47 protein-coding genes, 3 tRNA genes and 1 riboswitch (2 of these 51 cut by a window edge) are annotated in these 57,671 nt (G+C 61.5%); of the genes, 28 read left to right on the top strand and 22 right to left on the bottom strand.

Annotated features, from left to right (window positions below):
- The 6 genes from ABIB48_RS03600 to ABIB48_RS03625 form a co-directional block, all read right to left on the bottom strand.
- Positions 1-334, bottom strand: partial view of a Zn-ribbon domain-containing OB-fold protein gene (locus tag ABIB48_RS03600; RefSeq protein ID WP_110105001.1) — the 5' portion only. It extends 98 nt beyond the left edge of the window; only the first 334 of its 432 coding nucleotides appear in the window; it begins with the start codon at positions 332-334; its stop codon lies off the left edge, out of view.
- A gap of 9 nt (positions 335-343) precedes the next feature.
- Positions 344-1,549 carry a thiolase family protein gene (locus ABIB48_RS03605; RefSeq protein WP_110105002.1) on the bottom strand — a complete coding sequence of 402 codons (1,206 nt, stop codon included), beginning with the start codon at positions 1,547-1,549 and terminating at the stop codon, positions 344-346.
- Positions 1,550-1,686: 137 nt separating this feature from the next.
- The gene (locus ABIB48_RS03610) at positions 1,687-2,517 is read right to left on the bottom strand and encodes a VOC family protein (RefSeq protein WP_354212113.1); all 831 of its coding nucleotides are present in this window, start codon (positions 2,515-2,517) and stop codon (positions 1,687-1,689) included.
- A 22-nt stretch (positions 2,518-2,539) separates the two neighbouring features.
- Entirely contained in the window at positions 2,540-3,154 is a 615-nt protein-coding gene (locus ABIB48_RS03615; RefSeq protein ID WP_354212115.1) for a TetR/AcrR family transcriptional regulator, read from the bottom strand.
- Between the two features lie 77 nt (positions 3,155-3,231).
- Positions 3,232-5,466, bottom strand: a complete 2,235-nt coding sequence (locus tag ABIB48_RS03620; RefSeq protein WP_354212117.1) for an acetate--CoA ligase family protein — start codon at positions 5,464-5,466, stop codon at positions 3,232-3,234.
- A 76-nt stretch (positions 5,467-5,542) separates the two neighbouring features.
- Positions 5,543-7,750 (bottom strand): acyl-CoA dehydrogenase family protein, encoded by a 2,208-nt coding sequence (locus ABIB48_RS03625; RefSeq protein ID WP_354212119.1) that lies wholly within the window; start codon positions 7,748-7,750, stop codon positions 5,543-5,545.
- A 403-nt stretch (positions 7,751-8,153) separates the two neighbouring features.
- Here ABIB48_RS03625 and ABIB48_RS03630 point away from each other — a divergent pair, with 403 nt between their 5' ends.
- Entirely contained in the window at positions 8,154-12,914 is a 4,761-nt protein-coding gene (locus tag ABIB48_RS03630; RefSeq protein WP_354212121.1) for an ExeM/NucH family extracellular endonuclease, read from the top strand.
- Between the two features lie 155 nt (positions 12,915-13,069).
- Here ABIB48_RS03630 and ABIB48_RS03635 read toward each other — a convergent pair whose 3' ends face one another.
- Positions 13,070-15,013, bottom strand: coding sequence for an FAD/NAD(P)-binding protein (locus tag ABIB48_RS03635; protein ID WP_354212123.1), 1,944 nt, complete (start codon positions 15,011-15,013; stop codon positions 13,070-13,072).
- A 100-nt stretch (positions 15,014-15,113) separates the two neighbouring features.
- On the opposite strand from ABIB48_RS03635, the gene ABIB48_RS03640 reads away from it, so the two are divergent.
- The 3 genes from ABIB48_RS03640 to ABIB48_RS03650 all read left to right on the top strand — a co-directional run bounded on the left by ABIB48_RS03640 (position 15,114) and on the right by ABIB48_RS03650 (position 18,206).
- Positions 15,114-17,216 carry a prolyl oligopeptidase family serine peptidase gene (locus tag ABIB48_RS03640; protein WP_354212125.1) on the top strand — a complete coding sequence of 701 codons (2,103 nt, stop codon included), beginning with the start codon at positions 15,114-15,116 and terminating at the stop codon, positions 17,214-17,216.
- A gap of 92 nt (positions 17,217-17,308) precedes the next feature.
- Positions 17,309-17,400 (top strand) — tRNA-Ser (locus ABIB48_RS03645).
- A 134-nt stretch (positions 17,401-17,534) separates the two neighbouring features.
- Positions 17,535-18,206, top strand: a complete 672-nt coding sequence (locus ABIB48_RS03650) for a FadR/GntR family transcriptional regulator (protein WP_315914074.1) — start codon at positions 17,535-17,537, stop codon at positions 18,204-18,206.
- Between the two features lie 57 nt (positions 18,207-18,263).
- Here ABIB48_RS03650 and ABIB48_RS03655 read toward each other — a convergent pair whose 3' ends face one another.
- From ABIB48_RS03655 to ABIB48_RS03675, 5 genes are read right to left on the bottom strand one after another with little or no spacing between them, the layout of a single operon-like run.
- Positions 18,264-19,115 (bottom strand): amidohydrolase family protein, encoded by an 852-nt coding sequence (locus ABIB48_RS03655; RefSeq protein ID WP_354212128.1) that lies wholly within the window; start codon positions 19,113-19,115, stop codon positions 18,264-18,266.
- On the bottom strand, positions 19,108-20,076 hold the full coding sequence (locus ABIB48_RS03660) for an aldo/keto reductase (protein WP_354212130.1): 969 nt from the start codon (positions 20,074-20,076) through the stop codon (positions 19,108-19,110). Before ABIB48_RS03660 ends, ABIB48_RS03655 begins: the two co-directional genes overlap by 8 nt.
- Positions 20,073-20,387, bottom strand: coding sequence for an L-rhamnose mutarotase (locus ABIB48_RS03665; RefSeq protein ID WP_354212132.1), 315 nt, complete (start codon positions 20,385-20,387; stop codon positions 20,073-20,075). The genes ABIB48_RS03660 and ABIB48_RS03665 overlap by 4 nt, the downstream gene beginning before the upstream one ends.
- A gap of 36 nt (positions 20,388-20,423) precedes the next feature.
- Entirely contained in the window at positions 20,424-21,845 is a 1,422-nt protein-coding gene (locus ABIB48_RS03670) for an alpha-L-fucosidase (protein ID WP_354212134.1), read from the bottom strand.
- 2 nt (positions 21,846-21,847) lie between these two features.
- Complete coding sequence (locus ABIB48_RS03675; protein WP_354212136.1) at positions 21,848-23,179, bottom strand: L-fuconate dehydratase; 1,332 nt, start codon at positions 23,177-23,179, stop codon at positions 21,848-21,850.
- Between the two features lie 209 nt (positions 23,180-23,388).
- Here ABIB48_RS03675 and ABIB48_RS03680 point away from each other — a divergent pair, with 209 nt between their 5' ends.
- Positions 23,389-24,273, top strand: a complete 885-nt coding sequence (locus ABIB48_RS03680) for a fumarylacetoacetate hydrolase family protein (RefSeq protein ID WP_354212138.1) — start codon at positions 23,389-23,391, stop codon at positions 24,271-24,273.
- Positions 24,274-25,032 carry an SDR family NAD(P)-dependent oxidoreductase gene (locus ABIB48_RS03685; protein ID WP_354212140.1) on the top strand — a complete coding sequence of 253 codons (759 nt, stop codon included), beginning with the start codon at positions 24,274-24,276 and terminating at the stop codon, positions 25,030-25,032. It begins immediately after the preceding gene.
- A 204-nt stretch (positions 25,033-25,236) separates the two neighbouring features.
- Here the strand turns inward: ABIB48_RS03685 and ABIB48_RS03690 are convergent, their stop codons facing one another.
- Positions 25,237-27,399, bottom strand: coding sequence for a RecQ family ATP-dependent DNA helicase (locus tag ABIB48_RS03690; protein ID WP_354212142.1), 2,163 nt, complete (start codon positions 27,397-27,399; stop codon positions 25,237-25,239).
- A gap of 95 nt (positions 27,400-27,494) precedes the next feature.
- On the opposite strand from ABIB48_RS03690, the gene ABIB48_RS03695 reads away from it, so the two are divergent.
- The 4 genes from ABIB48_RS03695 to ABIB48_RS03710 all read left to right on the top strand — a co-directional run bounded on the left by ABIB48_RS03695 (position 27,495) and on the right by ABIB48_RS03710 (position 31,171).
- A complete protein-coding gene (locus ABIB48_RS03695) occupies positions 27,495-28,910 on the top strand; it encodes a phosphomannomutase/phosphoglucomutase (protein WP_315914067.1) in 1,416 nt (471 codons plus the stop codon).
- 71 nt (positions 28,911-28,981) lie between these two features.
- The gene (locus ABIB48_RS03700; protein WP_315914066.1) at positions 28,982-29,437 is read left to right on the top strand and encodes a hypothetical protein; all 456 of its coding nucleotides are present in this window, start codon (positions 28,982-28,984) and stop codon (positions 29,435-29,437) included.
- A gap of 3 nt (positions 29,438-29,440) precedes the next feature.
- On the top strand, positions 29,441-29,890 hold the full coding sequence (locus ABIB48_RS03705; RefSeq protein ID WP_354212145.1) for an RrF2 family transcriptional regulator: 450 nt from the start codon (positions 29,441-29,443) through the stop codon (positions 29,888-29,890).
- 108 nt (positions 29,891-29,998) lie between these two features.
- Positions 29,999-31,171, top strand: coding sequence for a globin domain-containing protein (locus tag ABIB48_RS03710; protein WP_354212147.1), 1,173 nt, complete (start codon positions 29,999-30,001; stop codon positions 31,169-31,171).
- Positions 31,172-31,296: 125 nt separating this feature from the next.
- Here ABIB48_RS03710 and ABIB48_RS03715 read toward each other — a convergent pair whose 3' ends face one another.
- Positions 31,297-33,126 (bottom strand): phosphoenolpyruvate carboxykinase (GTP), encoded by a 1,830-nt coding sequence (locus tag ABIB48_RS03715; protein ID WP_110105022.1) that lies wholly within the window; start codon positions 33,124-33,126, stop codon positions 31,297-31,299.
- A 290-nt stretch (positions 33,127-33,416) separates the two neighbouring features.
- On the opposite strand from ABIB48_RS03715, the gene ABIB48_RS03720 reads away from it, so the two are divergent.
- Positions 33,417-33,489: transfer RNA gene (locus ABIB48_RS03720), tRNA-Arg, on the top strand.
- Positions 33,490-33,716: 227 nt separating this feature from the next.
- On the opposite strand, the gene ABIB48_RS03725 is transcribed toward ABIB48_RS03720, so the two are convergent.
- A complete protein-coding gene (locus ABIB48_RS03725; RefSeq protein WP_373366708.1) occupies positions 33,717-34,436 on the bottom strand; it encodes a FadR/GntR family transcriptional regulator in 720 nt (239 codons plus the stop codon).
- A gap of 399 nt (positions 34,437-34,835) precedes the next feature.
- Here ABIB48_RS03725 and ABIB48_RS03730 point away from each other — a divergent pair, with 399 nt between their 5' ends.
- The 9 genes from ABIB48_RS03730 to ABIB48_RS03770 all read left to right on the top strand — a co-directional run bounded on the left by ABIB48_RS03730 (position 34,836) and on the right by ABIB48_RS03770 (position 46,429).
- Positions 34,836-36,458 (top strand): ABC transporter substrate-binding protein, encoded by a 1,623-nt coding sequence (locus ABIB48_RS03730; protein ID WP_110105024.1) that lies wholly within the window; start codon positions 34,836-34,838, stop codon positions 36,456-36,458.
- Between the two features lie 137 nt (positions 36,459-36,595).
- Positions 36,596-37,552 (top strand): ABC transporter permease, encoded by a 957-nt coding sequence (locus tag ABIB48_RS03735; protein ID WP_315914062.1) that lies wholly within the window; start codon positions 36,596-36,598, stop codon positions 37,550-37,552.
- Positions 37,553-37,555: 3 nt separating this feature from the next.
- Positions 37,556-39,595 carry a dipeptide/oligopeptide/nickel ABC transporter permease/ATP-binding protein gene (locus tag ABIB48_RS03740; RefSeq protein WP_315914061.1) on the top strand — a complete coding sequence of 680 codons (2,040 nt, stop codon included), beginning with the start codon at positions 37,556-37,558 and terminating at the stop codon, positions 39,593-39,595.
- Complete coding sequence (locus tag ABIB48_RS03745) at positions 39,592-40,419, top strand: ATP-binding cassette domain-containing protein (RefSeq protein ID WP_354212151.1); 828 nt, start codon at positions 39,592-39,594, stop codon at positions 40,417-40,419. Before ABIB48_RS03740 ends, ABIB48_RS03745 begins: the two co-directional genes overlap by 4 nt.
- 73 nt (positions 40,420-40,492) lie before the next feature.
- Positions 40,493-41,422, top strand: coding sequence for a dihydrodipicolinate synthase family protein (locus ABIB48_RS03750; protein WP_110105027.1), 930 nt, complete (start codon positions 40,493-40,495; stop codon positions 41,420-41,422).
- A gap of 177 nt (positions 41,423-41,599) precedes the next feature.
- On the top strand, positions 41,600-42,532 hold the full coding sequence (locus ABIB48_RS03755; RefSeq protein ID WP_354212153.1) for an ROK family protein: 933 nt from the start codon (positions 41,600-41,602) through the stop codon (positions 42,530-42,532).
- Between the two features lie 30 nt (positions 42,533-42,562).
- Entirely contained in the window at positions 42,563-43,249 is a 687-nt protein-coding gene (locus ABIB48_RS03760; RefSeq protein ID WP_110105029.1) for an N-acetylmannosamine-6-phosphate 2-epimerase, read from the top strand.
- A 226-nt stretch (positions 43,250-43,475) separates the two neighbouring features.
- A complete protein-coding gene (locus ABIB48_RS03765; RefSeq protein ID WP_354212156.1) occupies positions 43,476-44,396 on the top strand; it encodes an ABC transporter ATP-binding protein in 921 nt (306 codons plus the stop codon).
- Positions 44,393-46,429, top strand: a complete 2,037-nt coding sequence (locus ABIB48_RS03770; RefSeq protein WP_354212158.1) for a YhgE/Pip family protein — start codon at positions 44,393-44,395, stop codon at positions 46,427-46,429. The genes ABIB48_RS03765 and ABIB48_RS03770 overlap by 4 nt, the downstream gene beginning before the upstream one ends.
- A gap of 59 nt (positions 46,430-46,488) precedes the next feature.
- Here ABIB48_RS03770 and ABIB48_RS03775 read toward each other — a convergent pair whose 3' ends face one another.
- The 4 genes from ABIB48_RS03775 to ABIB48_RS03790 form a co-directional block, all read right to left on the bottom strand.
- The gene (locus tag ABIB48_RS03775; protein WP_354212159.1) at positions 46,489-47,010 is read right to left on the bottom strand and encodes a SixA phosphatase family protein; all 522 of its coding nucleotides are present in this window, start codon (positions 47,008-47,010) and stop codon (positions 46,489-46,491) included.
- Between the two features lie 111 nt (positions 47,011-47,121).
- Complete coding sequence (locus ABIB48_RS03780; protein ID WP_110105033.1) at positions 47,122-47,958, bottom strand: winged helix-turn-helix domain-containing protein; 837 nt, start codon at positions 47,956-47,958, stop codon at positions 47,122-47,124.
- A 647-nt stretch (positions 47,959-48,605) separates the two neighbouring features.
- On the bottom strand, positions 48,606-49,880 hold the full coding sequence (locus ABIB48_RS03785; protein ID WP_315914056.1) for an MFS transporter: 1,275 nt from the start codon (positions 49,878-49,880) through the stop codon (positions 48,606-48,608).
- The gene (locus ABIB48_RS03790) at positions 49,881-50,381 is read right to left on the bottom strand and encodes a MarR family winged helix-turn-helix transcriptional regulator (RefSeq protein ID WP_354212162.1); all 501 of its coding nucleotides are present in this window, start codon (positions 50,379-50,381) and stop codon (positions 49,881-49,883) included.
- Between the two features lie 220 nt (positions 50,382-50,601).
- Positions 50,602-50,805, top strand: a riboswitch (cyclic di-AMP (ydaO/yuaA leader).
- 3 nt (positions 50,806-50,808) lie between these two features.
- On the opposite strand from ABIB48_RS03790, the gene ABIB48_RS03795 reads away from it, so the two are divergent.
- Together ABIB48_RS03795 and ABIB48_RS03800 are read left to right on the top strand one after the other, a co-directional pair.
- Positions 50,809-51,510, top strand: coding sequence for an aggregation-promoting factor C-terminal-like domain-containing protein (locus ABIB48_RS03795; RefSeq protein ID WP_354212164.1), 702 nt, complete (start codon positions 50,809-50,811; stop codon positions 51,508-51,510).
- The gene (locus ABIB48_RS03800) at positions 51,477-52,268 is read left to right on the top strand and encodes a formylglycine-generating enzyme family protein (protein WP_354212166.1); all 792 of its coding nucleotides are present in this window, start codon (positions 51,477-51,479) and stop codon (positions 52,266-52,268) included. Before ABIB48_RS03795 ends, ABIB48_RS03800 begins: the two co-directional genes overlap by 34 nt.
- Positions 52,269-52,323: 55 nt before the next feature.
- Here ABIB48_RS03800 and upp read toward each other — a convergent pair whose 3' ends face one another.
- The gene (gene upp / locus ABIB48_RS03805) at positions 52,324-52,962 is read right to left on the bottom strand and encodes a uracil phosphoribosyltransferase (RefSeq protein WP_110105035.1); all 639 of its coding nucleotides are present in this window, start codon (positions 52,960-52,962) and stop codon (positions 52,324-52,326) included.
- A 22-nt stretch (positions 52,963-52,984) separates the two neighbouring features.
- Between upp and tadA the strand changes: the two genes are divergently transcribed.
- Positions 52,985-53,479: a tRNA adenosine(34) deaminase TadA gene (tadA, locus tag ABIB48_RS03810; RefSeq protein ID WP_315914052.1), complete on the top strand. Its 495-nt coding sequence runs from the start codon at positions 52,985-52,987 to the stop codon at positions 53,477-53,479.
- Positions 53,480-53,529: 50 nt separating this feature from the next.
- Here the strand turns inward: tadA and ABIB48_RS03815 are convergent, their stop codons facing one another.
- On the bottom strand, positions 53,530-53,988 hold the full coding sequence (locus ABIB48_RS03815) for a hypothetical protein (RefSeq protein WP_245932055.1): 459 nt from the start codon (positions 53,986-53,988) through the stop codon (positions 53,530-53,532).
- Positions 53,989-53,998: 10 nt separating this feature from the next.
- Positions 53,999-55,171, bottom strand: a complete 1,173-nt coding sequence (locus ABIB48_RS03820) for a DNA glycosylase AlkZ-like family protein (RefSeq protein ID WP_354212169.1) — start codon at positions 55,169-55,171, stop codon at positions 53,999-54,001.
- A 68-nt stretch (positions 55,172-55,239) separates the two neighbouring features.
- On the opposite strand from ABIB48_RS03820, the gene ABIB48_RS03825 reads away from it, so the two are divergent.
- The 5 genes from ABIB48_RS03825 to ABIB48_RS03845 all read left to right on the top strand — a co-directional run.
- Positions 55,240-55,329 (top strand) — tRNA-Ser (locus ABIB48_RS03825).
- Positions 55,330-55,707: 378 nt separating this feature from the next.
- On the top strand, positions 55,708-56,148 hold the full coding sequence (locus ABIB48_RS03830) for a hypothetical protein (protein ID WP_354212170.1): 441 nt from the start codon (positions 55,708-55,710) through the stop codon (positions 56,146-56,148).
- Between the two features lie 171 nt (positions 56,149-56,319).
- Entirely contained in the window at positions 56,320-56,460 is a 141-nt protein-coding gene (locus ABIB48_RS03835) for a hypothetical protein (protein ID WP_354212172.1), read from the top strand.
- Between the two features lie 194 nt (positions 56,461-56,654).
- On the top strand, positions 56,655-57,404 hold the full coding sequence (locus ABIB48_RS03840) for a response regulator transcription factor (protein ID WP_315914049.1): 750 nt from the start codon (positions 56,655-56,657) through the stop codon (positions 57,402-57,404).
- Positions 57,398-57,671, top strand: the 5' portion of a protein-coding gene (locus ABIB48_RS03845) for a sensor histidine kinase (protein WP_354212174.1). Its footprint extends 1,385 nt past the window's final position; the window shows 274 of its 1,659 coding nt (coding positions 1-274); its start codon is at positions 57,398-57,400; its stop codon lies beyond the right edge, outside the window. The genes ABIB48_RS03840 and ABIB48_RS03845 overlap by 7 nt, the downstream gene beginning before the upstream one ends.

Genomic DNA, 57,671 nt, shown 5'->3' on the forward strand with positions numbered 1-57,671 from the left:
CCACGTTAACCAACTCTGTGGAGAATTTGGGGCCTTCATCCCACTGCACCACGGCCAGGACCATGGGCCCCGATGCCGCGAAGTGCGGCGCCACCGGACGAGTAGTGATCGTGTACGTGTAGAGGGTTCCGGCCCCGGAGATCTCACGCCATTGCAGATCGTCGGCCAAGGTGCGCGGCGCGAGCGGGCGGGGGTAGAAGATGTACTCGCCCAGGGACGGGGAGTACTGGATGCGCACCTTGTGCTCGGCCAGGGCATCCCAGAAAGGCTTGGTGATCGGGGTGGGGACCGGAAGCGGCGGTGTCAAAACGGGCTGTGTGTAGGTGGTGCTCATGGTGTGTTCCTATTCCCCTTCAAAAATCAGTGCTGTTTGCTCGCTCATGATGCCGCCGTTGCCGGTGACAAAGGCGCGGTTGCAGTCCGCGACCTGTGCTTCTCCGGCGCGTCCCATGATCTGGCGGGCGCCGTCAATCACGTGGTGCATGCCGCCGGCGATGCCCGCCTGGCCGAACGACAACTGGCCACCGGCCGTGTTCACCGGGAAATCGCCCCGGAACGTGAGGTCGTGCTCATTGACGAACTGCATGCCCTTGCCCTTTTCAGCAAAACCGGCATCTTCTAGGCTCATGAGCACGGTGATGGAGTAGCAGTCGTAAATGGAGACCATGTCCACCTCATCCCGGCCAATCCCGGCCATGGTGAACGCCTGATCCGCGGCATGGACCATGGGCGAATACATGAGGTCCCGCGCATAGGTAGGTGTCTTGTAGGGCACCCGTTCACCGAATCCTTTGATCCAGACGGGACGGTTTTTGGACTTGGCCGCCATGTTCTTGTTGCCAATGACGACGGCGGCGCCTCCCTGACAGGGCATCACAATTTCGAGCATGTGCAGCGGGTCCGCGACCATGGGCGAGTCCAGGACGTCCTGGGCCGTGATGGGTTTCCCATGGAAGACGGCGCCGGGGGTGGCGCAGGCGTTGGTGCGCTGGTCCACGGCAATCTTCGCCATGGCCAGCTCGTCGTAACCGAACTCGTGGCCGTAGCGTTTGGCGATCTGGGCGTAGGGGCCGTTCTGACCAAGGTTGGCGTAGGGGATCTCAAATTCGGCCTGCGGGGAACCGTACTTGTTGGAGGAGGCGCCAAAGTACATGGAATCCTCCATGACAAAGGGGTGACGTTCGTGGGTGGGTACCTCGTGCGTCCCCGGGAAGGTGACTAGGACGGCGTCGCACAAACCGAGTTCGACGGCGGCCGCGGCCCGCCAGACGGCTGCGGCAGAGCCGGCCCCGCCCAGGTCCACGATCTCGGCAAAGTTGGCGTCGATGCCCAGGTATTCGGTGATGGTGGAGGGCACAAACATGCTCGCTTCACCAATCAAAGGTGTGACAATACCGTTCACGTCCGTGGCGTCCAACCCGGCATCGTCCAGCGCGGCCTTTGACAATCTGGCCCACTGTTCCAGGTTGAAGGTTTTTTCGCGGGCCAGCTTGCGCTGCGGCGGCAATTCGTAAAAACCAAGGATTGCGGCTTCTCCTCGAAGTCCCATGGTGATCTCCTCAAATAATTGTTCGTTTTTCATCCGCTGCCCCTGTTTTCGGGTGCACTCGATGATGGTGTGGTGGTTTGTTGGGTGTAGTTGGCTGGCGTACTGCCGGGAAATGGCACCTGGCGGTGCTGCTGGAATTAGGTCCCTGTTCCGGCCGGGCGGCCCTGCAGGATGGCGCCCTGCAGGATGGAGATTTTCAGGCCGATGCCCGGGTGAACCGTGCCGCTGGCCAGCAGTGCATCCAGCTGTTCCGGAACATCCCCGCGGGACCAGTCCGCTGCCGCGTCCACGGCCAACAGGCCGGCAATGCCGAAGCTTTCACCGTCTGCTCCGGTTTCCGTCAGCAACAGGTCCGCACCCGCGTCCCACTGGAAGCCGGCGGCTGAAGTGCCGGCGCCGTACTCCTTGGCGCCGAGCACCCCGCACAGGACCGTCCGTACCCGGGACAAGTCGGCGACGTGGCCGTAAATGAGTGGAATGCGCAGGGCCGCCGTGTCCGTCTGTTCCCACGGGCAGGTGAGGGTTCCGCCGTCGGAGGTGGCGGTGAGCTCCTCCACACTCAGCGGCGCCTGGACCATTTGGACCAGGAACCCGAGGCCAGTATCCCGGGGGTGCAGAAATGCTTCCTGCCATTGCGGATGTGCCAGGTTCACCAGGATCGGCTCGATCCGGGCCTCCTGTGCTCCCGCAATGGCGGCCCGGATGTCATGGACCTTGAAGGTGATGTGGTGGGGTCCGCCCTGACCGTCAATCTCGGTGAGGAAACGCTGAATGAACGAGTGTTCCCCGCTGCCAGGTTCCAGAAGTTCCAGACGCATGTCATCGGCAACGGCCAACTGGCACGGGCTGAACGCTTCCATCTTGAAACCGCTGGCCCAGCGCGCTCCCAGCTGGCGGTTCAGCAGCGCCCCCGCCGGTTCCCAGGCAGGCACCGCAATGGCCAAGTGGTCCAGTTCGTGGGCGCTCATAGGAGCCCCCCAGCCTGACCGGCTAGTGCGCCCCAACCTCGAACTGTGCCAGCCGCAGGCCGATCATCTGGACAAACCTGTCCAAGATCCGGTGCGCCTCGGTGAGCGTCTTGTCCCCCGACAGCAGCCTGGCCACCAGATCCATCAACACGCACCAGACCATGGCGGTGATGTCCGCCGCCTCGTCGTCCAAGAACATGGAGAGGTCCGAGTGGATCGGTTGCTCGAGCACTGTTCCAAGCCGGTGCATGAGCTCGGAAACCTCCGGATCGGACGTGGCGCGCAGCATCAGGATCGCCTTGTAGAAGTTCGGCTGCTTCTCGAACGCGGCCAGGGCCATGCGAAGCCGCTGACTGATCCGCTCCGTGGTGCCTTGGTGCTCCGCCCATGACTGGTCCATCGAGTTGAACGGCACGCTCCAGTCGTACACAACATTCGCGTACAGGTGTTCCTTCGAGGTGAAGTACCGGTACAGCGTGCCCAGGGCCACGTTGGCCTCTGCGGCCACATCGCGGATCTGGATCGATTCGTAGTCGTGGTCGCGCAGCAGCGATTTGGCGGCGTCCAGGATCCGTTGCCGCCGCAGCTTTTGATAAGCGGGAAGCTCGGTCCTTTCCCCAGATAGCACTCCGGTCATGACTCGCCTCCTGCGTGAATATCCGGTTGACCATCAACGGTACCACCGGGCCTTAGTGCGGCCGTGTTCGGGGCCTTTCATGACTGCTGCTTCCAGCGGATCAGGGCGTCGAGGGCTTCAATCTCGTCGCCGGCAACGCGCAGCGGGTTGATTTCCAGCTCTTCAAGCTCGTCGCCGAGGCCCACTGCCACCTGGGAAATCCGGAAGATGGTCTCGGCCAGCTTGTCCAGGTCTGTGGCTGCGCCGCCACGAAAACCGGTCAGCAATTCGATGCCCTTGAGGGATTCGAGCATGCGGCGGATCTCGGCCGGCCCCACGGGCAACAGGCGCAGTGCGGAGTCCTTGAGGATCTCCACCATGACCCCGCCAAATCCGACGGCGAGCACCAGTCCCCATTGCGGGTCCCGGACAACGCCTACGAGTAGCTCATTGCCGGCGGGCCGCATGGGAGAGACGGCAACACCTTGGATGTGTGCACCCGGGGCCAGGTCCGCCACGGATGTCATGATGAAGTTGTACGCCTCGGCGACGGCCGCGGCGTCACGGAGCATGAGCCGGACTCCGCCCACTTCGGTCTTGTGCGCAATGTCTTCGGAGGCGATCTTCAGGACCACGGGGTAGCCCATGTCCCCGGCTGCGGCCACGGCCTCCTCTTCGGAGGTTGCGATCGCAGCGGGGACGTAGGGCACCCCGTGTTTGCGCAGGAACGCGCCAGCCTCAATTTCGGTCCACGTCTGAGCCCCTGCGGGCTTCTCAATCACTTCCGCCGGCGCCACGGCCGGGTCTGTGGTGAGTTCATCCGAGCGCTTACTCCACCAGGCGCTGCGGGCCACGGCCGGGATGCCGCGGTCAAAGGAGTCCGAGGAGTGCGGCAGGCCATGCTCGTTGGCGAAAGCGCGCCCAAATTCTGTGACGGTGGTGGGCAAAAAGCTCATGCCGATGACCGGCTTTGTCGATGACGTGAGCTGGCGGTGCAACTCGTCCTGGTTCAACCGGCCCATGTCTGCCATCAGCTGGTTCTCCGGCCAGGAGCTGTTGACCACGATGAAGTCGAAGTTCTCGTCGTCGATGAAGCACTGGTTGGCCTTGGTGATGATGGTCGGATCCACCGAAATATAGCCGGTGGTGTCCATCGGGTTGTTGATCGTGGAGAAAGAGGGGAGCCCGGCGTCGTACAGGGCACGGACGGTGGCGTCTGCGGGTGTCGGTAGTTCCAGGCCAGCTAGTTCGGCTTTCTCCGCGATCAAGGCACACATAGCACCGGATCCGGTGACCACACCCACCCGGTTTCCGGACAGGGCGCCATAGGATTCCATGATGCCGGCGGTGGCCACCAGGTCTTCAATGTTGTCCACCCGCACAACACCGAACTGCTTGCAGGCTGCGTCAATAACCTTGTCATCGCCCACCAGCGAACCGGTGTGGGCGGCGGCCACGCGGGCTGAGGCTTCGCCCCGGCCGGCCTTGAATACTACGATCGGTTTGCCGGCCAGGCGGGCCCTTTCGGCCACGGCGAGGAACCGTTCCGGGTTGGAAATTTGTTCCAGGTAAGCGGCGATGACCCGTGTGTTTTCGTCCTCCACCAGCATGTCCATGACGTCAATGGCCGAGACCATGGCCTCGTTGCCTACCGTGACCGCCGTCGAGCATCCCACCCCGCGGGAGGCCATGTACGGCAACAGGTAGATGGCCAGGGCACCGGACTGACTGGCGACACCGACCCCTCCTGCGATCATGGGCATCTGCGTCATGTGGCTGAACGCGGCGACCTTGGCGTGGGAGTTGATAAAACCAAGGTTATTGGGGCCCAGGATCAGCTGTCCGGCATTGCGGGCGCGCTCCACCAGCCGCTCCTGCAGCGCCGCACCCTCCGGCCCCGCCTCGCCGAGGCCCGAGGCCAGCAGGATAAGGTTCCGGATGCCCTTGACCCGGGCCTCTTCCAGCACGGTCTCCAACGAGTTGGTACCTGTGAGCACAATGGCCAGATCGGGAACCGCAGGCAGCTCCGCAATGGAAGTGTAGGAGCGCTGCCCGTGGCACTCCTCACCGCGGCGGTTGACCATGAACAGTTCCCCGGCAAAGCCGCCTTCCATCAGGTTGCTGTGCGTGAAGTGGGACCAGCTGGACTTCGTGTTGGCGCCAATGATCACAATGCTCCGCGGCTCAACGAGCTCGCGCAGCCGGGCCGTGTCAAGGTTCTGCACGGCCGTATTCTGCACTGCTTTGCCCTGCGCTGTGGAGTCCGCAGCGCCTGCGGCGCCTGCTGTGTGAATGTTCTGCAAGGGAGTGGCCTCGCCTGTCATCGTTGTCATGCGAAAAGGTGTCCTTTCGGTGAAGCATGGAGTGTTGACGTTCTATTCCCACAGCCGGCCTGGCTGTGTTTCCGGCCTAGCCGCGCGGCAGGCCGAGGATGCGTTCGGCAATGACGTTGAGCTGGATTTCAACGGTCCCCCCGCCAATGAGGACCTGCGGGACACCCAGCATCCCGGTGACCGCGTCGCCCGGGGCCTGGGCAAACAGGGCGCCCTGACCGGCCAACTGCAACACACGGGTGGCTGCTTCGCGGGACAGCCTGGCGTGGGCAACCTTGGCCAGGGACGAGCCGACCCCGGGCTGGAGGCCGTTGACCTGGCGGAGGGTTTCACGCAGGTTCAGAGCACCGATGGCGCTGCTGAGAGCCACGATGCGGGCCAGCTCGGTGAAGGCCTCCTCCTCCGTTGCGCAGTACCCCTGCTCCCGGATGAGCTCACGCAGGGATTCCTCGGCGCCGGCGGATACTCCGGAGGAGATTTGGGTGCGCTCGTTTTGCAAGGTGGTGGCCGTGATGCGCCAGCCCTGGCCAGGTTCGCCGAGCAGGTAGGCGTCGGGCACGAACACGGAGTCCAGGAAGACTTCGTTGAATTCCGCATCGCCCGTGGACTGCTTCAGAGGCTGGATGTCCACGCCGGTGCTGCGCATGTCCATCAGGAAGTAGCTGAGCCCCTTGTGCTTGGGCACGTCGGCGTCGGTGCGGGCCAGGCAAATGCCCCAATCGGCTTCGTGCGCCCCGGAGGTCCACACCTTTTGTCCCTTGAGCTCCCAGCCGCCCTCCACCTTATTGGCACGTGTGGACAGCCCGGCCAGGTCTGAACCGGCGCCAGGCTCCGAGAAGAGCTGGCACCAGATGAGCTCGCCCCGCAGTGTGGGGAGTGCGAACTTTTCCTTGATCTCCTCGCTGCCGAAGGCCAGGACGGTGGGCATGGCCCATTCGCCAATGACCGACGACGGCTGGATGAGATTCCGCCGGGCGTATTCCTGGGAGATGATCACCTGCTCCCCTGGGGAGGCTGCCAAGCCATAGGGGGCGGGCCAGTGCGGGGCCGCGAGGCCGTTCTCAGCGAGGAATGTCCGCTGCGTACCGCGCGAGTTCCAGCGTCCGCCGTCGTGCTCATTCTTCATGGCGGCGGCTTGGTCCAGGAGCCCGGCGATGCGCTGGCGGAAGGCGGGATCCTCATCGGGGAGTTCAATATCGATGCGGCGGTCCAGCTCCAGCGCAACACGGCCAACGGAGGCTATGCCGGCCCTGGCCGGTGCCACCTGTGCGGCCAGGGTCATGGCGCGGCGCAGGTACAGGTGGGCGTCGTGCTCCCAGGTGTAGCCGATCCCGCCCAAGATGGTGACAGCCTCGGTGACTGCGTCCACGGCCTGGGCAATGGCGGCCTCCCGTGCGGACCCGGCGGCCAACGCCTGCTGGTCCGCGTCCTGGTCCAAGGCCACCAAGGCCGACCACGCTGCGGCGGTTGCCAGTTCGGCGGCGATGAGCAGGTTGGCGCACTTGTGCTTGACGGCTTGGAAGGAGCCGATGGGCTTGCCGAACTGTTCGCGGATCTTGGCGTAGTCCGTGGAAACCTCCACGGCCCACCGCATGATTCCCGAAGCCTCTGCGGCGAGCAGGCCCGCCTGCAGGGTTTCAACGTGGCCCAGGCCCAGCCCGGCCAGGATGTCGTCGGCGCCGATGACCACGCTCTCCATCACCAGAGTGCCGGCGTCGCGAGTCAGGTCGGTGCAGCTTGCGGACACCTTGGCCACCCCGGCCCGCTCGGCCTCAATAAGGGCGAAGCGGGTGTGTGTGCCGTCGGTGAATCCAACCACTAGCTGTTCTGCCGAGAGCAGTGACGCCACAGCCGTGCGCCCGTTCATGATCCACCCTGTACTTGTGGCAAGGGCTGTGAGCGTGGCGGCGGGCATGGCCAAGGCACCCGTGGCACCCTCCGCGAACACATCCAGGCCGTGTGTGGAGGCCTTGCATTCGGCGGCGGCCGCGACAGCAGCACTTGCCAGGACGGTGGAAACGTAGGGGCCGGGCACCAGTCGGCGGCCGAACTCCTCGACCACGATTGCGGTGTCGGCGACAGTTCCGCCTTGTCCCCCGCGCTCTTCGCTGATGTGCAGGGCGTGGAGTCCGTTGTCCACCAGTTCGCCCCAGTGCGCCGGGCGGCCGCCGGCGCCGTAGGCCTCGAACAGTTCACGGGTCTGCAGGACGTCGGCGAACCGGTCCGCGAAGTCTGAAACTGCGGCAGCCAGATCGGCGTGCTCTTCTGTGAGGGACAAAGGCATTGAATCACTCCAAAATCACGGCCGAACCGTTCCTGAAGGGAAGCGGTCCGACGAGCGGGACATTTGTTAACTGAAACTAGACTCTAGTTTAAGTTTGTGACTTGGGCAACACTTTTCTGGAATCAAGTTTCAAAATATCTTTTTTTCGGATTCCAGCTCCCCTATGCGGGCATACCCCGATCGATGTTACTTTTACTCCCACATGTGCCCACTTCCGCACAAAACCCTTGTATTTGCTTGACCGAAGCCACTAGTTCATGAATGATTCACATCTATGTGCTTGGCTCATTAACGCTTCCGCAGTTCGCTCTCTGGGATTGCTCTTTGCCGTTCACTGAGCCAAAGCTGCGGTTCATCATCACTCACGGCACAACGGTGTGCCACCCTTTCGAGAGTTGGAGACATGACGAGCAGTAACTTCTACAAGGCAGGATTGGGGGCCGCCTTGGCCTTCGGTCTGGCCGTGGCGCCGTTGGCGATCTCGCCAGCCCTTGCCAACGATGCCCCCGAACCAACCGAATCCGCGGCGGAACTGGGAACGGAAGGAAATCGCGCCCCTGCCGCTCCACTCGCGGCTCTACCAGCGGTACCCAACGTCATCATCAACGAGGCGTACCTCAACGGTGGCAGCGCGAACGCCAGCTTCAAAAATAAATTCGTGGAGTTGTACAACCCCACAAATGCAGACATCAACCTGAGCGGCTGGTCACTGCAGTACCGGTCTTCAGGAGGCACCGGCGGACCGAACGGCTCCGCACAGCTCAGCGGCACCATCAAGTCCCATGACTACTTTCTGGTCAAGGGCGCGGCCAACGGCGGCACCAATCCGGCAGGGCTGGATCTGCCAGCGGCGGACGTCGATAGTGCAAGCATCAGCCCGGCCGGAGCGGCCGGAACTCTCATCCTCTCCAACCAGCCCGCAGCCCCCTCACCTCTACCCATTGGTTCACTAGTAGATGTTGCTGGCATCGTCGATGTCCTCGGATACGGCGCCAGCAATACTTTCGAAACTGACCCAACCACCAATGCAAGCGTCACCAGCTCGCTAAACCGAACTGATGCAGTGGACACGGATAACAATTCCGCCGACTTCACCACCGCAGCTCCCACCCCCACCGGCACGGCTGGCGGGGTAGAACCGCCAAAGCCGCCGGAGGACGCCGGCAACAAGACCATCGCCGAGATCCAGGGTGAAGGCGCCAAGAGCGCCTTTGAAGGCTCCACTGTCACCACCAAGGGCAAGGTCACGGCGGCCTACCCCACCGGAGGTTTCGACGGCTACTTCATCCAGACTCCCGGCACCGGTGGCGATCTGGACATGGCCACCCACAAAGCCTCCAACGGCGTGTTCGTCTACTCACCCGGCACCGTAGCCAGGGTCAAGATTGGTGATTATGTTCAGGTGAGCGGACTCGTGAAGGAATTTGGTGGTGCCACGGACACCACCACCACCGAAATTGACGTCCCGGCCGATGGTATGACGGTACTGGACGAGGCAGCGACAGAGGTCAAGGCCGCCGTCGTCAGTGTCCCGGAAACCACAGAAGGACGCGAAGCCCTTGAGGGTATGCTCGTGGCACCCCAGGGCGAATTCACCATCACCGACAACTACACGCTGAATAACTACGGCGAAGTTGGCCTGGCAGTAGGCACCAAGGTGCTGCTCCAGCCCGCCGCTGTGGGTCCGGTTGGCTCCGCTGCACACACCGCCACGATTGCCACCAACGCCGCCAAGACCATCAGGCTCGACGACGGCGCCAGCACCAACTTCCTCAACGCCGCCGGCCAGTCGGTTCCACTGCCGTGGTTGAGCGCAGCAACACCGATGCGGGTGGGCTCCACCGCCGAGTTCGCAACGAACGTGATCTTTGACAACCGCAATAACGCCTACAAGTTCCAGCCGTTGGAGGCACTGACACCTGCCAACGCAGAAGCCGTTCAGCCCATCGCCTTCGGTAACAACCGGGTCCAGGCACCCTCCGCTGTCGGCGGGGACCTCAAGGTTGCCACGTTCAACGTCCAGAACTACTTCACGCAGACTGGCGATAAGAACGCCTCCTGCCAGTTCTACAATGACCGTGCAGGCAACCCCATTACAGTGCGGACAGGCTGCCTCCAACGTGGTGCTGCCAATGCCGCAAACCTCACACGCCAGCAGGCGAAAATTGTTGCCGGCATCCACCAGTCAGGGGCCGATGTGCTCTCACTGGAGGAAATTGAGAACTCCGCCAAGTTCGGCGAGGACCGCGATTTCGCCCTGGCCACCCTGGTGGCGGCACTGAACGTTCAGAGCCCCGGAGTGTGGGACTACGTCCGCTCACCCGGCGTGGACCAGCGCCCCTCAGTGGAGATCGAGGACGTGATCCGCACTGCCTTCATCTACAAGGTGGCAGTTGCTAAACCGGTAGGTGCCTCAGTCATCCTGGATGACCCTGCCTTCACCGGCATTGCCCGCCAGCCGTTGGCTCAGGCCTTCACCCTTGCAGGGAACGGCGAGGGCGCGAAGGTCATTCTGATTGCCAACCACTTCAAGTCCAAGGGTTCCCCCGCAACACCGGATGACATTGACAAGGGCCAGGGCAACTCCAACCTTGCCCGCACGGCACAAGCTACAGCCCTAGTGAAGTTCTCCAATGCCCAGCAGAGCGCTCAAGGCACCGACAAGGTCCTGCTCATGGGTGACTTCAACTCATACACCTTTGAAGATCCCATGCTGCTCATGGCTGCGGCAGGATACGTGGACCAGGGCGCCAAGACGGGCAAGCACTCCTACGCCTTCGGCGGACTGGTGGGCTCACTGGATCACATTGTGGCTACCCCGGCACTGGACGCATTCGTCACGGGTGCGGACATTTGGAACATCAACTCCACCGAGTCCATCGCCATGGGATACAGCCGCTACAACTCCAACGTCACGGACTTCTATGACACCTCGGCTTTTGCCGCCTCCGACCACGACCCCGTTGTGGTTGGCTTGAACCTTGCTGCTGCGGCGAGCGCACCCAAGGAAATCAACCTCCTGAACATCAATGATTTCCACGGCCGCATCGACTCCAACACGGTCAAGTTCGCTGGCACAGTGGAACAGCTCCGGGCCGCCTCGGGCGACGCCAACACGGCGTTCCTCTCGGCGGGAGATAACATCGGTGCCAGCTTGTTCGCTTCTGCCTCGCAGGACGATAAGCCCACCATCGATGTCCTGAACGCCCTGGACCTGAGTGCTTCCGCTGTTGGAAACCATGAGTTTGACAAGGGCTGGGCTGATTTGGAAGGGCGCGTCCAAGACGCAGCCAACTGGAGCTACCTAGGCGCCAACGTTTACGCCAAGGGAACCACCACCCCGGTGCTTGATGAATACAAGATCATCACCGTCAACGGTGTGAAGGTTGCCATCATTGGTGCCATCACCGAGGAAACCCCCACACTGGTGACCCCGTCCGGCATCTCTATGCTGGAATTCGGTGACCCTGTTGAAGCTGTCAACCGGGTTGCCAAAAAGATCACCGACGGAAAACTCGCGGACGTCATCGTGGCTGAATACCACGAAGGTGCCGGTGCAGGGACCCCGGACGGGGCAACCTTTGAGCAGGAACTGGCCGCAGGAGGCGCGTTCGCTGAAATTGTGACGAAGACCAGCGCCTCGGTCAACGCCATCTTCACGGGCCACACTCACAAGCAGTACGCCTGGGATGCCCCCATCCCCGGCGTTGCCAGCGATGCCGTATTGAAGACCCGCCCCATACTCCAGACCGGAAGCTACGGCGAGTTCATTGGTCAGGTCAAGCTGCAAGTTGATGCCAACAACAAGGTTCTCTCCTACACGCAGTCCAATGTGGCACGCAGCAAGGTTGATGACTCACTCTTGGTGGCCGCTTTCCCGCGTGTTGCCGAGGTCAAGGCCATCACGGATGCGGCTTTGGAGGCCGCAAAGATTGCCGGCAGTGTTCCAGTAGGCAAGATCTCTGCCGACATCACCACGGCGCAGACCTTCGATGCGGCAAGCGGCAAGTACAGCCGTGACGACCGTTCCAGCGAGTCCACCCTGGGTAACCTGGTGGGCAACTCCCTCTTGGATGCGCTCAAGAGTGAGCAGACCGGTGGAGCCGAGATTGGCGTGGTCAATCCCGGCGGACTCCGTGCGGACCTGCTGTACAAGAACGCAGGCCTCGAGGACGGGGTGGTCACCTACGCCAACGCCAACGCGGTGCTGCCGTTTGTGAATAACCTGTGGACCACCTCCCTCACGGGAGCGCAGGTGAAAACCATGCTGGAGCAGCAGTGGCAGACCAACGCGGATGGCACCATCCCCAGCCGCCCGTTCCTGAATCTGGGACTGTCCTCCAACGTGGACTACACCTACGATTCCTCCCGTGCGCTGGGCGATCACATCACCTCTGTGGTCATCAATGGCGCGCCGCTGGATACGGAACGCTCTTACCGTGTGGGTACGTTCAGCTTCCTGGCAACGGGCGGGGATAACTTCCGCGTCTTCACCGAAGGCACCAACACCAAGGATTCCGGCCTCATTGACCGCGACGCCTGGATTGCGTACCTCGGGGCGAAGCCTGCCGAAGCTCCGATAGCACCTGACTTTGCCCGCCGCGGCGTGGACGTTGTGGGCGCACCGTCCACGGTCAAGGAAGGCCAGGTGGTTACGCTCACGCTGAAAAAGCTGGATCTGACCTCACTCGGAACCCCCGTCTCCACGAAGGTCACTGTTCGGTACGAAAACTCGGGCAGCGGAGCGGCGGTTCAGCAACCCATAGAGAATATCTTTATCGTCAATAACGGCTCTGCGGACTTGAAGTTCAAAATGCCGAAAACGCTCAACGGCGGCCGTCTCACCATCACCACCGACGGCGGAACGTACGCCCGCCTGCCCATCACCATTCCGGTGACGGCGGATGCGGGAACACCCACGGATACGGCGTCACCGAGCCCCACCGGCTCCAGCACGGCTCCGGGCACCTCCGCTCCGGGCACCTCCGCTCCGGGCACCTCGCCTTCTGCGACGAGTACAGCAGGCGGTGGCACCGGCAACGGCTCGGGCAACCTGGCTAACACGGGAGCCACCGCGCTTCCGCTGGGACTGGGTGCCTTGGTCCTGGTGGGGGCCGGAGTTGCCGTGGCCATGGCAAGCCGACGCAAGGAGGCACGCCACTAACCGTCGCTGAACCATGCCACCGCGCCCGTTCCCTCGTCTCGAGGGGACGGGCGCGGCACTTTAACCGGAGCATTCCCTTGCTGCGAGAGCGTCCGCCAAAACACGCCAAAGGAGAGATAACGTTCGCGAAAATCGCGCCAATGGTGGGATAGCGTTCAGTCGAGGATGTCCACGGCGATAGCATCCGCATCCAGCAGCGTGCTATAGCCGCTGCGGTACTGCGCCGACGCCTCCGCCGCGATGGCGGTACCCCACTGCGTGGAGGAAAGCTGCAGGCCCAGCACATACATGCCCTGGACAGGCGCACCTGTCCCATCCAACGGGCGGTACGGCGGGGCGCTTACGTCCAGCCCGCTCGTGACCACGGGCCCGCCGTCGGAGGCCATCATCATGCGGGGACGGACGGCGCCCTCGGCCAGCAGGTTCGCCAACAGCGTGGACGCACTGCCTTGTACGTTGTTGGCCGGGGCAAGCGCCTCTACCAAATGCTTGGCTTCCCACGGCGCATCAGCCACCCACGGAGAAACGGCTGTGAACACCCCGTGCTGGACGCGAAATACTGGGTCAGGGCCAACAAAATGGACCACCCCGGCACGCACCAGCGCAGCCAGTTGCTCAACACGGATCGCGGGCGGACCGCTGGCCAGACCCTCCACGAAGCCTTCAAACCAGCCGCGCAACTCCCCCAGCCAAGAACTTTGAGTGATGCCGCGATCGGCCACGAGCGATTTAATCACAGCCCGCCCGGCATTTAACGCCCCGATAGCCATTTTGGTAGGATCATCCTCCCCCAGTGCCGACCCGGCCGCATCGGCGCAAAGGTACTCCAGAACCGCCGTATCCATGTCCGCATGCGTGGCGAAGCGATGCCCAGCCCCGGCCCGCAGCCGGTGCGCAGCTAACGGCCTGGCCAACCCTTCCAGATCGAGCACCAGCCCGTCTTGCACACCCTTGCCCAGCAACTCCGTGAGTCGGCTCTGCCACCCCGGGTCCCCGCCGTCGAGCCCAACATGCAGCAGCGCATCCAATGCCGGCAGCAAAGGGGCACTCACCGTGTCCGGGCGGGTCCTGGCCAAGGTGGTGTAGTACGCCCAGAGCGTGTCCCGGTACAGCAACGGCCAAATATCGTGGTCAAACCCGGCGGTGGCTCCCATGGCCCGGATCGAAGCCACGGCATCCTCGCACAGGAAACGCAGGCTCACACTTGCAGGGTAGTAGCTGGCCAGCTCCGCCTTCGCACGGTAAGGAGTCCCGCGCCGTGACGCCCCGACAATGACCGGTTCACGCCCGGACGCCACATACCGCAACGCCTCCCCCGCCGGTTTCCCGGTGGCCTCAAACGTGCCGCCGCGCCCCTGTGTCAGCTGGCCCAGAACGTCAAAAAAGTTCAATCCCATGCCGCGCACCAGAACGGTTTCACGGGCCGGCAACTGGTCCCAGTCAACGTCATTGGGCACCGCCGGGGGCAGGTATGTCAGGCCATGCTCACGCGCCTCGGCCCGTAGCTGTTGCTGCGCCAGGCTCAACTTTGATTCCACATGGCCCAGCGCCAGGACCACTTGGTCCACGGCCAGGCTTTCCCCGCTCACCAGGACTACGGTGAATCCGCCACTGCTGTGATCGCGCACCACGCGCTTGGCTTCAGCGGGATGGACGGTGAGGCTCACGCCGTCGGGCAGGGTGGCTGTGAGCTGTTCAAAGCACCAGCTCAGGTACCTGCCGTAGAGAGCGCGGCTGGGAAAATTTGCGGCGCCGAGGACGGCCAGTTCAGCCTTGTCCCCGCCGCTGAGGCGTTCCCACGGTGTGTGCTGTTGAATTTCACGCCATTGGTTGAAGCTGCAAGCTGCCAGCGCAGGCGCACTGACCCCTTGGTCCGGGATCAGTGTGGGGAAAAAACTTTGCGTATTCATCAAGTACAGGCGTGACTGCTCCGTGCGCCAGACGTGGCCCGCACCGGGCGGGAAGGGATCGATCAGGTGGATGTGCAGTGCCCGTGTGCGGTGCCCTGCGGCGTGGTGGGCCAGCAGCCGCTCCATGACGGAAGTCCCGCGGGGCCCCGCACCCACAATTGCCACCGTCTGCACACTTGTTAATTCCACCCTCTGAGCTTAACGGATGGGGCACCCCAAAGTTGCGTGGGATGCTGCGGTGAGGTCCCGGTACCGTGCGGCTGCTGTTGGCGTTGCCTAGGATGGTGCCATGACTGAAGCCGTGACTGCCACCCCCCAACAGATAGCCAACCAGCCCGCCGACGAGTTCTTGTGGCTCGAGGACATCCACGGCGAGGCGCCCATGGAGTGGGTACGCGAGCACAACGCCCGCACCGACGCCACCCTCGTGAACCCCGCGTACACCGCCATGGAAGCCCGGGTCCTGGAGGTGCTGGACTCCAAGGACAGGATCCCCCTGGTGTCCAAGCGCGGCGCCTGGTACTACAACTTCTGGCGGGATGAGGTGAACCCGCGCGGGCTCTGGCGCCGTACCTCATGGGAGAGCTACCTCAGTGCCGCACCGGAGTGGGATGTGCTGCTGGATGTAGACGCGCTGTGCGCTGCGGAGGACGCACAGTGGCTGTGGGCGGGGGCCTCATTCCTGCGTCCAGCCCCCGGAGCGGACTACCGCTTGGCCATGCTGGCGCTCTCCCCCGACGGCGGCGATGCGGTCTCCTACCGGGAGTTTGATCTGACAACGCGCAGTTTTGTGCCGGGCGGCTTTGACCTTCCGGCAGCGAAGACCCGGCTTTCGTGGTTGGATGCGGACACGCTGTACGTGGGCACCGACACTGGGGAAGGTTCCATGACGGCTTCCTCCTACCCTGCCGCCGCCCGGGTGCTGCGCCGCGGGGAATCCCTGGCGGAGATGGGCGCAAAGGAGCCGCTGTTCTCGGTTCCGCTGGATCATTTGAGCGGCGGCGTCTCCCACAGCAGCACTCCCGGTTTTGAACGCGATGTGGCTTATGACGTGCTGGATTTCTACAACAGCCGCAGTTACTTGCGCGTAGGCGATGACTGGGTCCATATCGAGGTCCCTGACGATGTGAATGTTTCCCTCCACCACCAATGGCTGCTGCTGCGCCCACGTACGGACTGGGACGTTGCCGGGACCGTGTACGCCGCCGGGACCTTGCTGGCCATTGAACTATCCGCGTTCCTGGCCGGGAGCCGTGACCTGGCAGCCATTTTTGCCCCGACCGCCGCGGAATCCCTGCAGTCCTGGAGTTGGACCCGGGACTACCTGCTGCTGAACTTGTTATCTGATGTTTCCTCCAAAATCCTGATCCTGGATCCCGCCGCGGACTGGACCGCCACGGAATTAGATGCCTGCCCGCCGCTGCACTCCGTGGACGCGTACGCCGTGGACAACGAGGATCCAGAGGCCGGCAACGACTACTGGCTCATTGCCACTGGTTTCCTCACCCCGTCCACCGTGTACCGCGGCACCCTTGAGCCCCGCGAAAGGGCACCGGCAGCGCTGGTGCGGGAAGCTCCGGCGTTCTTCACCGCGGAAAAGTACAGCGTGGAGCAGCACTTTGCCACCTCCGCTGACGGCACTCGTGTGCCTTATTTCCAGGTGGGACCCAAGGATTTAACGCTCGACGGCGCCAACCCCACCTTGCTCAGTGGCTACGGCGGGTTTGAGGTGTCGCGGACGCCGTCGTACAGCGGTGCGGTGGGGCGTACCTGGCTAGAGCGTGGGGGCGTGTACGTGGTGGCGAATATTCGCGGCGGCGGCGAGTATGGGCCCAGCTGGCACACGGCCGCGCTGGGCGAAAACCGGCACCGGGCGTATGAGGACTTTGCCGCGGTGGCCTTGGATTTGGCAGCGCGCGGGGTGGCTACAGCAGCCAAGTTGGGATGTGCTGGCGGGAGCAATGGGGGGCTGCTGGTGGGAAACATGCTCACGCAGTATCCGTCCTTGTTCGGTGCCATCTCCTGCGGCGTGCCGTTGCTGGATATGCGCAGGTATACCAAACTCTCCGCCGGAGCCTCCTGGATTGCCGAGTATGGTGACCCGGATGTGCCGGAGCAGTGGGAATACATCAAAACGTTCTCGCCCTACCATTTGCTACTCGCCGAGGTGAAGTACCCGGCGGCATTCTTTTGGACGGCCACCTCGGATGATCGGGTGGGACCGGTGCAGGCGCGGAAGATGGCGGCACGGATGGAAGCCATGGGCATTCCGGCGCTCTTTCACGAGGCGCTGGAAGGTGGACATGCCGGTGCTGGCAACAATGAACAGGCCGCCCGGCTGCACAGCGCATCGCACGAATTCCTGTGGCGGGCACTCACCGGAAGCCTGTAATTTTGGCGCACCCGGCCCTCGTTTTGCTTTGCAGGCCTGTTTCTGGGTAAAGTTTGGGATGCTGGTTAGGGGCTTCTACCTTAGCCAGTGCTGGAGACGTGCCAGAGCGGCCGAATGGGCTTCACTGCTAATGAAGTGTGGGGGTTAAACTCCACCGGGAGTTCAAATCTCCCCGTCTCCGCCAAAAAATGCGCTCCTCGATTCGTCGAGGAGCGCATTTTTGTTTTATCGATAAAATCCCGTGACTAACGTGTACATTCTGTTCTCAAGACAGCGATCCTGGTCACTAAACAAACATCAGACCATTACACTGGCAGCATGGCTGTGACAGATGAAGCAATTACCAAGATCAAGGACATGATCATCTCCGGGGAACTTTGTGCCGGGGACAGGCTGCCTCCGGAAAAGGAACTCAGCGAAAAACTGGGCCTGTCCCGCAGCTCCTTGCGCGAAGCGGTCAAAGCCCTGGAGATTATCCGCGTCCTGGATGTACGCCGCGGCGACGGCACCTATGTGACAAGCCTGGAACCCAAGCTACTGACGGAGGCCATGACGTTCATTGTGGACCTTCACCAGGATGAGTCCATTTTGGACATCTTCGAAGTGCGTCGAATCCTGGAACCGGCCGCAGCAGCCATTGCCGCCACGCGCATCACACCCGAACAAATTGCCTCACTGCGCGCCACCATGGAGACCATTGACGATGCGACCAGTGTGGAAGCACTCGTGGAACACGATCTCATCTTCCACCAGCTCATCACCTCTGCGGCAGATAACAGCTATCTGGCCAGTGTCCTGGATGCCCTCTCCAGTAGCACCGTGCGCGCCCGCATCTGGCGGGGCCTGACCCAAGAAAAGGCAGTGGACCGCACGTTGGCAGAACATACCGCCATCATTGAAGCCCTGGAACGCGGTGACGCGGACCTGGCAAAGTCGCTCCTAACTGTTCACATTAGCGCAGTGGAGCACTGGCTCCGTCAGGCACTCTAGGGAGAGCCCGCACTCCGCAGGCAGCCTTGCCTCTGCCATGGCTCTCCCGGGGGGCGACTAGCGACGATAGGTACGCAGCGCCGTCCCGGACCAGATGGCCTGGGATTCCGCTGGGCTCAACGTTTCGATAAGGTCACCCGCCACCGCTATGGTCTGCGCATAACTGGCACCAAGCAAACTCACCGGCCAGTCACCACCAAACATCAGCCGATGGGGACCGAAAGCTTCCAGAGCAACGCCCCACACCTGCTGCAACGCTGCTGTGGAAAATTGTGCACCGTCCATATGCAGCCCCGAAACTTTAGCCACGGTGTTGGGAAACGCCGCCACGGCGCGCAACTGCGCCTCCCATACGGCCATGGCTTCTACGCCTCCGCGCGGCGGCTTACCCAGATGGTCAACCACCACCCGCAGCTGCGGAAAATCCCGTGCCAGCTGAGCCACTTGCCCCAGATGGCGCGGGAAGGCATCGGGAACGTCAAAGGCAATCCCTGCCCGCTCCAGCAACGCCAGGGTTTCGCGGACTGCCGGAAGCTCCAGCACCTTGGGGCGGGGGTCGTCGTGGATCAGTGTCCGGACACCGCAGAATTTGGGGTTGGCGCTCCATTGTTCCAGGAGTGCGGCAGCGCCAGACGGATCTTCCAGCGGCAACCACCCCACGACGCCGATGATCCAGTCGTTGGCATCTGCCGCGGCAAGCATGGCTTCAGTGTCACTGGCGGCATCGTCAGCCTGGACCACGATGGCCTGCTGCACGCCAGCGCCGGACAGTGCTTCCCACGCCTGCTCCGCGGTGAAGGAGTTGTACAGTACGCCGTGGCCAGGTTGCAGCCAGGAATACCGCCCCTCCCCCAGTTCCCACAGGTGCAGGTGAGAATCAACCCGAGCCACCGCGTCCGCGCTAGGCAAAGACGAGATCTTCCGTCAGGAGACCGCGGGACACCAGTGCGGTCCAAAGCTCGGGCGGAATCTGGGCCGCCATCCGTGCCGCTGTTTGAGTGATTTGATCCGGGTTGGACGCACCAACCACTACGGTGCTCACAGCCGGGTGGGCGGCAGCAAATTGCAGCGCAGCGGCTGGCAATTCAACACCGAATTCGTCGCAGCAGGCAGCGAGGGCCTTGGCGCGGGCCAAGATGTCCGCCGGGGCCGGTTCATAGTTGTAATTCGCGTCCTCGGGCACCACCGGCCGAGCCAGCAGGCCGGAGTTGTACACACCAACGTTGGCAATACCCACACCGCGCTCCAGGCACAGGGGCATGAGGTCTGCGGCGCCCGGCTGTTCCAACAACGTGTAGCGCCCGGCCAGCATAATGATGTCAAGGTCTGCTCCGAGGACACACTCACGCAGGGCCTTCGCCGAGTTGGCGCCGACGCCAATGGCAGACACCAGGCCCTCCTCGCGCAGCTTCACCAAGGCGGGAAGGGCCTTCCTAATTCCGGCCTCGAGGTCGTACACGTCCGGGTCGTGCAGGTAGGCGATGTCGATCCGGTTCAGCCCAGTGCGGGTCAGGGAGTCCTCAATACTGCGGCGGATCCCCGCCTCTGACGGGTCCCAGCGGCGAACGGTGTCTGCAGGAACGTCAAAGCCCTGCTCATCGCGAGCGCCCGAGGGGTTCTCCACCGATTCCAGAACGCGGCCTACCTTAGTGGAAATGACAAAGTCCTCTCGCGGTTTGCCGGCCAGGAAAGCGCCCACACGTCGTTCGGATAGGCCCAGTCCGTAATGGGGTGCTGTGTCAAAGTATCTGATGCCCGCGTCCCACCCGGCGGCGAGGGTGGCGGCGGCAACGTCGCTGTCCATGGCACGGTTGAGATTGCCGATTCCTGCGGCACCAAATCCCAAACGGCCCAGTTCTGGCACGCTCATGGCAGTTCCCACACTTGTGCCAGACCCATGTCATCACCGGAGTAGTCGTCCTCAACTTCCAGCAGTTCACTCATGAGAGCCTGCCACGCAGTGTTGATGGGGTTGCGGGCCAATTCCTTGCGCATGGCTTGGTAATCGGCCACTTCCACCACATGAAAAAGCTCCCGTCCACTGCGCCAAATGTTCCATGCTGTGACCCCGGCGGTGCGAAGTGCAGCGTCAAGCTCGTCACTGATGCGGGCATGGACGGCGTCATATTCAGCCTCTTTGCCGGGCTTTAGCCGGGTGTGGAGGGCGATCTTCTGGCTCATGCGCGGGGCTCCTTCGGTGCTCAATCGGGTCAGTCGTCAGGATTCAGGATTCAGGATTTGGGATTCAGGATTCAGGAACAGTTCAATGACAGGCACGCTCACGCCGGGGCGTTGGACGGGTAATTTCAAGGTCAAGGTACCGGGTGCTTGGCCGGCAGGGGTCATGTTGCCAGCGGACTGCCCCGGATCAAGGACTTGCATGGCAACTTCTGAGGCATCGTTAAGCAACTGCGCGTACCGCACCTTTCCGGCCAGGCCGGGCAGATGGATGAACTGGAACGGCCAGGCAAAAAGATGCAAGTACAGCCTGTTGCCACGCAGGGTGTAGCGGGTATCCGCTGGCGCTTGCAGGCCCGAGGCCCCGGCACCGTAAATGGAGCGCCCGTGCAGATGCATCCATTCGCCCATGGCAGCCAGTAGCTCGTGTGCGCTGGGATCAATTTCGCCACGAGCCGTGGGACCCACATTCAGCAGCAAGTTCCCTCCCTTGGACACACCGTCAATGAGCATGCGGATGAGTTGTTCGGCAGATTTGTAATCCAGATTGTCCCTGTCATAGCCCCAGCTTCCGTTCAGAGTTTGGCACGCTTCCCAAGGCACTTCCTTGTCCCCGCTGATCATGGGCCCTGCCGGCTGATATTGCTCCGGCGTGAGAAAGTCCCCGGGCACATTGAGCCGGTCATTGACCACAATGCCCGGCTGCAGTTCCCGGATCATCTTCATCAGCTCGGCTGAGCCCCAGTCAGCGGCTCCCTTACCGGGGAACCTCCCACCGCCGTCGGGGTTGGCAGTTGCAACATCCGGATAGGAGAAATCAAAGAACAAGTAGTCAATCTGCCCATAATTGCTGAGTAGTTCACGGACCTGGCCGTGCAAATATTTACGGTACCGGTCCCCATCGCGCCCCTTGTTCAACTCCTGCCAATCCGGGTTGTTCCGGTCAGCGTGGTTGCCGTCAATGGTGAAATCCCCGTGATGCCAGTCGATGACCGAATGGTACAAGCCAACTTTGAGCCCCACCTCCCGCAGTGCCGCCACATAAGGTGTCAGCAGATCCTTTCCGCAGGGGGTGTTGGTGGATTTGTACTCCGTGAGGGCAGAATCCCACAACGCGAAACCGTCGTGGTGTTTGGTGGTCAGGACCACGTACTTCATCCCCGCATTTTTGGCCGCGGCGGCCCATTCACGGGGGTCATAGAGGTCCGGCTCAAAGTGATCAAAGTACTTGCGGTACTCCCCAACACTCATGTTCTCCCGGTACATGACCCACTCATGGCGCGCAGCGAGGGAGTACAAACCCCAGTGCACAAACATGCCGAGCCTGTCCTCGGTGAACCAGGGAGCATGGGGGATGGTGGCTTGGGCTGAATCGGCTCGGGCTGAAACAGCTTGCGCTGGGGTGGACTGGGGGATGGTTTTGTTGGGGGCAGACTGATTGGGGATGGCTAGCTCTGACATGACTAAACCATGTCCTTTTCCACGGCACTCGCCGCGTCCGCAACCCAGAAGGCCCCGTCCGGGAAGCTGTACTCCGCTACGGATGCAGCATACATTTCGCTGCCGCCACCGGGAGCAACGGGCGGCCAGTAGCGGCCGTCATGAACATCAATCGGGGTGAGGAAGTGCTCGTGGAGGTGGTCCACGAACTCGATCATGCGGTCATCCTTTTTGCCGGAGACGGCGAGAAAGTCAAACATGGCCAGGTGCTGCACGGCCTCGCATAGGCCTACACCGCCGGCGTGCGGGCAGACCCGGACACCGAACTTGGCGGCCAGCAACAAGATGGCCACGTTTTCGTTGACTCCAGCCACACGGGCTGCATCAATCTGCAAGACCTGCAGCGCGCCCGCCTGTAGCATCTGCTTGAACACAATACGGTTCTGCACATGCTCGCCGGTGGCCACCGGGATCGGTGCCACGCCGCGGGCAATGGCTGCGTGCCCCAAAATGTCGTCAGGGCTGGTGGGTTCCTCGATCCAGGCAATATTAAACTCGGCCAGATGGGACATCCATTCGATGGCCTGATCCACATCCCAACGCTGGTTGGCATCCACGGCAATCTTGATGTCTGGTCCCACGGCGGCACGTGCGGTACGCAGACGGCGCACGTCATCCGCGAGGTCGGCACCTACCTTGAGCTTGATCTGCAAGAAACCTTCGGCAACGGCCTCGTGCGCCAGCCGTGTGAGCTTCTCATCCGAATACCCCAACCAGCCTGGTGTGGTGGTGTAGCCCGGGTAGCCCTCCGCCATCAAGGTAGCCATGCGCTCATCACGGCCAGGCTCTGCGGCACGCAGAATCTCCAAGGCGTCCTCGGGGGTGAGGGCATCGCTGAGGTAGCGGAAGTCAACCAGGTTCACGAGCTCCTCGGGACTCATGGTCCCCAGTAACTGCCACAAGGGCAGGCCTGCACGTTTGGCTTTCAAATCCCACAGCGCATTGACCACAGCACCAATTGCCATGTGCATGACACCTTTCTCAGGACCGAGCCAGCGCAACTGGGAATCGTTGATGAACTCCTTGTAGGTGGCACCCATATCCGCAAGCAAATTCTCCACATTCCGGCCCATGAGATATGGCGTCAGCGCCTTGATAGCGGCCGTTTCCACGTCATTTCCCCGCCCAATAGTGAACACGAAACCGTGACCTTCATGACCGTCGCCGTGGTCCGTAACAACACGCAAGTACGCTGCCGAATAGTCCGGATCCGGGTTCATGGCATCGGAGCCATCCAGATCACGTGAGGTAGGGAAACGGACGTCGCTGGTCTCAACGGCAATGATGGTACTCACAGGTGCTCCCTAGGAGAGAATTAGAGATAATAGAAGTTGCCTCAAGCTAAACATCCGATGTTTCGCATGTCAATATGTCTCAAAATGCTGAAATAATTGCAATGAGTGGGTAAAGTTACCTTAAAGCTCAGACGTTACTGACCTCTGTTACGGAGGTTTCTGAGCCACAAGGGCCGCAACGGTGCGGCCGCAGTAAGGATAGGAAATCAATGAAGATTGCACGTCTTGGTGATCAAGGACAAGAAATTCCCGTTGTCATCGCGCTCGATTCCGCTGGTGTTGAACGCGTCTATGACGCTCGCCCCGTAACCTCCGCCATCGATGGGGCCTTCCTGTCCAATGACGGCATCGCCGCCCTGCGAACCGCGTTGGCCAATGAATCCTTGCCGGTCTTGGACAACGCTGATGGGCTGCGCATCGGTTCCCCCATCTCACGACCCAACAATGTGGTCTGCGTCGGCATGAACTACGCAGCTCACGCGGCAGAGTCAGGTGCGGAGCCGCCCACCAGTCCGGTGGTCTTCCTAAAGCCCAACAACACGGTGTCCGGCCCGTTCGATGCCGCCCCCATCCCGCCGAACTCGGCCAAGTATGACTGGGAGGTGGAACTAGGAATCGTTGTGGGCCGTGAGGTCAGCTACCTGTCCGATGTCTCCGAGGCCGCATCCGCCGTCGCCGGTTATCTCATTGCCAACGACCTCTCGGAGCGCGAATACCAGCTCCCGGGTGCCGCCGGGCAGTGGACCAAGGGTAAGTCGCTTCCCAAGTCCACGCCGCTGGGGCCGTGGTTTGTTCCTGCTGATGCAATAGACGCCAGCAACCTTCAGCTCCAGACCTGGGTCAACGGTGAGCCCCGCCAGAACTCCAACACCACAGATTTGATCTTCGATGTTCCCACCATCATTCACCATCTGAGCCAGTACATGGTGCTGGAAGCCGGCGATGTCATTCTGACCGGGACCCCGGAAGGCGTTGCCCTGTCCGGCCGTTTCCCCTACATCCAGGACGGCGACGTCGTGGAAGTGGAGATCGCCGGTTTGGGGCGCCAGCGCCAGGAATTCTTCCGGGCCGCACCCGCTGCAAAGCAAGCCTAGATGAGCCCCGAGCTTTCAGCTCTGACAGCCGTTGTCACCGGCGGTGCATCAGGAATTGGCGCAGCGATCGCCGCCAAGCTGCAGTCCATGGGCGCGAACATCTCGGTTCTTGACCTGAATCCTGCGGATCTGCCCGAGGGCCAGCTTGGGTTTGTCTGCAACGTAGCTGACGACGCATCCGTCAAGGCCGCGATCGAGGGCACCGTGGCAGCCTTTGGCGGGGTTGACATTCTCATCAACAACGCAGGCATCGGCGCCCAAGGCACCGTGGAAGACAATGACGACGCCGAATGGGCTCGCGTCTGGGACATCAACGTTGTTGGCATGGTCCGCGTTTCCCGCGCAGCCCTGCCGCATCTGCGCAAGTCATCTGCCGCGGCTATTGTGAACACCTGCTCCATCGCGGCCACCGCAGGCTTACCGCAACGCGCACTGTATTCCGCCACCAAGGGCGCTGTTTTGTCCTTGACTCAGGCCATGGCAGCAGACCACCTGTGTGAAGGGGTACGCGTCAACGCAGTCAACCCCGGTACGGCTGACACACCGTGGATCAGCCGGCTCATGGATTCGGCACCGGATCCGGTAGCGGAGCGTGCTGCTTTGAACGCCCGTCAACCGCACGGCCGGCTGGTTGCCGCCGATGAGGTTGCGGGCGCCGTGGCGTACTTGGCGAGCCCGCTTTCAGGTTCCACCACAGGTATTTCCATTGCCGTTGACGGCGGCATGCAGGCCCTGCGTCTGCGCCCCGCCGGTCAGTAACCACCACCTCGCGGACGCTCGGTTACCTTCGGGCCCCGTTTCCCAGACGCTATCGCAGCAATGGCGCGATTTTTGGGAACGCTATACCACTGTGTGCACTAGCGTTCCCGAGCTTCCAACCATTGCTGCGATAGCGTTTTGGGTTAATGCCGAAAGATGACCCAGCATGTTGAGCGGGAGCGTTCCGGCGGGAGCGGGGAAGCTTTAGCCGGCTTGGGCCAGCACCAGTGGCAGGACCTGTTCCGCCCCTGCGGCACGCAGGGCACGTCCGGCAACCGTGAGGGACCAGCGGCTATCCACCAGATCATCGAGCAGCAAAACCGGGCCATCCGGGCCATCCGCGAGCGCGGATGCCAGCTCTGGCCCCACCTCAAAGCGATCCCAGACACCGGCCAGGCGGTAGGCGCTATTGCCTCCGCGCTCCCCCGTGGGTCCACCGAATTGCAGCGATAATTCACCCAGGTACGGCAGCTGGCCAATCTCACAGATGGCTTGGGCGAAGGACTGCAACAACAATGGCTTCTTCCGGGACGGCATCGAGACCACTGCCACGGGACGTCCGGCACCTTCCCAACCGTGCTGACCCCATTCGCGCAGCACCGCTACTACGGCTTGGGCCATGGCCGGGTCCATAGGAACATCCGGGGCGCCGGATGCAAACATGGCCCGTAGGGCATTGCCCCATCCCAGATCGCTGAGTCTGGCCAGAACTCGTCCGGTTGAGAGCAGCTCGTTGGCTTTCAGTTTGCCCTTGACCGGAACCCCCAGCTTGTCCATGCCGGTAGGCCACATGGCGCGTGGATCAAGCGGCAGTCCGGCATGACGCAGCGATTCCCCGGCACGTTCGGCAGCTCCTTGGCCAACGTCTGCGGCAAACCAGCGGCCCGTACAGTTATCGCACCGCCCGCACGGAGACGCGGTTTCATCGTCCAGCGCGGCGGCTAGGTATTCCATCCGGCACCCTGACATGCGCTCGTACTCCACCATGGATTGCTGCTCATCCACACGGGCTGCGGCAATCCGGCGGTACCGTTGTTCGTCATAGACCCAGGGCTGGCCCGTGGATTCCCAGCCTCCCGTGACCCTCCGGACGGCCCCGTCAACAGCCAGCACCTTCAACAGCAGCTCCAGCGGGGTCCGCCGCAGGTCAACTTTGGCTTCCAGTGCCGGGGTGGACATGGCCTTGGGTGATTCGCCCAGCGTTTGCAAGACTGCCATGGCCTTGTCCTGGGCCGGCATGGAGGCCGTGGCAAAGTAGCGCCAAATTTCGGCGTCCTCACTGCCGGGCAAGAGGAGCACGTCCGCGTTGGCGCTGCCACGGCCGGCACGCCCTACTTGCTGGTAGTAGGCCACAGGGGATGAGGGCGCCCCCAAGTGCACCACGAAGCCCAGGTCCGGCTTGTCGAACCCCATACCCAAGGCGCTGGTGGCCACGAGCGCCTTGACCTGGTTGTTCTTGAGCGCCTCTTCCAGGTTCTCGCGTTCCATGGTGTCGGTACGTCCCGTATAGGCCTTGACCACATGCCCTGCTTCAGAGAGCAGCCGTGCGGTGTCCTCGGCCGCGGAAACCGTGAGGGTGTAGATGATGCCGCTGCCCGGCAGTTGTGCCAAATGCGTCAGCAACCAGCCGAGCCGATCACGAGAATCGGGCAGCCGCAGCACCCCCAGCCGCAAGGATTTCCGCGCCAGCGGGCCTCGGATGGTGAACACCCCGGCCCCGAGCTGTTCCTCAATATCAGCCACTACCCGCGAGTTGGCGGTGGCGGTGGTGGCCAGTACGGGCACGGATGCCGGAAGCTGGGCAATCAAATCCGCAATACGGCGGTAATCGGGGCGGAAATCGTGGCCCCAGTCGGAGATGCAATGGGCCTCGTCAACAACCAACAGGCCAGTACGCGCAATGAGCATGGGCAGCTGATTTTCCCGGAAGGACGGGTTCGTCAGCCGTTCAGGGGACACCAACAGCACGTCCACCTGATCGGCGGCCAGGGCGGCCGAGACTTCACCCCATTCCGTGGCATTGGCGGAGTTGATGGCCATGGCCCGCACTCCCGCCCGCTCCGCTGCGGCAACTTGATCACGCATGAGTGCCAGCAGGGGCGAGACAATCAGGGTTGGGCCGGCGCCCCGGGCCCGCAGCAGCAGCGAGGCAACAAAGTACACGGCCGATTTTCCCCAGCCGGTGCGCTGGACCACCAAGGCCCGGCGTCCGGCGTCCACCAGCGCTTCAATGGCTTCATACTGGCCATCATGAAAGTCTGCATCCTCCCGGCCTACCAAGGCCCGTAGCACTTCCAGCGCCTGAGCCCTGGTAGCGGAGGCGCTGTGGGATGTTGTGGAAGTACCGGGGGTTGGTTGCGTCGTCATATCCCCAGTATTCCAGCGGCCACCGACAATGGGCGCCCACCCCGGGGAAACTGTGGATAACTTCACGGTTTGCTCCTCAACGCTAAGATGATGGGGTGACTACTGAAGAGAATTTCCCGGTTGACCTCTCCACTTCCTTCAAAGCGTATGACGTCCGTGGCATTGTGGGCCAGTCCATTACTGCCTCCTCCGTCAAGGCCGTGGGTGCTGCTTTTGTCGATGTGCTGGGCCTTGAGGGCCAAAACGTCTTGGTTGGTGGCGATATGCGCCCCTCCTCCCCCGAGTTCTCGGCAGCCTTTGCCGAGGGCGCATCCGGCAGGGGTGCCAATGTTCAGCTGCTGGGGCTGATCTCCACCGATGAGCTGTACTTCGCTTCGGGTGCGCTCAAGGCTGCCGGCGTGGTTTTCACTGCCAGTCATAACCCGGCTGAATATAACGGCATGAAGATGACCAAGCCCGGCGCCGTGCCGCTTTCCTCGGAAACTGGTTTGACCGAGATCCGGGACCTCGCCCAGTCTTATCTGGCCAATGGAATTCCGGCCGATAAAACCGTAGGCAGCATTGGCACCGCGGATGTCCTGAAGGACTACTCACAGTACCTGCGTTCTCTGGTGGATCTCTCTGCCTCACGCCCGCTAAAGATAGTGGTTGACGCCGGTAACGGCATGGCTGGTATGACCACTCCGGCCGTGCTGGGCAGTGCACTGTTGCCCGGCCTGCCCTTTGAGATTGTGCCGCTGTACTTTGAGCTCGATGGCACCTTCCCCAATCACCCGGCCAACCCCTTGGAGCCGGCCAACCTGGTGGATCTGCAGGCGGCCGTAGTCAAGCATGGTGCGGACATTGGTTTGGCGTTCGACGGCGACGCCGACCGTTGCTTTGTAATTGACGAGCTGGGGGCGCCCGTTTCGCCGTCGGCCGTTACGGCTTTGGTGGCCCGCCGCGAGATTGCGCGAGCCAAGAAGGGCGGAGAGGAACACCCCACAGTCATCCACAACCTCATCACCTCCCGTGCGGTACCGGAACTGATCGAGCACGACGGCGGCCGAGCCGTCCGCACGCGCGTGGGCCATTCCTTCATCAAGGCAACCATGGCTGCAGAAGGCGCAGTGTTTGGTGGGGAGCACTCCGCTCACTACTACTTCCGCGATTTCTTCAATGCAGACACCGGCATGCTCGCAGCCATGCACGTCCTGGCCGCCTTAGGCGAGCAGGATGGTCCGCTATCGGATCTGGGCCGCGAATACGAACCTTACGCATCCAGCGGTGAAATCAACTCCCAGCTGGCCGATGTCCCCGCCGCAGTAGCCCGGGTACGTCAGGCCTACACCCGTGAAGACGTAGTGGTTGATGAACTGGACGGCGTCACCTTTACCGCCAAGGACGGTTCCTGGTGGTTTAACCTGCGCGCCTCCAACACCGAGCCTTTCCTGCGCCTGAATGCCGAAGCTGTTGATGCCGTGACCATGGCTGATCTGCGCGACGCCGTTCTTGAGCTGGTCCGCCGCTAGCCCGCCAGCGGCAAGTACCACAGCCACCACGGCACAGCCCCAACCACCCAACACTTTTTACAGGAGCCCTGATGGAGCCGAACACCAACCCGCAATCTGAAACCGACCTCTTGGTCCAAGATGACCTCAACAAGCTCATTGGCACCGCCTTGGGTGTGGCGGGCGACCAGCTCGAAGAGCATGGCGCCTTCCTGCCGGTGGGCCTTGTTCTCACGCACGAGGGCGATCTGAGTCTGGTGGCCGTCTCACCGATAACCACCGAAGGTGGGGAAGAGGAAGAGCTGGACGCCGATCAAATGGTGGCGGATCTTTTCGAAGCGCTATCTCAGCAGAAGGAAGCGAACCGAGCTGCCGCCGTGGTCTGCGATATTCACTTGCCCGATGACGCCACCGACGCCATCCACGTCATGGCCGAGCACAGCACCGGTGTGAGCGTTTCCGCAGTCCGGCCCTACCGTCAAGCCCCCACCGGGTGGGAGTTCGGCAATCCCTTCTTAGAAGCTGGTGAAGTCACCATATGGGCATAATCCATGCGTATTAATAGCTTTTCTGACGTGAGCCTGCGCCTGTTGATGGTGCTGTGCTCTCTGCCAGAGGATGAGCTTCCCACCACGCGTGAACTCGCTGAGTCCGTGGGCACGCCCTACAACCATGTCAGCAAGGCTGTCCTGAAATTGCGCCAAATGGGCTTGGTGGAAGCCCTTCGTGGGCGCAGCGGCGGCGTACGCATTTCATCTGAAGGCAAACAAGCCACGGTAGGTAAGGTGCTGCGCATCCTTGACGATCATGGCGACGTTGCAGAATGCCAAACGGACATGGGCGATTGCCCCATGGCGCATAGTTGCGGCCTGCGCGGCGTGCTCAATCACGCGCGCGAAGCATTTTACGTGTCACTAGACGAGGTGACCATCTACAGTCTCGCCAGGACCACCACCACCGGCCCGGTGCCCGTGATGTTAAGCACATCACGTCCGGATTAACCCCCGCCAAGTCAGGCTTTTTCTACAGCGCGTAGAAAAGTGGAATTTAAACTCGCATTTAAAATGCTACTTTGGATTTGTCACAAAGACACAACCCAAGGAGTAAAGATGCTTTCGGAAAAATCGCGCCCCCTCATCGAAGCCACGCTGCCGCTTGTTGGCTCGCGTCTGGGCGCCATCACCCCGAACTTTTACAGCCGCATGTTCGCTGCCCGACCCGAACTCCTTGACGGACTTTTCAGCCGCGCCAACCAGAACAATGGTGAGCAGCAAAAGGCCCTGGCCGGTTCCATCGCAGGCTTCGCCTCAGCACTCGTGGCTAACCCTGACATGATTCCCGAGACCATGCTGAGCCGCATTGCCCACAAGCACACCACGCTTGGCATCACCGAGGACCAGTACGAAATTGTGTACAAGTACCTATTCGAAGCCATCGCCGAAGAGCTCTCCGATGTCATCACCGCCGAGATCGCCGAAGCCTGGACCGAGGTCTACTGGCTCATGGCCAACGCCCTCATCAAGATCGAGAAGGGCCTCTACTCCCAGCAGGCCAATGACAAGATGTGGATGCCTTGGCGCGTCATCGAGAAGAACGCCGCCGGCACCGATTCCATGACTTTCGTCCTTGAGCCAGCTGATGACACCCCCGTCACGGTGGCCCGCCCTGGACAGTTCGTTTCCGTGAAACTGGCCCTCCCGGATGGCCTGCTCCAGTGCCGCCAGTACTCGCTCTCCGCCGATGTGGATTCCACCAGCCGCCGCGTGTTCACCACCAAGCGCGACGACGGCGGCGAGGTCTCCCCCGTACTGCACAACAACGTCCAGGTCGGTGACATCGTGGAACTGTCCAACCCCGCCGGTGACCTGACCCTGGACGGCGAAGGTCCCATCATCATGGCCACGGCCGGAATCGGTTGCACCCCCTCCGCCTCGGCACTGCGCGCCCTTGCCGCGAACGGCGCAGACCGCGAAATCATGGTGCTCCATGCAGAGAAGAACCTGGCAGCCTGGGCCCTGCGTGATCAGATGACCAACGATGTTGACGCCATTGACAGCGCCAACCTGCAGTTGTGGCTTGAAGAACCCACGGAGGGCTTCAACAAGGGTTTCATGTCCCTGGAGGGCCTAGACATTCCGGAGAACGCCTCCATGTATGTGTGCGGTCCACTGCCATTCATGAAGGCCATCCGCAACCAGGCAATTGACGCTGGCATCCCGTCCACAAAGATTCACTACGAAGTGTTCGGCCCGGACTTGTGGCTAGCCGGGACCGCCGCATAACCGCAAAAACCAAAGCAGGAGCCGAGGTTCCCGGAGCGGGGATGGATTTTCAAGGTCGCCCAGCGACCGAAAAAAATCTTACTGCCCGCGAGGGAGCCTCGGCTCCTGCGTTTAATGCTGGGGCGTCAGGCGGCGAAGCGCTGCTTGAGGCCTTCGAGTTCGGCAGCCATTTCCGCCGGGAGGGAATCGCCGAAGCGGGCGTACCATTCATCGATGCCGGCAAGCTCCTCTTTCCATTCAGCCGCATCCACCTTGAGCGCATCTGCTATGTCCGCATCCGAGACCTCCAAACCTGCCAGGTCCAGTGCCCCTTCGGCCGGGACAAAGCCGATAGGGGTCTCCACGGCTGCAGCCTTGCCTTCGATCCGTTCGATGATCCACTTGAGCACGCGGCTGTTTTCACTGAAGCCGGGCCAAGCGAAGCCACCCTCTGCGTTGCGGCGGAACCAGTTCACCAAGAAGATCTTGGGTAGGCGCTCTTGGTTACCACCGGCGGAGAGATCGATCCAGTGCTTGAGGTAGTCACCGGCGTCGTATCCGATAAAGGGGAGCATGGCCATGGGGTCGCGGCGCACCACACCTACGGCTCCGGTGGCAGCAGCCGTTGTCTCGGATGAGAGGGTGGAGCCCATGAAGATCCCGTGGGTCCAATCGCGGGCCTGGGTCACCAAAGGAATGGTGGTTTTGCGCCTGCCACCGAACAGAATCGCGTCAATTTCAACGCCTTCCGGGCTGTAGTAGTCCGGCGAGAGCATGTCCACCTGATCGATGGGTGTGCAGAAACGGGAGTTCGGGTGAGCTGCGGGCCGCCCGGTCTCGGGGGTCCAGTCCTGGCCGCGCCAATCCGTGAGGTGAGCGGGCACCTCGTTGGTCATACCCTCCCACCAGACACCGCCATCGTCCGTCAAAGCAACATTGGTGAAGATGGAATTTCCCTTGACAATGGCGGCCATGGCATTCGGGTTGGTGGACCAGCCAGTGCCGGGGGCCACTCCGAATAAGCCGGCTTCCGGGTTAACAGCACGCAGCTCACCTTCCTTACCGAAGCGCATCCAGTTGATGTCATCGCCTAGCGTCTCGGCCTTCCAGCCGGGGATGGTGGGTTGGAGCAGCGCCAGGTTGGTTTTCCCGCAGGCAGACGGGAACGCTGCAGCAACGTGGTACGCCTTGTTTTCGGGGCTAATGAGTTTCAGGATCAGCATGTGTTCGGCCAGCCAGCCCTCATCACGGGCCATGACGGAGGCTATCCGCAGGGCAAAGCACTTCTTGCCGAGCAGCGCATTTCCGCCGTAGCCGGAACCGTAGGAGAAGATGGCTCGTTCTTCGGGGAAGTGCACAATCCACTTCTCCTCGTTGCACGGCCAGGGAACATCTTTTTCACCTGGGGCAAGCGGGGCACCCACCGAGTGCAGTGCTGGGACGAAGAAGGCGTTGGTTTCCTCGATCTTGCGCAGGACCTCGGAACCGATCTGGGCCATGATGCGCATGGAGGCAACTACGTAGGCGGAATCGGTGATCTCCACGCCGAACTTGGGATCCTGCGCGTCAAGGGGGCCCATGACGAACGGGATGACGAACATGGTGCGCCCGCGCATACTGCCGGCAAACTTCTCGTCCAGGATTTCCTTCATGGCCGCCGGGTCCATCCAGTTGTTGGTGAATCCGGCGTCGCGCTCCTTTTCGGAGCAAATGAAGGTGCGTCCTTCTACTCGGGCCACGTCCTTGGGGTCCGAGAAGGCAGCGAAGGAATTCGGGAACAGTTCCGGGTTCAGACGGGTCAGTGTGCCTTCATTCACCAGGTGATCCGTCAACAGGGCATATTCCTGCACAGACCCGTCTACCCAACGGATACTCTCCGGCAAGGTTAGCGCAGCAACTTCAGCCACCCAGGCGGCGAGGCCCTCATGGGTAGTGGTAGCCTGCTCAACGGATTCCTGCACTGGCGCGTTGCCCATTGTGTGTCCCTTCATTGGGTCGGTAGGTGGTGTCTAAATGCTATGGCGCGTTTTTTGGAGCCTCTGGGGGTTGGATATGGGATGAGTAGCTGGATACCGTAGCAACTTCCGCGTCTTTCCGGGGTTCTCAAGTTTTGTTATCCGTATCATTTGTGACTCACGTCACCTAGACCGGTCTAGTGTTGGGGAACACCGCGATTTTGCGACTATCCGATTTGTACTCTCCGCCCAAGGTGGGTTAGAGTTATTCACGGCCCGAGGGTCAACAAAGAAACAAAGAAACAAAATATGCGTGCGTAGCTCAACGGATAGAGCATCTGACTACGGATCAGAAGGTTGGGGGTTCGAATCCCTTCGCGCGCACTTTCAAGAAAGAGTCCCAAGCTTGTGCTTGGGACTCTTTCGTTTAACCAATGCGCCGGCCCGTTCAAGCAGTGCTTCGCGGCGTAGTGATTCTTCGCGGCTTGCGGTTTAGCCGGATTCAAATAATGCCGCCGCCACCGCACTGCGGTGGCGGCGGCAAAAGACACCCGCCTCCGCTACCAGCGTCCGGACTCAGGGAGATGCGGCAGAGCACTTTCCGTTACGAATTACTCAGCTTCTACAAACTTGCGGATTTTGGCCCGGATTCCATCGAAGTGGCAGCTGAGCAGCTGTGCAGCGCCACGCCCATCCTTGGCAGCCACGGCACGGTAAATGGCCCGGTGCTCTGCGGCTGTGCTGAGAAGATCCTGCCCGCCAGTACCAATTTCCACGTGGATCTTGTGGTAGACCTTCCAGAAGACACTCATCAGGTTCATCAGCAGCTCGTTGCCGAGGGGCTCGAACAGCAGCCGGTGAAACTCAGCGTCAGTTTCGGTGAAAGGTTCCTTGCGTTCTGCAAGCTCTTCCATCTTCACCACTGTGGCTTCAATGCGCAGCAAGTGCTCCGGGCTGACCAAGGAGATTGATTCGCTAATTAGCCCCGCCTCCAACGCTTGGCGGATATCCACCAGCTGCAAGGCCTCCAAACCTTCGTGGCGCAGTGACAAGCGGCCACGGAAGGTCATCCCGTCAGCCAAGGCATCAAAATTGCTGGGAGCCACAAACATGCCAAATCCGTGCCTAATCTCGATGACACCCAACGCCTGAAGCACTTTCAGGGATTCCCGCAAGGTATTGCGCCCCACGCCGAGGACTTCACACAGCTCATTCTCCGTGGGCATGGGATCACCGGAATCTAGGTCCCGGTCCAGGATAAGTTCCATGATGTCCGCCTGTAAGGCACGCAGACGCGCCTGTGCACTGAACCTGGCCTTGGGCACAATCATCGAAATGGACAACAAAAACTCCTCAGAAACTAACGCTGCACTAACTGCAATTATCACTTCGCTGGCGAAACTTACGGGAAAAAGACTTTCCCCTGCCTCCTGCCCCCTGCCACGAGCCTTGCAATCCTGCCGCTTGGGGGCCAACACGCCTGCTGCATGACCACGTGATCCAGACCATAGAATATCGGATGTCCGACCATGCTCCTATAAATCCCACCCGCACAGCCGTGCAAGTGGATTTTTTGGGCCGAAACGAGCTCAACGCCGTGGCGGACAAATCTGAGGCCAAAATGAAACCTCAAAGCATTTGACCAACCGTGTGATGGCTATTACAGTTTCATTATAAGCATCGGACGTCCTACATCCGATAACTCTTACATGAAATGGTGAGTCAACAGTATGAGCAATACTCTTCAGAACCTGCCTGCGACCCCGGCGTCGCGGCGCACGTTCCTCAAGGCCGCTGGCGTCCTTGGTGCAGCTACCGCCTTCACAGCAACACTGGCAGCTTGCGGCTCCTCCACTGACACCAGCAAAGACAATGCCAACACCGGAACGGTTAACAAGGACCTCAGCATTGAAGCTGGCATCTCCTACTCGTTGTCCACCGGCTTTGACCCCATGAGTTCCTCGGGCGCAACCCCGCTGGCCGCCAACCTGCACATCTTTGAAGGCCTTGTAGAGCTCCACCCGGCCACCCGCGAGCCCTACAACGCTCTCGCCAAGGAAGATCCCAAGAAGGTGGATGAGACCACCTACCAGGTCACCATTCGCGACGGTGCCATGTTCCATGACGGCACCCCGGTCACCACCGAAGATGTTGCCTACTCCTTCGAGCGCGTACTGGACCCGGCCAACAAGGCCCTGTTCGCGCAGTTCATCTTCTTCATTGACTCCGTCAAGGCCATTGATGAGAAGACCGTTGAGTTCAAGCTGAACACCGCATTCGCCGGCTTCGGCCCGCGAATTTCCGTGGTCAAGGTTGTTCCCAAGGCCCTCGCCTCCGCCGATCAGGTGGCTTTCGACGCCAAGCCCGTCGGCACCGGCCCGTACAAGTTCGTTTCCGCAGCCAAGGATGACAAGATCGTCTTCGCTCGCAACGATGCCTACAACGGCCCGAAGCCGGCACTGGCCAAGGACATGACCTGGTTCCTGCTCTCGGATGCCTCTGCTCGCGTCACCGCCATGCAGTCCGGCCGCGTCCAGGCCATCGAGGACGTCCCCTACCTGGACGTTGATGCGCTCAAGAACAAGGTTGACGTAGAGTCCGTACAGTCCTTCGGCCTGATGTTCTTGATGTTCAACCTCTCCCGCGCACCCTTTGATAAGAAGGAAGTACGCCAGGCACTGCACTACGCCTTGGACAAGGAAGCAATCATCAAGACCGCCCTCCTGGGCAACGGAACCGCTGCCACCTCCTTCTTCCAGGAAGGCAGCCCCAACTACCAGTTGGCTTCCACCGTTTACGGTTACGACGCCGAGAAGGCCAAGTCACTGCTGGCTGGTGCAGGCGTCAAGGACTTGAAGCTGACCCTGACCAGCACCGACACCGCCTGGGTCAAGGACGTTATCCCGCTCATCAAGAAAAACTGGGATGCCATTGGCGTTGCCACCACACTTGAGCCCCTGGCTTCCGCCGCCGTCTACGCACCGGAGAAGGTGGGCGGCTTGAAGTACGACGTTGTCGCAGCCCCCGGCGATCCGTCCGTGTTCGGCAACGACGCAGACATCCTGCTGAGCTGGTGGTTCCGTGGCGATACCTGGGCCAAGAACCGTTTCGCCTGGAACGAATCCGCAGAGTACAAGGAAGTCCAGACCAAGCTCGATGCAGCGTTGGCCGCTCCCGAAGCCGATGCCAAGGCTCTCTACAAGGAAATTGTAGACATCATCGCTGAAGAAGTTCCTCTGTACCCGATCTTCCACCGCAAGCTGCCCACAGCGTGGGACGCTAAGAAGCTCGACGGCTTCGCACCGCTGCCCACCACGGGCATCTCCTTCATTGGAGTTGGCCGCACGGCATAGCATTACCGTTTCACCCAGACCGGAGGGGCTGTGGCCTACCACAGGCCACGGCCCCTCCGGCCTGAAATAATCTTTCCTATGATGCAGCACACAGTCCTCCCTTCTGCGCTGCTGCAAATAGAACCGGAGTAAGTACATTGGCAAACTTTTTGCGCCTGCTGGGACGCCGGCTCGCAGCCCTACCGTTGATGATCCTGGGCGTAACCCTGCTCGTCTTCGTAGTACTGCAGTTCACTCCCGGTGACCGCGCCGTTGCCGCGCTGGGTGAAGGAGCCTCTCTTGAGGCCCTGGAGCAATACCGCGAAGTCAACGGATTCAACGATCCCCTTTTCATCCAATACTTTAATTACCTAGGCAAGCTCCTTACGGGCAACTTCGGTGACACCCTGCCGCCGGCAAAGCCGATCACTGAGGTCATTGCCAGCGCCTTCCCCGTGACCTTGCAGCTGACGTTCCTTGGCGTCCTGATCGCCATCGTCATCTCCCTTGTCTTCGGTGTTCTCGCGGCCCTGTACCGCGACAAGTGGGTGGACCAAGTTATCCGCGTCTTCTCCGTGGCAGCCATCGCCACCCCGTCTTTCTGGTTGGGCATCTTGCTCATCCAGTGGTTTGCCCTTGGCGATAACTCCTGGTTCCCCTCCGGCGGGCTCGCAGATCCGAGCGAAGGCTTCATGGGCTGGCTCAGCTCCATGACCCTTCCTGCACTTGCCCTGGCAATCCCCGTTTCGGCATCGTTGATCCGTGTTGTCCGCACCTCCATGGTTGAGGAGCTGGACCGTGACTACGTCCGGACGGCTATTGGCAACGGCGTCCCGTACACCACGGTCGTTTCCAAGAACGTCCTGCGCAACGCCCTTGTCACCCCGGTGACCGTGTTGGGCCTGCGCATTGGCTACCTTCTCGGCGGCGCCGTCGTGATTGAAATGATCTTCTCCCTGCCGGGTATGGGTCAGCAGATCCTCAACGGCATCACCAACTCCGACACGAACCTGGTCCAGGGCGTGGTCCTGGTCATTGCGGTGACCTTCGTGATTGTGAACATCCTGGTGGATCTCCTTTACCTGCTCATCAACCCCCGAATCAGGACGGTCTAAGCCATGCGTAGCAAACTTGCCGAACGGTTAAGCGCGCCAGGTCTGCGCTTCAAGGCCCTGACACTGGGCTCCAAATTGGCCTTGCTGTTCCTGATTTTTATTGCCCTTGTGGCCATCTTCGCGCCGTGGATCGCCCCGCATGATCCGCTCGAGACCGGAGATCCGGCCCAAGCACCCAACGCCATCCACTGGTTTGGTACCGACCGTATTGGCCGCGACGTCCTGTCCCGCCTGATGTACGGCGCCCAGGCATCCTTGATGATTGGCCTTGGCTCTGTGGCGTTGGCTGTCATTGTTGGCGCAACGCTTGGTTCCTTGGCAGCAACGTCCTCCAAGGCTGTCAATGAGGTCATCATGCGCGTCATGGACATCCTCATGGCATTCCCCGGCATTGCCCTGGCCGCCGTTTTGCTGACCGCGTTCGGTAACTCCGTGCCCACCATCATCATTGCCATCGCCATCATCTACACACCGCAGATTGCCCGTGTGGTGCGTGCCAACGTCTTGTCCCAATACGGTGAGGACTACGTCCGTGCCGAGCGCGTCATTGGCGCAGGCCGTGCATATATTCTGCTCAAGCACATTGTGCGTAACACTGCCGCCCCGGTGCTGGTGTTCGCAACAATCATGGTTGCCGACGCCATCATCTTGGAAGCCTCCTTGTCCTTCCTGGGTGCTGGTATCCAAGATCCCGATCCCAGCTGGGGCAACGTGATCTCCTACGGCCGCAACTTGGTGCTCTCGGGTGGCTGGTGGGCAACCACCTTCGCCGGTCTTGTCATCTTGTTGACTGTGCTTTCCTTGAACATCTTGGCCGAAGGCCTCACCGACGCCATGGTCAACCCGCGCTTCAAGAAGGCCGCCCCGGTCAAGGACGACGACGGTTCCGGTGCTGCCGCTCTTGAGCTAGCCAAGGCTGATGCTGCTGCACGCGCCGCCATCGAGGACCCCTTCGCCGCCCTGGATGTAGAGCTCCTGCGGCTCCAAGCCGTGGAATTGACCCGTGGGGATCGCCTTCCCCAGGTTGCCCCGGACGCCCGGGTGATCCTTGAAGTCACCAACCTTTCCATCCGCTTCCCCGGCCGCTTCGATAGAACAGCCATTGTGGATAATGTTTCCTTCACTGTCCGTGAAGGCGAAACCATGGGCCTGGTGGGCGAATCAGGTTGTGGCAAGTCCATCACCTCACTGGCCATCATGGGATTGCTTCCCAAGACTGCCGAAGTCACCGGCTCCATCAAATTTGATGGGAAGGAACTGCTGGATCCCGTCACCAAGCACAGCTCAGCCAAGGCCTATGACGGCCTGCGCGGCGAGCAGATCGCCATGGTCTACCAGGACGCGTTGAGCTCCTTGAACCCGTCCATGCTGATCAAGGACCAGATGCTGCAGCTGACCCGCCGCAACGGTCGCAAAACCCCGGCGGAACTGCTGGAACTGGTCAAGCTGGATCCCGTACGTACTCTCAAGAGCTACCCGCACGAGCTTTCCGGCGGCCAGCGCCAGCGCGTACTGATCGCCATGGCGTTGTCCCGCTCGCCCAAGATTGTGGTGGCAGATGAGCCCACCACCGCCTTGGACGTCACGGTTCAGAAGCAGGTTGTTGACCTGTTGAACGAACTGCGTGAGCAGCTTGGTTTCGCCATGGTGTTCGTCAGCCATGACCTTGCCCTGGTGGCCTCACTGGCTCACAAGATCACCGTCATGTACGCCGGCCAGGTAGTGGAATCCGCGCAGGCTTCCGAGCTGCTGGCACATCCCACCCACGAATACACCCGTGGCCTGCTGGGTGCAGTTCTCTCCATTGAGTCCGACGCCGTCCGGCTGCACCAGATCCCCGGTACGGTTCCCTCGCCCCGCGAGTTTGCCAACGGTGACCGGTTTGCCAGCCGTTCCCAGCGTCCCGACGCTGATCCGGCACAGAAGCTCTCCTTTGTCTCCCTCACCCGTGCCGGTGAGAGAAGCGATCACTTCTGGGCCAGCCACAAGCTCGAAGATGCCCAGAGCGTTTCCGCTGGGGCAGATACGGAAGGTGCCTCATGAGCAAGCAAGCAGCATCGAATACCGTCAGCGGCGCTACCCCTGTCATTGAACTGAAGGACTTGCACGTCCACCACCGGACGCGTTCCGGTGGCCTGTTCAAGCCGAGCTACGTCAAGGCTGTCAATGGTGTGAACTTCTCCATCAGCCGTGGTGAAACCGTGGGCATTGTGGGTGAGTCCGGTTGTGGCAAGTCCACTCTGGCCTCGGTTCTTGTTGGGCTACAGACCCCCACCTCCGGTGAGGTGCTGTTCCACGGAAAGCCCGCCATCAAGCGCAACGCCGCCATGCGCAAGGAGTTTGGCCGTTCTGTTTCCGTGGTCTTCCAGGACCCGTCAACAGCGTTGAACCCCCGTATGACCATCCAGGACATCCTGCTCGATCCCTTGGTGATTCACGGGATCGGTAATGGCGCTTCCCGTTTGGCCAAGGTCCACGAGCTGCTGGCCCTGGTTGGCTTGCCGCAATCGGCAGCCGAGGTCACGCCGTCGCAGGTTTCCGGTGGACAACGCCAGCGTGTGGCCATTGCCCGCGCACTGGCGCTTGGCCCGGACATCATGGTGGCGGACGAGCCCACCTCCGCACTGGATGTTTCCGTCCGTGCACAGGTACTGAACTTGCTCTCTGGCCTGAAGAAGGAACTGAACCTGGGCATGGTTTTTATCAGCCATGACATCCAGACAGTGCGCTACGTTTCAGACCGCATTGCCGTCATGTACTACGGCCAGATTGTTGAAGAGGGCTCCGCGGAGCAAATCTTTGACAACCCGAGCAACGACTACACGAAGAAGCTCCTCGGCGCCGCGCCGTCGCTGCTGCACCTCTAACCCCACCCACGCCCGATTGGGCGCGGTCCCCCCAAATTTTCCACTCAATCAATACAATTTTGGAGCAATTCACGTGACTACCGTCGCATCCCGTTTCCAGGGCGTCATCCCGCCCGTCTGCACCCCCCGCACAGCTGAAGGCGCCATTGACGTCCCCTCGCTGGAAAACCTGACCCGCCACCTGCTGGACGGCGGCGTGAGCGGCCTATTTGTCAACGGCTCCTCAGGCGAGGTCACCCACCTGACCAACGCTGAGCGCGACACCGTGCTGACCACCATTGCCGGCGTCAACGCCGGACAGGTCCCGCTGCTGGTGGGCGCCGTTGAGCAGACCACCAACCGCGTGATCGAAGAAGCCGCTCGCATGGTGTCCCTCGGCGCCAACGCAATCGTCGCCACCAGCCAGTACTACGCCATCAGCAACGCCGAGGAAAACGGCCGCCACTTCCGTGCCATCGCCGCGTCCGTGGACGTCCCCGTCTTCGCCTATGACGTTCCCGTGCGCACCCACTTCAAGATGCCCACAGACCTGCTCGTGGAGCTGGGTCGCGAAGGCATCATTGCCGGCGTCAAGGACTCCTCAGGCGATGACGTCTCCTTCCGCCAGCTGCTGATCGCCGCACGCGACATCCCCAACTTTGACATCTTCACCGGCCACGAAGTAGTTGTTGACGGCGCTATGCTGGGCGGTGCCCAGGGCATAGTTCCCGGCCTGGGTAACGTTGACCCGGCCGCCTACCGCCGCCTGTACGACCTCACTGTCGCAGGCGACTGGGCCGGTGCTGCTGCAGAGCAGGACCGCATTGCCGACGTCTTCAACATCGTCTACACCCCGAAGGCTGGCCGCGTATCCGGCAACGCCGCCGGCTTGGGCGCGTTCAAGACCGCACTGATGCTCATGGGCGTCATCAAGACCAACGTCATGTCCGCTCCCATGCTGCCCTTGGATGCGGATGAAACCGCAGCGATCAAGGTCATCCTGGAGCGCACGGGCCTGATCTAGTCCCCACGCCCTCCCCAACCTCGTTCCTCGGCCGGGGCCCCTCGCGGGCGTGGGCCCAGGAACGAGGTACTTTATTTGCAATTGACCCGCAGTAGTGGTTGAAAAAGCGCCGATTTCGTCGCTTTTCAACCACTACTGCGGGTTAGTTGCTAGGTTTTTTACTTTGAAGGAATTTACATGCGGTACGTAGTTGGCGTTGACCTAGGCGGAACCAAAACAGCTGCCGGCGTTGTGGCAAGTGACGGCTCGGTCCTGCTCACGGAGCAAATTCCCACCCTGAACCGCGATGGTGGCGAGGCCATCTTGGATGCCACCGCCGCGCTGGTCCGTTCCCTCGTGACCAGCGCAGCCGCCAAAGGCGCTGTTGTCGAGGCCGTGGGTGTGGGTTCTGCCGGTGTCATCAACGCCGCCGAAGGCACCGTCATCTCGGCCACCGACGCCATTCTGGGGTGGAGTGGAACCGCTATCGCGGCGGGGCTGACGCAGCGGCTGGGACTGCCCTGCGCCGTGGTCAATGATGTGCATGCCCACGCACTGGGCGAGGCCGGCCACGGGGCCGGCGCAGGCGCGGCCACCGCACTCATGGTCGCTTTTGGAACGGGCGTAGGCGGCAGCTTTGTCATTAACGGCCAGCCCGTTCTTGGCGAACACTTTGTGGGTGGCCACATGGGGCACTTCGCCTCACCATTGGCGGTCCACCGCGGCACCCCGTTACCGTGTTCCTGCGGCCACGTGGGCCACGTGGAAGCCATTGCTTCAGGCCCGGCCATCCACGCCGCCTACCGCCGCGATGGCGGAAGTGCCACACTGGCGGACACCCGGGCCGTATTTGAGTCAGCCCGAGCAGGGGACGATCTGGCATTGAGTGTCATCGCCAAAGCTGCCACGGCAGCAGGGCAAGCAGTGGGTGGATTGATCAACATTTTGGACCCAGCAGTGGTTGTTGTCTCCGGAGGACTGGCGGACGCCGGCGAGCTGTGGTGGGCTGGTATGGAAACGGCTTTGCGTGCTGAACTTCTGGCGCCGCTGTCCCAGGTGCCCGTGGTGCGTGCGAGCCTTGGAAACACGGCCGCCATTGTGGGCGCAGCATCCTTGGTCCTTGACCACTAAATTATTTTTTCAGCTTTTCTAGGAGTCACGATGACACTGAAATTGACCAACTTTGATGCCCTTGCCGGGCAGCTTGTAGTGTCCGCCCAGGCGTACCCGGGCGAACCCATGCGCGATCCTCGCACCATGGCCCAGGTGGCGGCGTCAGCCGTGACCGGAGGCGCTGCGGCCATCCGGGTCCAGGGCATTGCGGACATCCAGTTCACCCGGGCCGCCGTGGAAGTTCCCGTGATTGGGCTCTGGAAAGACGGGCACGACGGCGTCTTCATCACCCCCACGCTGCGCCATGCTCTCGCCTGTGCCAGCGCCGGTGCGCACATTGTGGCCATTGACGGAACCCGCCGGCCCCGTCCTGACGGCCTGAGCCTTGAAGAGACCATTGCGGGTGTGCACTCGAACTCGAACTCCCTGGTCATGGCAGATTGTGGTTCCTTCGAAGATGCCGTTGCCGCGGCCGAGGCTGGGGCGGATTTGATCGGCACCACTTTGGCCGGATACACCGATGATCGGCCCAAAACTGACGGCCCGGACCTGGAGCTGATCGCCCAGATTGCCGCCGCCAACTTGGGGGCCCCGCTCATCGCTGAAGGCCGCATCCACTCCCCCGCCCAGGCCCGCGCAGCCATGGATGCCGGCGCCTTTGCCGTAGTGGTGGGCACGGCCATTACGCACCCATCCTCCATCACCGGATGGTTCAAGGCAGCACTGGACGCCTAGGGTTTCCCGCCGCAGGCCCCTTCTGCCCGTCATTTACGACGGCGGAGGGGGCCTTCTGCGTGGCGTGCCGGAGCGCATCGGCGCCTGCCATCTTGACCCGTCAGAGGGAACCTGAGAAGCGCTTCATATGGAACAGTGACATGTGAGCATCCCACAAAATTTTGCACTGACTAGTCGGTTCTGATATTTTTATCCAGCTCACCCCCCTGTCAAAGGAGCGCCCCACATGCTCACCACCCACCAGCTGCATATTGACGGCCGGCATCACACTCTGCTGCCAGCCACCACCTTGGAAGCACTTCGGGGCGATTTGCTCCTGGTTCAGGCAGACGGCCAATCACGCCGCACAGCCCTTGCCCTGGCTCTGACAGGGCGGATGAAACCCTCCACCGGCACCGTCGCCATGGGACATGAGGGCTCCATGGCCACGCTGCGGCGCCGCAGCGCCATCATCGATGCCCCCGAGGTCAACGCGCCAGAACACCACCTCACGGTCCGCTCCCTCGCCTCGGAAGATCTGGCCCTAGTCCCGCTGAAATTCCGTGACCGAACCCGCCCCACCGAGTGGCTGGTTAGACACGGTTTCCGGGACATCCTGGATAAATGGGTGGAAGAAGTTGACTCCGGACGGCTCCTGCACCTCCAACTCGAGCTCGCCCTTGCGGACAGCTGCGTGGATCTGGTGGTCATCGACTCCCCCGACCGCCACACAGCCAACACCGACGCCTGGCTCCCCCTCCTCACCCGGCTCGCCACCGGCGAACTGGGACGCGGCGCTGACGCCAGCTCCGAGACCCCGCTGCGGCCACTCATCGTGGTAGCCGTGGTGGGCAGCATCCCCTCGGACTGGAACGGCCCCACGGCTGTTGCCGGTGAGGATATTGCCGGCGGTGTTGCTGACGGGGAAGCCGATGGGGATGGTAGCGAGGACGCCGACGATCAGGCCGGGCAGGATACAGGCGGGGTTGGGCTGGAATCGTCTTCGCGGCCTTCCGATCCTGGCCCGCAAGCGGCCTCCGGCCTCCCTGACACCGTTTCGGAAGAGACCGTTTCACTCCCCACCACCGGCATGGGTGACGATGTTGAGCCCACGGCAGGGTCCGGCGTCGTGCTTGAGCGCACTAGCGATCCAGAGGAAAGCAAATGACCATCCTGCGATTGGCCTTATCCGAACTAAAGCGCATGACGGGCGGGATCCTGCCCAAGCTGACAATTGTGGCCATGGTGATGGTCCCGCTGCTCTATGGGGCCGTGTATTTGTACGCCAATTGGGATCCGTACGGCAACCTTGACCAGCTCCAGGCCGCGGTAGTGGTCCAGGACGAAGGCGCCGTGACTAAGGACGGCAAGGAACTGCGGGTAGGCGAAGAAGTTGCCCAAACCCTCATCAAAGACCACAAGTTCGATTGGCAACTCGTGGCCACCCCCGAGGAGGCAAACAATGGGGTCAAAGACGGTGAATTCGCTTTTGCCCTGATCATCCCCAAGGACTTCTCAACGAATCTGGCGTCTCCAGAAAACTTCGATTCCGCCACGCAGGCCATGATGAGCGTGACCACTAATGACGCCAACAACTATTTGCTGACCTCCATTGTGGATAAAGTAGCCACCCAGGTTCATGCCTCCGTTGCCCAGCAGGTAGGCGAACAGACCGCCAACTCCCTTCTCACCGGCTATGGCACCATCCATGCGCAGCTTGTGAAGGCTGCTGACGGGGCGCAACAATTGGCGGACGGAGCCGCCACATTGGACACCGGGGTGGGCACGCTCAAGGGAGGTACCTCGGATCTCCTCACGGGAGCCGACCAGCTGGCAGCTGGACAAAAGGACCTGGTGGCCGGGACCAAGCAGCTGCAGGCCGGGGCCTCTGCACTGAACACCGGGCTGGGCCAGTTGGAGACGAAAACGGCCACCCTACCCGATGATACGCAGCAACTCTCTGATGGTGCGGCAGCAGTTTCAGGAGGCAACGCCGCCTTGAACTCTAAGGTTCAGGGCGCCATTGGATCGGCCGAGAAGCTTGACGACGCCGTCAACACCGCCATCAACAACAAGCTCGATTCGCTGGTCACGGACGGCACTCTGACTCAGGAACAAGCAAGCACGATCCGTACCCGGCTGGAGACAGCCGCCACAAGCCCCGCCATCTCTGACTTGAAAAACCAGCTCTCCGCCAGCGCTGAAGATGTGCAAAAGCTCGCTACCGGGGCCGCTGCGGTTGCCGACGGGGCCAAAAAATTGGCAGGCGCTACGCCGGCGCTCACCACGGCTATTGAGCAAGCCCACGCAGGGGCCGGGGAACTCTCAACAGGCGCCGGCACCCTTGCTGATGGTCAGCTCACGGCCCTAGATGGCGCAGAAGCGCTGGCAGCGGGCGCCAAGAAGCTGGATACCGGCGCGGGTGATCTGAAGTCAGGATCCAGCAAACTCTCCTCAGGGGCCAACGAACTGGCCAAGCAATTGCGCAGTGGCTCAGGCTCGGTTCCTAACCCCAATGACAAGGACAAGGAGAACGCGGCGGGTGTCATTGCCGATCCCATCCGCATTGACTCCGTATCCCAGGCCCAGGCGGCCAACTACGGCTCAGGTCTGGCACCGTTCTTCCTGGTGCTTGCCTTGTGGATTGGCGCCTTCATGCTGGTGCAGGTGATGCGTCCGCTGACGGTGCGGGCCTTGGCCTCCAACGCCCCGTCGTGGAAGATTGCCATTGGCGGCTGGCTGCCCTTTGCCGCGGTGGCCACCGCACAGGCGCTGCTGCTCTACGCCGTGGTGCACTTTGGGCTGGGGCTGGAACCAAGCCACCCGTGGCTCACCCTGGGCCTGCTCATGCTGGCCTCGCTGGCCTTCACGGCGCTGATCCAGGGGATCGTGGCCCTGTTGGGGACACCTGGGAAGTTCGTGGTGCTGATCCTGCTGGTGCTCCAGCTGGTCTCCTCCGGCGGCACCTTCCCCTGGCAGACAACCCCAGAACCCCTGCACATCATGCACCAAGTACTGCCCATGGGCCATGTTGTGGAGGGCATGCGCCACTTGATTTACGGCTCTGAGATTGCAGCGCTGGTGCCAATAGTCCTGGGCCTACTGGGCTACATGGTCCTCGGTTTCGTGATGGCCTGGGCAGCCGTCCACCAGAAGAAGACCTGGACACTGAAAACCCTCATGCCCGAGATGGAGGCCTGAGCCACCCGGCTCAGGCCCTAGCGCACCAGAGGCGCACCAGAGACCACCCGGCAGAGTGGCTAACGCGGCACCACAAAGTTCACCAACGTGGCGTCCTGACCGTCAAGAGTGGCCCAGTCGCCACTGTGCTCAAACACGGCAAACGCACTCGTGGGAAACCCTGAGGCCAGATCCATGTAGGCGTCCTGGTCTGATTCCCGCGACGCCAGCCGCAGCGCCAGCGACTGGATACCTGGCATGTGGCTGATCACCATCAGGGTACCCACGGTTTCTGGCACGTGATTGATGACCGAAAGCATCGAGGTGGCTCCGGCCGCATAGAGGCCCGATTCCAGCTTGGGGGTGGGTGCTTTCTCGCCGAGCTGCTGGCACACCCAGGTACACGTCTGACGGGTGCGCAGCGCTGATGAGCACAGGATAAAGTCCGGGACCACCGAGTTTTCCATCAGCCATTTGCCAGCCAGGGGCGCCTCGGTGTGGCCACGTTGGGCCAGTGGCCTGTCATGGTCTTCTACGCCCAGCGGAAATGCCGCCTTGGCGTGGCGCATTAGGATCAGCCGCTTAATGTGGTGTTCGCTCATTCTTCTAGTTTAGTGAGTGTTAGAAGTGCACAACGGCGGATTCCCCGCCCAGGTGGGGAATCCGCCGTCGTGCATGTTCAGGAGCGCTACTAGAGCCTTCAGTTATGGGCGTTAGATGGAGTATTCCGGCGCAGCCCAAACAACCACTTCGGGGTGCTCGTAGAAGCGGTAGCCTTCGCCGCGGACGGTGCGCACGGTGTTGGCCAGGCGGCCCAGTTTGGAGCGCAGGCGGCGGATGTGCACGTCGATGGTGCGCTCGTTGGGGACCTCATCGGCGTTGGACCAGAGCCCGCTCAAGAGTTCGTCGCGGCCTACGGTACGCGTGCCGTTTTCCACAAGGTAGTTCAGCAGCTCGAACTCCTTGAAGGTGAGGTTCAGGGTATCGCCGTCCAGGTGTACTTCCCGGCGGGCCAGATCAATCAACACGCCAGTGGGGCGCTGTTCCGCGGCGGGGGTGCGCACGGGTTCCTGACGCTGGCGGCTGGCCACTGTGGGATCGCCGAAGGTGGAACGGACCACGTCCAGCGGGGTTCCCACCGCGTCCGACGGCGCAATCGCCACCGCTGCATAGCTTTGGGCCTGCGGGACAAGGGTTTGGGCGTAAGCACGAATGTCCTGTGCAAGCTTGGCCAAGGACGTTCCCGCAGCGGCGGCCGTGTCCTCGTCCACGCCCACGTACAGCACAAAGCCGCGGGCAACGTTATCGGGGCTGACGCCGCGGAGCACATCTGCCTCGCCGCCGGCAATAACGGGCGTGGGCGCCGTCATGGGGTTGCTGTCAGCGGCCGGGACGGCGCGCAAGCGGGCAGCGGCGCTGGGAGTATCGGCGCGGTAGCCGGCGTGCTCTTGGTGTGAGCTGCGGTATCCAGCACCTTGGCTGGTGTTGCGGGCAACGGCCTTGGCGGCGTTGCGGACAGAGATGTGGACGTATCCGGATGCTACTGACATTGAACTACCTAGGTGTATGGCCGTGTGAGGACGGCGCGAATGCTTCCTGTGGTTCTGCCCCTACAGAACCGAAAAGCCCTGTCTCCAGAGCCGACCCAAGGGCAAAGACTAGCTGCACGTACCTAACGCGTGGTGCGTTGGGATGGCTGCCAGGATTGTGAGCTAGGACTGCATTCGACAACCACGCGTAAACCGTCCGGTCGATCCGAGGCGGGCAGTTGCTGCGGCTGCAGAATTTACTGAGTGGGTGTTCACACTTGCCAGTGTCCTACGTAACAAAGGGAACTTGCAAGTAACATAGCCCCAAAGTGTCCACGATGTGAGATTGTGCTCTAATTTGTGATCAAGCCGATACTGTTGCTTTGCTCTCACTTTGTGACCATATGACGCTTTGCGTCAAAGAAAATAACATTATTGAGTGCTTTGAGATCAATAAGTTCGATCAATATGCTCATTCGTATAAATTTATTCAGCGCGTTCAAAAGCATAGCTAAGATGCCCTCGGCAAGTTGGCCGATCCGCCCAGCTTTCTCCCAGATTTTCACGCTAGGTAAACAGATGTTTACTTAGAGGACCCCGGGCGCTCACTGTTTACTTTTGCTGCTCGCTGATTGCTCCGGCTGATTGCTGATTGCCGATTGCTCTGGCTATCCCGCCGTGTGGCGCAGTCCCCGCACCATCCACGCAGGCCGCAAACTCTTGAATTGATCCCGCAGCCGCACATTATTGCGCCTGTTCATCAAGAACAGTGCGGCCAGGCCCGCCACGAACGCCACAACGGCCCCCATCCCCAGTGACCACCGGGCCCCAAACTCGGTGGCAATCCAACCAACAAGTGGTGCCCCAATGGGTGTCCCACCTTGAAGGACCACCATGTACACAGCAAGCACCCGGCCCCGCATGGCAGAATCGGTGGTCAATTGCACGGTGGTGTTGCAAGCGTTCATGAATGTTAATGAGGCCAGCCCCACGAGGATTAGAGCCAGCGCGTACAGGACGTAGCTCGGCATCAGGGCAGCTATGCCCACTGTGACACCGAAGGCCAAAGCACCGCCAACTATGTACATCATGCGCATGTTCTTTCGCCGGGCCGCCAGTAAGGCCGCACCCAGCGTGCCAATCGCCATGACGGAGCCGAGCAACCCGTACTCCCCTGGTCCCAAGTGGAACACGGTGGTGGCCATGAGTGCGTTGGTGATCTGGAAATTCATGCCAAAGGTGCCCACCAAAAATACTAGGACCATGATCATCAGAAGATCTGGCCGCTGCCGAATATAGACCAGTCCTTCGCGGATCTGCCCCTTGGCTCGGGGCACATGTACCGCGGGGACAAGTTCTGCGGTACGCATCCGCCACAAGGAAAAGATGACGGCGGCAAAGCTGGCGGCATTGATAAGAAAGGCGGGGCCCGTGCCCACCAGGGCAATGACCAGACCGGCAACGCCGGGGCCTGCCAGCCGAGCTAAGTTGAAGGAGGCACTGTTCAGCGCAACTGCGTTGGGTATGTCGTCCTTTCCAACTACCTCAGAGACGAAGGCCTGACGTGACGGTGCGTCAAAGGCACTGGCCACACCCAGAAGAAGTGCCAGTACATATACATGCCACAGTTGTACAGCCCCCGTAACAACCAACATTCCCAACAAAAACGCACAAAGTCCCATGGCTGTCTGTGTGATGAGCAGCAACTTGCGCTTGTTCACCCGGTCACCGAGCAGCCCGGCGTAGGGACCAAGGAAGACAATGGGCAGGAACTGCAGGCCCGTAGTGATGCCGGCAGCCGTTCCGGAATTGTGGGTCAAAACGGTCAGAACCAACCAGTCTTGGGCAACACGCTGCATCCACGTACCAATATTGGACACCAAAGCCCCTGTTACCCAGAGCCTATAGTTATGCACTTTCAGGGCGCGGAACATGGAGTTCATCTAGGCTTTCACCTCTTGCATGCCCATCTCTGGTGCGCTCATCGCTTGCAGAATCATTGAGGCCTCGTGGAGCGTGGCCTGCTGTGCGGGAGTAAGCGCCGCTAGCCGCTGCGCCAGCCACGCAGTCCGCATGGACCGTGCCTGCAGCAGGGCCGCACTTCCAAGGCTGGTGATACTAATACGTACCTGACGTTTGTCCAGCGGGTTTTCCCCACGGCTCACAAAACCGGCCACCACCAGATCATTGACGATCCTTGTCATGGACGGGGCCGCAATCTGTTCCCGGGCGGCCAGTTCTCCCACAGTGCGGGGCGCACCCATGAGTCCGGCAAGTACCGAATAGCGCCCGGGGCTAAGTTCCCCGGTGGCTGCCTCAGCCCGGATCCGCCTCGAAGTACGCATTATTGCCACGCGCAGTTCCGCGGCTAAGGGCCCAGTATCAGGGGTGTGGTCCAAAATGGTGCCGTCAGGGGCGGTATTGTGCTGGGAAGTCTTAGCCATCAGTGCTCATCTACCTCATTGCAAATCTGCCTAGTTAGAAACTAGTTTCATATATCCTCCTTGCAACTCTAGATCCTTAGCATTGCTAAGTAAATATTACGTGGCTCATCCGCTACAAAGGTCGTTACCATAATGTGACATAGGGTTCCGGTTCGGTTACGCTGGCAGAAGTGCCCGCTGAGCCACCATCGGCTCTTGGCATCAATGGACGGATCGCCGAGCTCTGCCCCCGCCCATTTCCCAACTTCTCCATGGCAGAGACGGGGGACCCATTATTTGCGGGCCTTCCTCACTTGGAAGCCCTTGGGGTTAAGCCAGTGCAATAACAGCCGATTATGAGCAGTGAAAGCTGCCACGGACCATTGCACGGCCGGATTCTCTAGTCCGTTCCCGACAGCTCACCTCGCAGGCGTAGAGAGGCTCCTCCATGTCTTCAACCCCCCAGCGCGGCCGTCGCCGCGCCGAGCCTGCCAGCCGCCGCCCCTCGGTCCTGCGCACCTCGGCCTTCGCCACTGCCACCAAGTGCGTGGCAGCCGCATCGCTCGTAGGTGTTCTTGTTGCGGCAGGCTCGGTGGCCTCGCATTCATCTAGTGATGATGCCGCGGCGAGCTCCATTGGCAGCTTGGCGTCAACCGTAGATCAGGGCGCCCCTGCCATCTCCGCTCCTACCGACGCAGCTATCAGCTTCTCCGGAATCACTGTCAGCTCAAAGCCCTCCCCCACGTCCGGCCCTACCGCCGCCGCTGTCAAAGCCGAAGCGGAAGCGGTCAAGCCGGTGGCGAAAGAGACACCCGCCCCGCCAGCTCGTGCCGGCGCCGTGGATGACCCCGCTGCAGCTCGGGCCTTCGCCTCATCCCAGCTGGCATCCTTCGGCTGGGGAGCAGATCAGATGAGCTGCCTGAGCCAGTTGTGGCAGCGCGAGTCCGAATGGCTCACCTCCGCCGAAAACGCCTCCAGCGGTGCCTTTGGGATCGCGCAGTCGCTGCCTGCCAACAAGATGGACAGCGCAGGAAGTGATTGGGCCACAAATTATGAAACTCAGATTCGCTGGGGAATGGGCTACATCCAGGACCGGTACGGTTCACCCTGCGGCGCTTGGGGCCACTCCGAATCCGTGGGCTGGTACTAATCCTGCACACGCTGGAGATTCCTGGCGGCACCATCACCTTACGTAATGCCCGCTCCGGGACACACCGCGAGGTGGCCCTGGCGCCCTTCACTCTGGGCCGCACGCAGATCACCCAAGCCCAGTGGCACAAGGTGATGGAGCATAGCGGGACCCCGTCAACCGCCGTCGGGCTTCCACAGCATGGGCTCACCTGGTTTCAGGCCGTGGACTTTTGCAATGCAGCCTCGGTGCAAGACGGCTTCACCCCGGCCTATGAAATCTGCGGGCGCAGCGTCGAGTGGGACGTGGCAGCACAAGGATACCGCCTGCCCACCGAGGCGGAATGGGAGTGGGCCGCGCGTGGCGGGACGCTCTCCGCGGTGTACGGCGAGTTGGCCCAGATTGCGTGGACTGCCCTGGACGCGGTTGACGGGCCGCAACCAGTCGCCGGCAAAAAACCCAATAACTACGGCCTGTTTGACATGATCGGCAACGCTTGGGAGTGGTGCTGGGACTACGCGGACACGGCCCGCTACGGCGAGTACAGGAGCCTGCGCGGCGCCGGTTGGGATGATCCGCCGTGGAGTGCCCGGGCCTCGGTCCGCCGGGGCAGCGCCCCGGATGCGGTCCTTGAGGATGTGGGATTCCGGGTAGCGCGCGGGCCCGTGGGCGCACCGGGCTCATGTCTAGCGCAGGGCTGGTCCGCAGCCGCAGACAAAGAACGTGCGGCCATCACTGGCCCGCGCCCTGTGGGCTGGACACCGCTAAAATCCCTCTAGTGTCCCTCCAGCCCGTCCTCTCACACAGCCGTGAGCCGCATGCTAACGGCGAGAGTTAGTCCACCACGCCGTAGAGGCGGTCGCCGGCGTCGCCCAAGCCCGGCACAATGTAGGAGTTCTCATCGAGACCCTCATCAATGGATGCAAGCACAACGTGGACGTTGTCACGCCCGCCATGAGCGGCTTCCAGCTTCGCCAGACCTTCCGGCGCTGCGAGCAGGCAGATGCAGGTGATGTCCGCGGCGCCGCGGTCAAAGAGGAACTTGAACGCCTCAATCAAGGTGCCGCCGGTGGCCAGCATGGGATCCAGCACGTACACCTGACGGCCGGTCAGGTCCTCGGGCAGGCGTTCTGCGTAGGTAATGGCCTCGAGGGTTTCCTCATTGCGTGCCATGCCCAGGAAGCCTACTTCGGCGGTGGGCAGCAGGCGAGTCATGCCTTCGAGCATCCCCAGCCCGGCGCGCAAAATCGGGACAACCAGTGGTGTGGGCTTGACCAGTCCAGTGCCCACGGCGGAGGTCACCGGTGTCTCAATATTGACCGGCTCCACCCGCACTCCGCGGGTCGCCTCGTAAGCCAACAAAGTCACCAATTCCTCGGTGAGCTGGCGGAAAACAGGTGACGGTGTGGTCTTGTCCCGCAGGACCGTCAACTTGTGGGCAATAAGCGGATGGTCCGCAACGAATACGCGCATGAATAAAAGCTACCATTGAGCCGTGCCCAACACCTCTGATTTCTACCCAATAGAGACAACCACCACGGCTTTGCATGATGGTTGGATGGGTCTTGCCCTTGACCAGGCACAGTTGGCCCTTGCCACGGCGGATGTGCCCATTGGCGCCGTAGTGCTTGGACCGGACGGGGAAATCCTTGGCGTGGGCCGCAATGAGCGTGAAGCCCACGGCGATCCCACGGCGCATGCGGAGGTAGTGGCGATCCGGGCGGCCGCCGCAAAGTTGGGTGAGTGGCGGCTGGCCGGCTGCACCCTGGTAGTCACGTTGGAGCCCTGCACCATGTGCGCCGGTGCCATAGTTCTGGCCCGGATTCCACGCGTGGTTTTTGGCGCGTGGGATGAGAAGGCCGGCGCTGCAGGGTCGGTCTTTGATGTGCTGCGTGAGCGCCGGCTCAACCACTGGGTGGAGGTATTCCCCGGTGTGCGCGCGGACGAATGCGCGGCACTGTTAAGGGACTTCTTTAGTAGCCACCGCTAGTAGCCTGCGGCCTCAGTGGCAACCCCCAGAAAATGGTTCAGTGGCTGCTCTTAGGGCTCGATGGTAAGCGTCTGCGAGGGCAGCACACAGGAAGCCCTGTGGATTTCTGCTGCGCCATGGCCCACCCTATTGTTCCGCCCCGTGTCATCGCACCAGTCCAGGTTATAAGGGAAGGCAGCCACAGATCCTGTGCCGGGGACGGCAGATTCGGGGAGGGTCACGGCGGTACTGAACCCGCCGGCGTCGTTCATGGGAGCCAGGGTGTCCACAATCTTTACACCGGAGCCATCCATGACTTCGAGCTGGATTTGCGCGGTGTCACCATAGCGAGGGTTGCATGTGGCATCATCGGCACTGATGGTGAAAGACTCTCCGGGGCGGGCAGCATCGGCGCTGAGCGAGAACGAGGGCGGCATGCAGCCGTCGCCCCCAAAGGTTCCGACCGGCTGGCCGCAGCCCGTTCCTGACAGGAGCAGCACTGCCGCCACAATTCCTGCTGCTTTTCGCATCACGGCCGCCTTACCGTTGCCCGGCCGCCGCGTTGAGTGCGTCGATGCGTTTTTGCCGGCTCGCGGGCGAGTCCAGGCTGAAGGAGCGGAAATCTCCCAAGTCTTCGCGGATGAATTCCTCCACCTCGGCTATGCGTTGGCTCACGGGGGCGCTCGGTGGTTCGAAGAGCCAGTGGGCAATTCTCTGCCCGCCTGGATCGTACTGCCACAGCCCTATGATCCGCCCGCGGTCCACGATGGGGTGATCCGGCAGATCGGCCTGCAGGGCAACTTTTGTGTTCAGGAGCGCACGGTCCCCGTCATCACCGGCAAAGTGCTCCACTGCGTTCCGGCGCAGCAGGAAGAGGGAATCAGAGCCAGCCAGCAACTGGATTTGCTCCTCTGGCGGGAGGGTGAAATCTTCGGCTGCCTGAACATCCCGTGGCAGCATCCACAGCCCCTCATGTTCTACTGCGTCCACAGCTTCCAGCGCCGCCTTTGTTTGCGCCACGGTGAAGGCTGTGAACCACTGGGTTTGCTTCAGCGTTGCCCCGCCGGTCCACCCCAAGTACTTCTCCATGAGCATGGCGCGCGCATCCTCTCCCGATTCATGGACAGGGCTCAGATCCCATGCAGTGTAGGCGTAGCGCTGCTGATCGAGCCTGCCGTTGACGGGTACACGGCGAATGCGGCCATCAGCTTGCAGCAGCCCGAGCACTGTGGGCAGCGTGGTCGCTACACCCTTCTTCTTACCGGCATCGCCGAGGCTGCGCACCGCCTCACCCAACTGTTCCTTGAGCTGTTTCGGATCAAGCGGGCCGTTGGCGTCTCTTAGTATTTCCAGGGTCTGCGCCTCCAGCGCGGCCACTTCTCCACGTTCGACGCCGAGCTTGTCCAACACTTTCACCGTTGCCTCAGCGGCGCCCCGGCCAAGCGACAACGCCCACGGAAAATCGTCCTCGCCCAGAACATAGGTGCAGCCGCGCGCCGTCGGAAGTTCATGGATGCGCAGGGCCGCAACGTCGGCATCAGCTTGTTCCCGGCGAATGCCAGCACGGGCGAACAAGGTCAGGTAAGGGTTGGCGCCGCCCACGGAGCGGGCCCAGCCCGCCAGGCTCAACACCGTGGCGGCGTCGCTGCCGGCCAGTGACCCGTCAAGGCCTTGTTTGTGCCAGCTCCAAGCACGTCGCGTTGCGCTGTCCATGGCACCATTGTGCACCCTGGGCCCATGATTTTTGTTGTAGCGCTTTGACCCGGTAAGGTTGAGCCGTTGGTGACGTGTCCGAGCGGCCGAAGGTGCAACACTCGAAATGTTGTTTAGGTGAGAGCCTAACGTGGGTTCAAATCCCACCGTCACCGCCAATGAAAACCCCCGGGAAACCGGGGGTTTTCGTCATTTTTAGGGATTATCAGGTGCGTTTTCGGTGCAGATTGCGCTTGCCTGCCATCGAATCTCACGCAAGGTCCCCGCAAGCTGTGACTGCGCTCCTCTTCTCGCCAGGTTCGACGCTGAAGCCGGAATGATTACCGCCCCGTTCGCGCCTATCTTGCTGCGCAGGGAGTCTGTCTCCAGTGCGGAGGTGGAGAGCCTCACCCCCAGCGCCAGCAAAGTGGCTCTCGCGGAGATAAGCCGGTCAAAGTCCGACAACGCACGGCTTGTGGTCGCAAACGTTCGTGTCATAACCGCGACCATCTCGCGCTCAGACCAGTTAGATTAGGACTCGATCATCGCGATGTACGATGCACGATGCACTGCTGCGGGACACTACTCCTGAATACACAGGCCATTGGCGCAATGAACAGGTTGGGGTTGGCGGCGGCAGCATCTCCCGCCACGCTGCGACATTTGTGCCGCATCACCACACTCGGATCCCCAGCCTTATGGCGGACGTTCTCGCCTTCGCCCAGCGCGCTGACGCCTATTTCCGCGCGCTGACCGAGTACCGGGCTGGGAACACAAATGCCATCATCACAGCCGTGGCTAAGACGTCCTTTGCTGCAGCACAGAACGGCCGCCAGCTGGTCGATGACATCCAGGCGGCAGTTGCCCGTTGGGACCATCAGGTCATCGCCCTAAGCGACTCCTCGGCGCACCGGATCAAGCAGTACCTGCTCCGCCAACCGCATCTAGCAGGCGCCGGAGATCCTCGGCGCACTCGATGCTGTCGGCGCACTGGCTAGGCGCCGCACAGGGAACTGGGCGGCGTTTGGGCCTTTCAGGCGGCCGTTGGTAGATTGGAAGGGTCACCGCTATTGCCGGTGGAATAGTTTTAGTTGCCTGCAAAGCACCTGCGGCAACACAGCCGTCGATCCCGGTCTACGCCCCTTGGGCCTTCAAACAAAGGAATGTCATTGAGCACCCAAACGCAAAACAAGTCCTCAGCAAGCGCGCAGGAAGAGGACAACGGCAGCCGGTCCGGAGCTGTGATCGGAGCCGTCACCGTCTTCATCGGCATCGCCGGCTTCTTCGGGCTGATCTGGTTCGGTCTCTAACCCTAAAAGATTTCCACAAGAGCCCCCGGCACCGGCTGGGGGCTCTTGTGCGTTCTGTGTGCAACTAACGTTCCACTAAACGCCCCGGATAGACCGGAAGTTCCCGTCACCACGAATAAATACCACCCCGCTGACACATAGAAATCCCAGTAAACATCCAGCTACCGTCTGGTTCGATGCCCGAGAATGAAGGCATGGCCAACCCTTCATCAGAGACGCCCACACCACCGGCCGCCCTGCCCACGCTCACCCGCGCCGACGGCGAACCCATCCGCGCACTCGTGGTGGATGACGAACCAGAATTAGCGGATCTGATGCGCCGTGGCCTGGAAATCTCTGGCTGGGACGTGGCCACGGCCAATGACGGCTTTGCGGCGCTGAAGATCGCCCGCGACTTTGCCCCGGACGTGCTGGTTTTGGACATCATGATGCCGGGCATGGATGGGGTGGAATTATTGCAGCGGATGCGCACCATCTACCCGGAGGTCCCCGCCTTGTTTTTGACCGCCAAAGATGCCGTGGCAGATAAAGTGGCCGGTTTGCAGTCCGGCGGCGATGACTATGTCAGTAAACCTTTCAGCATGAAGGAAGTACTGCTGCGGCTGCACCGAATTGTTGCCCGTTCTGGCATCACGGCTGCGAACTTTGGGGTTCTAACCGTGGGAGATCTTTCCTTGAATAAGGACACTAAGGCAGTCCACCGCGCAGGGAGCGAGATCAACCTGACCGCAACGGAGTTCGAGCTACTGAAAATTCTGATGGAAACCCCCCGCCATGTGGTGAGCAAAGCCCGTATTTTAGACCGCGTCTGGAACTACGATTTCGGCGGCCAAAGCAACATTGTGGAGCTCTACATCTCCTACCTGCGCAAAAAGATTGACGCCCAGAACCCGCCCATGATTCACACAGTCAGGGGCTCAGGCTACGTGATCAAGCCATGTTGATCACAGGCACCAAGCCGTGGCAGGCCCTGCGCCCCTCCACCTGGCATCTAAGCACCCGGCTCGTTGCCGTCATGCTGGCTCTCCTGACGGTCATTTGTGCGCTGGTGGGCATGGTGAGCTATTCAACCCTGAGCATGACGGTGCGGAACCAGCTCGATTCTTCCCTGCAACAAGCGTCAGTGCGCACAGTTGCCTTTTATACAAGCCAAAACGGCGCCAACCCTCCCGATCCCCTCAACGCACGGGCAACCAGCGCTGGCCAGTTGA

Origin of the sequence: Arthrobacter sp. UYCu511 (assembly GCF_040547105.1) — a bacterium.
In the GTDB taxonomy this organism is placed as follows: domain Bacteria; phylum Actinomycetota; class Actinomycetes; order Actinomycetales; family Micrococcaceae; genus Specibacter; species Specibacter psychrochitiniphilus.

Coding starts and splice junctions, on each gene's coding strand:
- ABIB48_RS03730 (WP_110105024.1), top strand. CDS start 34,836: ATGAGCAATACTCTTCAGAACCTGCCTGCGACCCCGGCGTCGCGGCGC.
- ABIB48_RS03660 (WP_354212130.1), bottom strand. CDS start 20,076: ATGAGCGTGCCAGAACTGGGCCGTTTGGGATTTGGTGCCGCAGGAATC.
- ABIB48_RS03760 (WP_110105029.1), top strand. CDS start 42,563: ATGACACTGAAATTGACCAACTTTGATGCCCTTGCCGGGCAGCTTGTA.
- ABIB48_RS03615 (WP_354212115.1), bottom strand. CDS start 3,154: ATGACCGGAGTGCTATCTGGGGAAAGGACCGAGCTTCCCGCTTATCAA.
- ABIB48_RS03820 (WP_354212169.1), bottom strand. CDS start 55,171: ATGGACAGCGCAACGCGACGTGCTTGGAGCTGGCACAAACAAGGCCTT.
- ABIB48_RS03665 (WP_354212132.1), bottom strand. CDS start 20,387: ATGAGCCAGAAGATCGCCCTCCACACCCGGCTAAAGCCCGGCAAAGAG.
- ABIB48_RS03770 (WP_354212158.1), top strand. CDS start 44,393: ATGACCATCCTGCGATTGGCCTTATCCGAACTAAAGCGCATGACGGGC.
- ABIB48_RS03840 (WP_315914049.1), top strand. CDS start 56,655: ATGGCCAACCCTTCATCAGAGACGCCCACACCACCGGCCGCCCTGCCC.
- ABIB48_RS03670 (WP_354212134.1), bottom strand. CDS start 21,845: ATGTCAGAGCTAGCCATCCCCAATCAGTCTGCCCCCAACAAAACCATC.
- ABIB48_RS03705 (WP_354212145.1), top strand. CDS start 29,441: ATGCGTATTAATAGCTTTTCTGACGTGAGCCTGCGCCTGTTGATGGTG.
- ABIB48_RS03745 (WP_354212151.1), top strand. CDS start 39,592: ATGAGCAAGCAAGCAGCATCGAATACCGTCAGCGGCGCTACCCCTGTC.
- ABIB48_RS03780 (WP_110105033.1), bottom strand. CDS start 47,958: ATGTCAGTAGCATCCGGATACGTCCACATCTCTGTCCGCAACGCCGCC.
- ABIB48_RS03785 (WP_315914056.1), bottom strand. CDS start 49,880: ATGAACTCCATGTTCCGCGCCCTGAAAGTGCATAACTATAGGCTCTGG.
- ABIB48_RS03640 (WP_354212125.1), top strand. CDS start 15,114: ATGACTGAAGCCGTGACTGCCACCCCCCAACAGATAGCCAACCAGCCC.
- ABIB48_RS03690 (WP_354212142.1), bottom strand. CDS start 27,399: ATGACGACGCAACCAACCCCCGGTACTTCCACAACATCCCACAGCGCC.
- ABIB48_RS03680 (WP_354212138.1), top strand. CDS start 23,389: ATGAAGATTGCACGTCTTGGTGATCAAGGACAAGAAATTCCCGTTGTC.
- upp (WP_110105035.1), bottom strand. CDS start 52,962: ATGCGCGTATTCGTTGCGGACCATCCGCTTATTGCCCACAAGTTGACG.
- ABIB48_RS03790 (WP_354212162.1), bottom strand. CDS start 50,381: ATGGCTAAGACTTCCCAGCACAATACCGCCCCTGACGGCACCATTTTG.
- ABIB48_RS03605 (WP_110105002.1), bottom strand. CDS start 1,549: ATGGGACTTCGAGGAGAAGCCGCAATCCTTGGTTTTTACGAATTGCCG.
- ABIB48_RS03620 (WP_354212117.1), bottom strand. CDS start 5,466: ATGACAACGATGACAGGCGAGGCCACTCCCTTGCAGAACATTCACACA.
- ABIB48_RS03610 (WP_354212113.1), bottom strand. CDS start 2,517: ATGAGCGCCCACGAACTGGACCACTTGGCCATTGCGGTGCCTGCCTGG.
- ABIB48_RS03725 (WP_373366708.1), bottom strand. CDS start 34,436: ATGATTGTGCCCAAGGCCAGGTTCAGTGCACAGGCGCGTCTGCGTGCC.
- ABIB48_RS03685 (WP_354212140.1), top strand. CDS start 24,274: ATGAGCCCCGAGCTTTCAGCTCTGACAGCCGTTGTCACCGGCGGTGCA.
- ABIB48_RS03765 (WP_354212156.1), top strand. CDS start 43,476: ATGCTCACCACCCACCAGCTGCATATTGACGGCCGGCATCACACTCTG.
- ABIB48_RS03775 (WP_354212159.1), bottom strand. CDS start 47,010: ATGAGCGAACACCACATTAAGCGGCTGATCCTAATGCGCCACGCCAAG.
- ABIB48_RS03795 (WP_354212164.1), top strand. CDS start 50,809: ATGTCTTCAACCCCCCAGCGCGGCCGTCGCCGCGCCGAGCCTGCCAGC.
- ABIB48_RS03625 (WP_354212119.1), bottom strand. CDS start 7,750: ATGCCTTTGTCCCTCACAGAAGAGCACGCCGATCTGGCTGCCGCAGTT.
- ABIB48_RS03815 (WP_245932055.1), bottom strand. CDS start 53,988: ATGCGAAAAGCAGCAGGAATTGTGGCGGCAGTGCTGCTCCTGTCAGGA.
- ABIB48_RS03715 (WP_110105022.1), bottom strand. CDS start 33,126: ATGGGCAACGCGCCAGTGCAGGAATCCGTTGAGCAGGCTACCACTACC.
- ABIB48_RS03830 (WP_354212170.1), top strand. CDS start 55,708: ATGCACGATGCACTGCTGCGGGACACTACTCCTGAATACACAGGCCAT.
- ABIB48_RS03650 (WP_315914074.1), top strand. CDS start 17,535: ATGGCTGTGACAGATGAAGCAATTACCAAGATCAAGGACATGATCATC.
- ABIB48_RS03755 (WP_354212153.1), top strand. CDS start 41,600: ATGCGGTACGTAGTTGGCGTTGACCTAGGCGGAACCAAAACAGCTGCC.
- ABIB48_RS03700 (WP_315914066.1), top strand. CDS start 28,982: ATGGAGCCGAACACCAACCCGCAATCTGAAACCGACCTCTTGGTCCAA.
- ABIB48_RS03740 (WP_315914061.1), top strand. CDS start 37,556: ATGCGTAGCAAACTTGCCGAACGGTTAAGCGCGCCAGGTCTGCGCTTC.
- ABIB48_RS03630 (WP_354212121.1), top strand. CDS start 8,154: ATGACGAGCAGTAACTTCTACAAGGCAGGATTGGGGGCCGCCTTGGCC.
- ABIB48_RS03710 (WP_354212147.1), top strand. CDS start 29,999: ATGCTTTCGGAAAAATCGCGCCCCCTCATCGAAGCCACGCTGCCGCTT.